Annotated in this window: 61 protein-coding genes, 2 pseudogenes, 1 riboswitch and 1 other annotated feature; of the genes and pseudogenes, 51 read left to right on the forward strand and 12 right to left on the reverse strand. The window is 35.0% G+C overall.

From position 1 onward, the window contains the following. Positions 1-377: 377 nt before the first annotated feature. From ACEN33_RS00795 to ACEN33_RS00810, 4 genes are all read left to right on the forward strand, one after another. Complete coding sequence (locus ACEN33_RS00795) at positions 378-1,037, forward strand: hypothetical protein (RefSeq protein WP_407093825.1); 660 nt, start codon at positions 378-380, stop codon at positions 1,035-1,037. Between the two features lie 119 nt (positions 1,038-1,156). Next, entirely contained in the window at positions 1,157-1,438 is a 282-nt protein-coding gene (locus ACEN33_RS00800; RefSeq protein ID WP_407094376.1) for a DUF503 domain-containing protein, read from the forward strand. Between the two features lie 18 nt (positions 1,439-1,456). Beyond that, the gene (locus ACEN33_RS00805; protein WP_407093823.1) at positions 1,457-1,891 is read left to right on the forward strand and encodes a pyridoxamine 5'-phosphate oxidase family protein; all 435 of its coding nucleotides are present in this window, start codon (positions 1,457-1,459) and stop codon (positions 1,889-1,891) included. Between the two features lie 211 nt (positions 1,892-2,102). Continuing rightward, positions 2,103-2,774 carry a deoxynucleoside kinase gene (locus tag ACEN33_RS00810; RefSeq protein WP_407093822.1) on the forward strand — a complete coding sequence of 224 codons (672 nt, stop codon included), beginning with the start codon at positions 2,103-2,105 and terminating at the stop codon, positions 2,772-2,774. Positions 2,775-2,838: 64 nt separating this feature from the next. On the opposite strand, the gene ACEN33_RS00815 is transcribed toward ACEN33_RS00810, so the two are convergent. Then, on the reverse strand, positions 2,839-4,197 hold the full coding sequence (locus ACEN33_RS00815; protein WP_407093821.1) for an FAD-binding oxidoreductase: 1,359 nt from the start codon (positions 4,195-4,197) through the stop codon (positions 2,839-2,841). A gap of 103 nt (positions 4,198-4,300) precedes the next feature. Here ACEN33_RS00815 and ACEN33_RS00820 point away from each other — a divergent pair, with 103 nt between their 5' ends. The 7 genes from ACEN33_RS00820 to ACEN33_RS00850 all read left to right on the forward strand — a co-directional run bounded on the left by ACEN33_RS00820 (position 4,301) and on the right by ACEN33_RS00850 (position 8,987). Next, positions 4,301-5,062 (forward strand): alpha/beta fold hydrolase, encoded by a 762-nt coding sequence (locus ACEN33_RS00820; RefSeq protein ID WP_407090008.1) that lies wholly within the window; start codon positions 4,301-4,303, stop codon positions 5,060-5,062. Beyond that, entirely contained in the window at positions 5,059-5,796 is a 738-nt protein-coding gene (locus tag ACEN33_RS00825) for a pseudouridine synthase (protein WP_407090009.1), read from the forward strand. The genes ACEN33_RS00820 and ACEN33_RS00825 overlap by 4 nt, the downstream gene beginning before the upstream one ends. Before the next feature lie 125 nt (positions 5,797-5,921). After that, positions 5,922-6,467, forward strand: coding sequence for a MotA/TolQ/ExbB proton channel family protein (locus ACEN33_RS00830; protein WP_138403338.1), 546 nt, complete (start codon positions 5,922-5,924; stop codon positions 6,465-6,467). Beyond that, complete coding sequence (locus ACEN33_RS00835) at positions 6,457-6,957, forward strand: hypothetical protein (protein ID WP_407090010.1); 501 nt, start codon at positions 6,457-6,459, stop codon at positions 6,955-6,957. The genes ACEN33_RS00830 and ACEN33_RS00835 overlap by 11 nt, the downstream gene beginning before the upstream one ends. A gap of 12 nt (positions 6,958-6,969) precedes the next feature. Then, a complete protein-coding gene (locus ACEN33_RS00840) occupies positions 6,970-7,377 on the forward strand; it encodes a hypothetical protein (RefSeq protein WP_407094377.1) in 408 nt (135 codons plus the stop codon). 376 nt (positions 7,378-7,753) lie between these two features. Beyond that, complete coding sequence (locus ACEN33_RS00845) at positions 7,754-8,374, forward strand: fumarylacetoacetate hydrolase family protein (RefSeq protein WP_407090047.1); 621 nt, start codon at positions 7,754-7,756, stop codon at positions 8,372-8,374. 13 nt (positions 8,375-8,387) lie between these two features. After that, positions 8,388-8,987, forward strand: a complete 600-nt coding sequence (locus tag ACEN33_RS00850; protein ID WP_407090012.1) for an SOS response-associated peptidase — start codon at positions 8,388-8,390, stop codon at positions 8,985-8,987. Between the two features lie 54 nt (positions 8,988-9,041). On the opposite strand, the gene ACEN33_RS00855 is transcribed toward ACEN33_RS00850, so the two are convergent. After that, positions 9,042-9,491 (reverse strand): Ohr family peroxiredoxin, encoded by a 450-nt coding sequence (locus ACEN33_RS00855; protein ID WP_407094378.1) that lies wholly within the window; start codon positions 9,489-9,491, stop codon positions 9,042-9,044. Between the two features lie 163 nt (positions 9,492-9,654). Here ACEN33_RS00855 and ACEN33_RS00860 point away from each other — a divergent pair, with 163 nt between their 5' ends. Then, on the forward strand, positions 9,655-10,782 hold the full coding sequence (locus ACEN33_RS00860; RefSeq protein ID WP_407090013.1) for a hypothetical protein: 1,128 nt from the start codon (positions 9,655-9,657) through the stop codon (positions 10,780-10,782). A 78-nt stretch (positions 10,783-10,860) separates the two neighbouring features. Here ACEN33_RS00860 and ACEN33_RS00865 read toward each other — a convergent pair. After that, positions 10,861-12,620, reverse strand: a pseudogene (locus ACEN33_RS00865) (ABC transporter permease/substrate binding protein). Next, a complete protein-coding gene (locus ACEN33_RS00870) occupies positions 12,613-13,869 on the reverse strand; it encodes a glycine betaine/L-proline ABC transporter ATP-binding protein (protein WP_407090014.1) in 1,257 nt (418 codons plus the stop codon). Before ACEN33_RS00870 ends, ACEN33_RS00865 begins: the two are co-directional and overlap by 8 nt. Before the next feature lie 399 nt (positions 13,870-14,268). On the opposite strand from ACEN33_RS00870, the gene ACEN33_RS00875 reads away from it, so the two are divergent. The 3 genes from ACEN33_RS00875 to ACEN33_RS00885 all read left to right on the forward strand — a co-directional run bounded on the left by ACEN33_RS00875 (position 14,269) and on the right by ACEN33_RS00885 (position 15,900). Continuing rightward, positions 14,269-14,766 carry a cupin domain-containing protein gene (locus tag ACEN33_RS00875; protein ID WP_407090015.1) on the forward strand — a complete coding sequence of 166 codons (498 nt, stop codon included), beginning with the start codon at positions 14,269-14,271 and terminating at the stop codon, positions 14,764-14,766. Between the two features lie 30 nt (positions 14,767-14,796). Continuing rightward, complete coding sequence (locus ACEN33_RS00880; RefSeq protein ID WP_407090017.1) at positions 14,797-15,225, forward strand: hypothetical protein; 429 nt, start codon at positions 14,797-14,799, stop codon at positions 15,223-15,225. Positions 15,226-15,390: 165 nt separating this feature from the next. Continuing rightward, a complete protein-coding gene (locus ACEN33_RS00885) occupies positions 15,391-15,900 on the forward strand; it encodes an AI-2E family transporter (protein WP_407090018.1) in 510 nt (169 codons plus the stop codon). Between the two features lie 56 nt (positions 15,901-15,956). Here ACEN33_RS00885 and nth read toward each other — a convergent pair whose 3' ends face one another. The 3 genes from nth to ACEN33_RS00900 all read right to left on the reverse strand — a co-directional run bounded on the left by nth (position 15,957) and on the right by ACEN33_RS00900 (position 18,461). Then, on the reverse strand, positions 15,957-16,580 hold the full coding sequence (gene nth / locus ACEN33_RS00890) for an endonuclease III domain-containing protein (protein ID WP_407090019.1): 624 nt from the start codon (positions 16,578-16,580) through the stop codon (positions 15,957-15,959). A gap of 77 nt (positions 16,581-16,657) precedes the next feature. Beyond that, complete coding sequence (locus ACEN33_RS00895) at positions 16,658-17,431, reverse strand: HpcH/HpaI aldolase family protein (protein WP_407090021.1); 774 nt, start codon at positions 17,429-17,431, stop codon at positions 16,658-16,660. Positions 17,432-17,462: 31 nt separating this feature from the next. Next, positions 17,463-18,461: a YdcF family protein gene (locus tag ACEN33_RS00900; RefSeq protein WP_407093819.1), complete on the reverse strand. Its 999-nt coding sequence runs from the start codon at positions 18,459-18,461 to the stop codon at positions 17,463-17,465. A gap of 80 nt (positions 18,462-18,541) precedes the next feature. On the opposite strand from ACEN33_RS00900, the gene ACEN33_RS00905 reads away from it, so the two are divergent. Next, positions 18,542-19,372, forward strand: a complete 831-nt coding sequence (locus tag ACEN33_RS00905) for an aldo/keto reductase (RefSeq protein WP_407094379.1) — start codon at positions 18,542-18,544, stop codon at positions 19,370-19,372. Positions 19,373-19,418: 46 nt separating this feature from the next. Here the strand turns inward: ACEN33_RS00905 and ACEN33_RS00910 are convergent, their stop codons facing one another. Beyond that, positions 19,419-20,465, reverse strand: coding sequence for a DNA/RNA non-specific endonuclease (locus ACEN33_RS00910; RefSeq protein WP_407090025.1), 1,047 nt, complete (start codon positions 20,463-20,465; stop codon positions 19,419-19,421). Positions 20,466-20,701: 236 nt separating this feature from the next. On the opposite strand from ACEN33_RS00910, the gene ACEN33_RS00915 reads away from it, so the two are divergent. The 19 genes from ACEN33_RS00915 to ACEN33_RS01005 all read left to right on the forward strand — a co-directional run bounded on the left by ACEN33_RS00915 (position 20,702) and on the right by ACEN33_RS01005 (position 41,701). Beyond that, a complete protein-coding gene (locus tag ACEN33_RS00915; protein ID WP_407090026.1) occupies positions 20,702-21,583 on the forward strand; it encodes a helix-turn-helix domain-containing protein in 882 nt (293 codons plus the stop codon). A gap of 18 nt (positions 21,584-21,601) precedes the next feature. Then, a complete protein-coding gene (locus ACEN33_RS00920; RefSeq protein WP_407090027.1) occupies positions 21,602-22,207 on the forward strand; it encodes an NADPH-dependent FMN reductase in 606 nt (201 codons plus the stop codon). Positions 22,208-22,225: 18 nt separating this feature from the next. Next, the gene (locus ACEN33_RS00925; RefSeq protein WP_407090028.1) at positions 22,226-23,473 is read left to right on the forward strand and encodes an NAD(P)H-dependent oxidoreductase; all 1,248 of its coding nucleotides are present in this window, start codon (positions 22,226-22,228) and stop codon (positions 23,471-23,473) included. Between the two features lie 78 nt (positions 23,474-23,551). Continuing rightward, positions 23,552-24,484 carry an FAD:protein FMN transferase gene (locus ACEN33_RS00930; RefSeq protein ID WP_407090029.1) on the forward strand — a complete coding sequence of 311 codons (933 nt, stop codon included), beginning with the start codon at positions 23,552-23,554 and terminating at the stop codon, positions 24,482-24,484. A 169-nt stretch (positions 24,485-24,653) separates the two neighbouring features. Beyond that, positions 24,654-25,610, forward strand: coding sequence for a nucleoside hydrolase (locus tag ACEN33_RS00935; protein ID WP_407090030.1), 957 nt, complete (start codon positions 24,654-24,656; stop codon positions 25,608-25,610). A gap of 171 nt (positions 25,611-25,781) precedes the next feature. Further along, positions 25,782-26,279: a preQ(1) synthase gene (gene queF / locus ACEN33_RS00940; RefSeq protein WP_338488864.1), complete on the forward strand. Its 498-nt coding sequence runs from the start codon at positions 25,782-25,784 to the stop codon at positions 26,277-26,279. A gap of 18 nt (positions 26,280-26,297) precedes the next feature. After that, positions 26,298-26,942 (forward strand): 7-cyano-7-deazaguanine synthase QueC, encoded by a 645-nt coding sequence (gene queC, locus ACEN33_RS00945; protein ID WP_407093818.1) that lies wholly within the window; start codon positions 26,298-26,300, stop codon positions 26,940-26,942. A gap of 1 nt (position 26,943) precedes the next feature. After that, complete coding sequence (locus ACEN33_RS00950) at positions 26,944-27,414, forward strand: QueT transporter family protein (protein WP_138403360.1); 471 nt, start codon at positions 26,944-26,946, stop codon at positions 27,412-27,414. Between the two features lie 317 nt (positions 27,415-27,731). After that, positions 27,732-28,283, forward strand: coding sequence for a GNAT family N-acetyltransferase (locus ACEN33_RS00955; protein WP_407090033.1), 552 nt, complete (start codon positions 27,732-27,734; stop codon positions 28,281-28,283). A 263-nt stretch (positions 28,284-28,546) separates the two neighbouring features. Beyond that, positions 28,547-30,034: an amidophosphoribosyltransferase gene (gene purF, locus ACEN33_RS00960; protein WP_407094408.1), complete on the forward strand. Its 1,488-nt coding sequence runs from the start codon at positions 28,547-28,549 to the stop codon at positions 30,032-30,034. Continuing rightward, positions 30,027-31,061 carry a phosphoribosylformylglycinamidine cyclo-ligase gene (purM, locus tag ACEN33_RS00965; RefSeq protein ID WP_407090034.1) on the forward strand — a complete coding sequence of 345 codons (1,035 nt, stop codon included), beginning with the start codon at positions 30,027-30,029 and terminating at the stop codon, positions 31,059-31,061. The genes purF and purM overlap by 8 nt, the downstream gene beginning before the upstream one ends. Positions 31,062-31,070: 9 nt before the next feature. After that, the gene (purN, locus tag ACEN33_RS00970; RefSeq protein WP_407094380.1) at positions 31,071-31,661 is read left to right on the forward strand and encodes a phosphoribosylglycinamide formyltransferase; all 591 of its coding nucleotides are present in this window, start codon (positions 31,071-31,073) and stop codon (positions 31,659-31,661) included. Continuing rightward, on the forward strand, positions 31,658-33,250 hold the full coding sequence (gene purH / locus ACEN33_RS00975) for a bifunctional phosphoribosylaminoimidazolecarboxamide formyltransferase/IMP cyclohydrolase (RefSeq protein ID WP_407094381.1): 1,593 nt from the start codon (positions 31,658-31,660) through the stop codon (positions 33,248-33,250). The genes purN and purH overlap by 4 nt, the downstream gene beginning before the upstream one ends. 25 nt (positions 33,251-33,275) lie before the next feature. Next, positions 33,276-34,538 (forward strand): phosphoribosylamine--glycine ligase, encoded by a 1,263-nt coding sequence (purD, locus tag ACEN33_RS00980; protein ID WP_407094382.1) that lies wholly within the window; start codon positions 33,276-33,278, stop codon positions 34,536-34,538. 3 nt (positions 34,539-34,541) lie between these two features. Then, entirely contained in the window at positions 34,542-35,039 is a 498-nt protein-coding gene (gene purE / locus ACEN33_RS00985) for a 5-(carboxyamino)imidazole ribonucleotide mutase (protein WP_407094383.1), read from the forward strand. Beyond that, positions 35,032-36,183: a 5-(carboxyamino)imidazole ribonucleotide synthase gene (gene purK / locus ACEN33_RS00990; RefSeq protein ID WP_407094384.1), complete on the forward strand. Its 1,152-nt coding sequence runs from the start codon at positions 35,032-35,034 to the stop codon at positions 36,181-36,183. The genes purE and purK overlap by 8 nt, the downstream gene beginning before the upstream one ends. A 19-nt stretch (positions 36,184-36,202) precedes the next feature. Then, positions 36,203-36,889, forward strand: coding sequence for a phosphoribosylaminoimidazolesuccinocarboxamide synthase (locus tag ACEN33_RS00995; RefSeq protein ID WP_407094385.1), 687 nt, complete (start codon positions 36,203-36,205; stop codon positions 36,887-36,889). 15 nt (positions 36,890-36,904) lie between these two features. Continuing rightward, the gene (locus tag ACEN33_RS01000; RefSeq protein ID WP_407094386.1) at positions 36,905-40,441 is read left to right on the forward strand and encodes a phosphoribosylformylglycinamidine synthase; all 3,537 of its coding nucleotides are present in this window, start codon (positions 36,905-36,907) and stop codon (positions 40,439-40,441) included. A gap of 576 nt (positions 40,442-41,017) precedes the next feature. Further along, positions 41,018-41,701: a metal-dependent hydrolase gene (locus ACEN33_RS01005; RefSeq protein ID WP_407094387.1), complete on the forward strand. Its 684-nt coding sequence runs from the start codon at positions 41,018-41,020 to the stop codon at positions 41,699-41,701. A gap of 45 nt (positions 41,702-41,746) precedes the next feature. On the opposite strand, the gene ACEN33_RS01010 is transcribed toward ACEN33_RS01005, so the two are convergent. Next, positions 41,747-42,160, reverse strand: coding sequence for an OsmC family protein (locus ACEN33_RS01010; protein ID WP_407090044.1), 414 nt, complete (start codon positions 42,158-42,160; stop codon positions 41,747-41,749). Positions 42,161-42,545: 385 nt separating this feature from the next. Here ACEN33_RS01010 and ACEN33_RS01015 point away from each other — a divergent pair, with 385 nt between their 5' ends. The 3 genes and pseudogenes from ACEN33_RS01015 (at position 42,546) to ACEN33_RS01025 (ending at position 44,079) form a co-directional block, all read left to right on the forward strand. Beyond that, a complete protein-coding gene (locus ACEN33_RS01015; protein ID WP_407094409.1) occupies positions 42,546-43,019 on the forward strand; it encodes an RluA family pseudouridine synthase in 474 nt (157 codons plus the stop codon). Between the two features lie 547 nt (positions 43,020-43,566). Further along, positions 43,567-43,674: pseudogene (locus tag ACEN33_RS01020) on the forward strand (IS607 family transposase); the annotation flags it as partial. A gap of 42 nt (positions 43,675-43,716) precedes the next feature. Next, complete coding sequence (locus ACEN33_RS01025; protein WP_268951487.1) at positions 43,717-44,079, forward strand: recombinase family protein; 363 nt, start codon at positions 43,717-43,719, stop codon at positions 44,077-44,079. A 230-nt stretch (positions 44,080-44,309) separates the two neighbouring features. On the opposite strand, the gene ACEN33_RS01030 is transcribed toward ACEN33_RS01025, so the two are convergent. Continuing rightward, positions 44,310-44,609: a hypothetical protein gene (locus ACEN33_RS01030; RefSeq protein WP_171031211.1), complete on the reverse strand. Its 300-nt coding sequence runs from the start codon at positions 44,607-44,609 to the stop codon at positions 44,310-44,312. Between the two features lie 191 nt (positions 44,610-44,800). Next, entirely contained in the window at positions 44,801-45,025 is a 225-nt protein-coding gene (locus ACEN33_RS01035; RefSeq protein WP_407094388.1) for an MBL fold metallo-hydrolase, read from the reverse strand. A 223-nt stretch (positions 45,026-45,248) separates the two neighbouring features. Here ACEN33_RS01035 and ACEN33_RS01040 point away from each other — a divergent pair, with 223 nt between their 5' ends. From ACEN33_RS01040 to ACEN33_RS01090, 11 genes are all read left to right on the forward strand, one after another. Further along, positions 45,249-45,653, forward strand: coding sequence for a hypothetical protein (locus tag ACEN33_RS01040; RefSeq protein ID WP_407094389.1), 405 nt, complete (start codon positions 45,249-45,251; stop codon positions 45,651-45,653). Between the two features lie 185 nt (positions 45,654-45,838). Beyond that, positions 45,839-46,097, forward strand: a binding site (T-box leader). Between the two features lie 44 nt (positions 46,098-46,141). Continuing rightward, entirely contained in the window at positions 46,142-47,020 is an 879-nt protein-coding gene (locus ACEN33_RS01045) for a MetQ/NlpA family ABC transporter substrate-binding protein (protein WP_407094390.1), read from the forward strand. A gap of 568 nt (positions 47,021-47,588) precedes the next feature. Beyond that, complete coding sequence (locus tag ACEN33_RS01050; protein ID WP_407094391.1) at positions 47,589-47,852, forward strand: SAM-dependent chlorinase/fluorinase; 264 nt, start codon at positions 47,589-47,591, stop codon at positions 47,850-47,852. A 616-nt stretch (positions 47,853-48,468) separates the two neighbouring features. Beyond that, entirely contained in the window at positions 48,469-48,846 is a 378-nt protein-coding gene (locus ACEN33_RS01055; protein ID WP_407094392.1) for a universal stress protein, read from the forward strand. Between the two features lie 353 nt (positions 48,847-49,199). Beyond that, positions 49,200-49,310, forward strand: a riboswitch (TPP riboswitch). An 86-nt stretch (positions 49,311-49,396) separates the two neighbouring features. Continuing rightward, positions 49,397-50,017, forward strand: a complete 621-nt coding sequence (locus ACEN33_RS01060; protein WP_407094393.1) for a hypothetical protein — start codon at positions 49,397-49,399, stop codon at positions 50,015-50,017. Then, on the forward strand, positions 49,999-50,445 hold the full coding sequence (locus ACEN33_RS01065; RefSeq protein WP_407094394.1) for a hypothetical protein: 447 nt from the start codon (positions 49,999-50,001) through the stop codon (positions 50,443-50,445). The genes ACEN33_RS01060 and ACEN33_RS01065 overlap by 19 nt, the downstream gene beginning before the upstream one ends. Beyond that, positions 50,432-51,853 carry an acyl-CoA reductase gene (locus tag ACEN33_RS01070; RefSeq protein WP_407094395.1) on the forward strand — a complete coding sequence of 474 codons (1,422 nt, stop codon included), beginning with the start codon at positions 50,432-50,434 and terminating at the stop codon, positions 51,851-51,853. The genes ACEN33_RS01065 and ACEN33_RS01070 overlap by 14 nt, the downstream gene beginning before the upstream one ends. A gap of 13 nt (positions 51,854-51,866) precedes the next feature. Continuing rightward, positions 51,867-52,610 (forward strand): ABC transporter ATP-binding protein, encoded by a 744-nt coding sequence (locus ACEN33_RS01075; RefSeq protein ID WP_407094396.1) that lies wholly within the window; start codon positions 51,867-51,869, stop codon positions 52,608-52,610. After that, positions 52,603-53,364 (forward strand): ABC transporter permease, encoded by a 762-nt coding sequence (locus tag ACEN33_RS01080; RefSeq protein WP_407094397.1) that lies wholly within the window; start codon positions 52,603-52,605, stop codon positions 53,362-53,364. The genes ACEN33_RS01075 and ACEN33_RS01080 overlap by 8 nt, the downstream gene beginning before the upstream one ends. Next, positions 53,351-54,307 carry an ABC transporter substrate-binding protein gene (locus tag ACEN33_RS01085; RefSeq protein WP_407094398.1) on the forward strand — a complete coding sequence of 319 codons (957 nt, stop codon included), beginning with the start codon at positions 53,351-53,353 and terminating at the stop codon, positions 54,305-54,307. Before ACEN33_RS01080 ends, ACEN33_RS01085 begins: the two co-directional genes overlap by 14 nt. A 4-nt stretch (positions 54,308-54,311) precedes the next feature. Beyond that, positions 54,312-55,076 carry an SDR family oxidoreductase gene (locus tag ACEN33_RS01090; RefSeq protein ID WP_407094399.1) on the forward strand — a complete coding sequence of 255 codons (765 nt, stop codon included), beginning with the start codon at positions 54,312-54,314 and terminating at the stop codon, positions 55,074-55,076. Between the two features lie 169 nt (positions 55,077-55,245). Here the strand turns inward: ACEN33_RS01090 and ACEN33_RS01095 are convergent, their stop codons facing one another. After that, positions 55,246-56,055, reverse strand: a complete 810-nt coding sequence (locus ACEN33_RS01095; protein WP_407094400.1) for an MBL fold metallo-hydrolase — start codon at positions 56,053-56,055, stop codon at positions 55,246-55,248. A gap of 592 nt (positions 56,056-56,647) precedes the next feature. On the opposite strand from ACEN33_RS01095, the gene ACEN33_RS01100 reads away from it, so the two are divergent. Both ACEN33_RS01100 and ACEN33_RS01105 read left to right on the forward strand, forming a co-directional pair. Continuing rightward, on the forward strand, positions 56,648-57,010 hold the full coding sequence (locus ACEN33_RS01100; RefSeq protein WP_407094401.1) for a Spx/MgsR family RNA polymerase-binding regulatory protein: 363 nt from the start codon (positions 56,648-56,650) through the stop codon (positions 57,008-57,010). Positions 57,011-57,030: 20 nt separating this feature from the next. Next, positions 57,031-57,426 carry a hypothetical protein gene (locus ACEN33_RS01105; RefSeq protein ID WP_407094403.1) on the forward strand — a complete coding sequence of 132 codons (396 nt, stop codon included), beginning with the start codon at positions 57,031-57,033 and terminating at the stop codon, positions 57,424-57,426. The last annotated feature ends 69 nt before the right edge of the window (positions 57,427-57,495 follow it).

Below are 57,495 nucleotides of genomic sequence, written 5' to 3' on the forward strand. Positions count from 1 at the left end.
CCCGAATCACTCGATAAACGACCACCTGTATGCGAAATGATGATGTTTGAATTGAATTTTACCTGGTTTTTGTGTAAGCTAATCATGAAGAGAACTCCTTTCTTATGGTTGGTTTAGACACCTTTACAATATCAGAATGGGGTTCTTTTTTCATCACTTAACAGGTGAAAATGAAAAAGTAAATTTAAGCTGCCGTTAGGCAGTTGGCACATGTTTCAACGAAAAGTATGAATTGTTCAGGATAATATATTTAGTATTAAATTAGACACTTTTAGTTATAATATGATTACTAGACTAATTTTGAGGTGATTTTTATTAAACGCTTTCTACTATTAACATCAATACTCGCGACTCTCATGCCTTATACAAATTCTTATATGCCAAACACGGCAGTACTTGCTCAAGATACTTCGTCAGTACAGGAAAGAAACAGAGTAGACGAGGACGAAACAGAAAAAGATAATGAAGATGACAGCCTGAAACCCGAAGATATTGAAGGTGCGGTCATTCATGAACCAGTTTTACCGACTGACTACGATGAAGAAGAAATCGAATCCCTGCCAGAAGATGGGACAGAAGCAGGCTATAATGAAGAAAGGCTAAACGTGAATGGTTATGAGTTTTCTTTTAAAGACATGCGAGGAAATGAAGGCTTCGGTGATGATTTTGATGAATTAAATGAAGTCTTGAATGAAAACCGAGTGGCTTACGTGGGACAAAATGATATTAATACATTTTTTGGGCATTACTATGATTTATCGGGTACAGGCGTTTTTAATCCATTAGCAGATCATGGTCTGCTAGAGGTTGGAACAGAAGTAGTCATTACAGACGAATATGGTTTGAGTAAAGGTTATGAAATTACTCAAACGATTGAATTTCTACATGAGAATCAACAAAAACAATTTTACGGTGATGATTATATGCCTGATTTAGCCTATTACGGTAATGGTGATGATATGGTATATATCCAATATTGTCGTTGGGACATTCAGACTGGCCTTTTAATCACAAATATTGGCTACCGAATTTGGTAATCGTGCCATAACTAATATCAAAGAAATGATTCATGTTATTATAAAATGATTTATTTCTTTTTTTCTCTTTCATTATCAATGTGAGTCATTGAAATATTTAATTTAAAGTAGGGATATTGATGTATGTACATGTCTTGACAATCACTTTTATAATTAATGATGCGTATTCTTTAAAAGACAAACGACGCGTCGTCAAAAGTATCATTCAAAAGAGTCAAGTTCGATTTAAGGTATCGGCAGCAGAAGTTGCTTTTCACGATATATTAAATCAAAGTGAACTTGCTTTCGCGATTGTTACAAGCGATGCAAAGGTAGGCAAGAAGCGTTTAGAAGATATATTTGCTTTTGTAGAAAGCACTTATCCAATAATGGTAACAGAATATAATATTACAGAAATGTAAATTTTTAGGAGGAAGAATATGGAATACAAAAAATATTTAACATTATTACAAGATGAGATTGGTGCAGCGGTTTTTTCAACTGTGGACAAAGAAGGACTACCTCAAGCACGTTATATTAATGTAGGTGTTGGGAATGAAAAAGGAATCTTCTTCATGACATCACCTAAAACTGACTTTTATCAGCAATTAGAAGCAAAACCTGAAGTATCAATTACAGGAATGGCTAAGTCTGATAAAGGTATTGAAGTTATTCGAGTCAGTGGATCAATCCGAAAAGTTGGAAAAGAGCATTTAAAAGAAATACTAAAAGATAATCCGTATGTTAATGATGTGTATCCTGATGAAGCAGACCAACTATCAGTTCAAGCATTCCAAATGTTTAAAGGCCAAGGTAAATATCAACATCTACAAAATAAAATCGTCGAACATTTTGAATTCGAAGTCAAAGATTAGACATTAAAGGCGTCACTTACTAACAAAAGTGGCGCTTCTATTATTATAAAATTATGTGGAATAATTAACTTGAATCCATCAACAAAATTCTGTATAGTTTCATAGGTGCGTCAATGACGAGATTAAATTTCAGCTTGAAAACACAATATATAGTGTTATAATCTTTAAATAGACACAACATGTTGTTGTATGGAATAAAGGAGAGGAGTCGATGGCGATTATAGTTGTTGGTGGAATGATTGGTGCTGGAAAGACCAGTGTTGCAAAGTTAATTGGTAATGCACTTGAATCAGATATTTTTTATGAAAATGTGGATGACAATGAAATACTTCCATTATTTTATACCGCATCAGAGGAAGAACAAGAATTAAAAAGATATTCATTTTTATTACAGTTAGAATTTTTAAGTAGCCGTTTTTATAGTATTAAGGAGGCACTTGTTCACCGTAGTAACGTATTAGATCGTTCAATCTATGAAGATTGGTACTTCGCGAAAGTTAACAACGACTTAGGTCGCATTTCAAATCTTGAGTTTAATACTTATGAAAAACTTCTGACAAATATGCTTGAAGAATTGGATGAACTACCTAAAAAATCTCCCGATTTAATGATTTATCTAACAGGCTCATTCGAGACAATTTTAAAGAGGATCGGCATTCGTGGTCGTGAATTTGAACAAGATATCAACTTAGTGAATTATTATAAAACACTTTGGAGTGGCTACGATGATTGGGTAGATAATCACTACCACGCATCACAAGTAATCAAAATTGATATTGATAAATACGATGTCGTTAATAACCCTGCTGATGCAGAAGTGGTTATTGAACTAGTAAAAAATAAACTTATTGAGATGGGTCAATTAGAACCTGCGACAAAATAAATACATAAAAAATCACCTTAAAGAGTTAATCTTTGAGGTGATTTCTTTGTTTGAGGATGAAGTATTAATCAAATATTTTACCTGGGTTTAAGCGATTGTCAGGATCAAATGCCAATTTAATTTGTTTTAAGTAATGAAAATATTCGCTACTCATCACTTGTTTAAAGTATGGCTTTTTAACTAAACCTATACCATGTTCTGCAGAAGGTAAACCACCGACTTCAGAGACATAAGCATATAAATTCGTCAGTATTTCATGTTTTTTCTCTCGCCATTCATCTTGAGTTAAGCTAGCTCGCAAGATAGAAGAGTGAATATTACCATCTCCTGCATGGCCAAAACTAATGAAATTTAAACCACTATTCGCTTCAACTTCATGCGTATATTTGAAAAAATTCACAAATTCATTCACAGGCACGGAATAATCTAGAGGCTCTTGTTCAGAAATTGTTAGTATTCCTGCTAATATATTATCGCGTAAATCCCATGCAGTTAAACTATCTTCTTCAGAAAGCACTAAAAACTCAACAGCATAATGATCATGAGTAATTTTTTCTAAACGCTGAGCTTCTTCTTGAATGACCGCTTCATGCATCCCATCAAAGGTCATTAATAAGTACGCAACACCATTTTCACTAGGAAATGTTTTATTCAAGAGTTGTTCACTATATGCGATGGCACGTCGTTCGAAAAACTCAACAGCTGTGATATCTAAACCATTCCGTAAGATAGAAAGTACTGCTTCCGCCGCATCGTCTAACGAAGGGAAGGCGGCGATATAAGATTGTTTAAACTTAGGCAAGGGAATCACTTTTAAGTAGACTTTAGTAATGATTCCTAAAGTTCCTTCCGAACCAATAAATAGATGATTTAAGTTATAACCTGAACTGTTCTTAATCGCTACGCTACCTGTTTCAATCACGTCACCATTAGCCAGGACGATTTCCATCTTACGTACGTAATCACGCGTTGTACCGTATTTAACCGCACGCATACCGCCGGCATTTGTAGCTACATTACCACCAATTGAACCATGTTTTGCTCCAGGATCAGGTGGGTAGAAATAGCCTTTGGACTCTACATATTGTTGGACGTCACCGTTTGTGACACCAGGTTCTACCACTAAAGTTAATGTATCTAAATCGAAGTCAATAATCTGATTCATCTTGCTGAGATCGATGATTAACTCACCTCCGAACGCTGAAGTCGCTTCAGCTAAACCAGTATTAGCGCCATAAGTAATTATGGCTAAGTCATTTTGGTTGGCATATTTAACTAAGTCGACGACTTCTTGAGTATTTAATGGATATGCCACCGCATGAAGATTAACTTTTATACTGTGCTCATTCACCGAATAGGCTTCAGGAATGCGACTTCCTTGTAGAATGCGTGATGGCTCTGATATAATATTATCTAATTTCATAATTGCCTCCTTTGAAAAGCTTTTCAATACAATAAGAATAACAAATTAGTTAAATATTGTCATCAAAACTACAATGATAAACTTTATAGAAAGTTGGAAAAAATTGAAAATTATTGTAAGAAAAAGAATGATTGGAACCATTCCAGTATTTGAAGTTGTTGAAGATACCGACCAAAATAACCCATTACCAATCATCGTATATTATCATGGTTGGCAAATTAATAAGACATTAGTAATTACCCAAGGTCGCAAGTTAGCGGCTAAAGGCTTTCGCGTTGTGTTACCAGATGCGGAGAACCACGGTGAACGCATCCAAACGGTTTCAACGATACCTTCATTGACCTTTTTTAATAGTATTCATACAAATTTATTTGAATTTGGCTATATTATTGATTATTTCAAAAAACGACATTTAACCACTAATTTCATTGGTGTAGGTGGTTTGTCGATGGGTGGAATGACAACTTGCGCCTTAATGACACATAATCCAGAAATTAATGCTGCTGCTTGTATCATGGGAACGCCCGCATTAACTGATTATAGAAACATGATTCATCGTCATGCGACCAGTCGCAATATTTATTTGCCTCAGGACTATTTTTATCTAACATCTTGGATTCCTAAGTATGATCTATCCCGTCAACCCGAATTATTAGGCGACAGACCTTTCTTTATCTGGCATGGGGATGAAGATGAAAAAGTTCCTTTTAGCCAAACAAAGGCCTTTGTAGAAGAGAATCCAGAGCTGAATATGGAAGTTATCTTCGAACATACTGGTCACCTTGTACAAACACAGACGATGGATCGAATTGCTGACTTTTTTGAACGTAGCCATAATGACCATTTAGAAGAGTTACACAAATGACGCTTGATGAGTTATTACAACAAGCACTCAATTTGCCGGTTAAAAAAAGAAAAAGATTGCTACAGAGTAAACAAGTAACATGTGATGGAAAAATCGTTACAGATAGAATGCTTACGATTGATTCTGGCCTATTTGATATTAGAGTAAAAGGTAAGCGTATAGGTGAAAATCTAGGACATACTTATATCGCTTTGAACAAACCCAAGGGGGTCTTGAGTGCTAAAAAAGATTTGGAATTCACTACCGTTTTAGAATTATTAAAAGAACAAGATTTTGATGAGAGTTTATCAATTGTAGGTAGATTAGACCGCGATTCAACCGGTTTAGTCTTTCTCACAAACAATGGTCAACTTCATTATTTATTTGAACAAGCGCGTTTTGCTAAAGAAAAGCAATATCATGTCACAGTGAATGGCAAGATGGACCAGAAAATGGTGGAGGCATTTGAAAAAGGCTTGCTATTAGAAGGCGGAATTCAACTCAAACCAGCTGAATTACGCATCTTAAATCAATCGATGAGTGAAAGTACTGGGGTAGTTACTTTAACTGAGGGGAAAAGACATCAAATTAAACGTATGTTTTTACAATGTGGGGTTAAAGTCATAGGCTTACATCGCATCATGATTGGTCCCATTTATTTGGACAAGACAACGCAAAGTGGTCAATACCGACATTTATATAAAGAAGAGTTACAAGAAGTAAAAGAAATGATGCAAGAATTAAAACGATCATAATTTGAATATTTATTTAGTACCTAATGAAAAAAATGAAATAAATTTACTGTGATAAAGTTATATTCTTCGTAAATTACGTGTAAAATGGTATGATTAAACCACATAAGATTAGAGGTGAATAGTCATTGCAATTTTTTCAACCAATATTAGATAATTTTTTTAAATTTGATTTTTTAATTATTATTATAGCGATTGGTGCAGCGTTTCTTTATTACAAATGCTTAGAAAGCTGTAAGCAATTATTTAATATTTTAATCCCACGGGGAAATGTGGCTCTAGGTAAAGAAAATCAAAAAAGTATGAACAAACATTACGAGTTATATTTTGATTCAGATGGTGAGCAAGAAATTCTCCAAAAGCGTCAGAAAAGTAATAGTCTCTATGTATTATTTACAAACGTCTGTGCGATATTCCCCTTGATGGGTTTATTAGGAACAGTCATTTCATTAATACCGATGGTTGGTGAATTAGATACAAGTTTATTCTTTATGGCATTGACTTCAACATTTTGGGGGATTGTATTCGCCATTATCTTCAAAGCTTTAAACGGTTATTTACAAGCGAGGGTGGAGGAGAATAATGAATTAGTCCAAACATATTTATTAAGAAAAGATGCGATTGTCGAACGACATGCGCGTCGAAATGACGAGGCCCCTTACGATGAAATTTAAAGAAATGATTGTTGACTTAACTCCTTTGCTTGATGTGATATTAATATTATTATTTATGGTATTAGCGACACAGTCTCAATCAACAGCGGAGACGATTACAGAATTAGAAGAAGAGGTTACCCATTTAGAACAAACACAAATGCCTCAAACGCATTCAGAACAAATTTGGTATCAAACGTATCAACAATCGATTGGGAAAGTAAATATTGTCTTTCCATCCAGCTTGGATAATGATCCCATGTATTTAGTTTTGGAAGATGGATCGGAAGTTCAAAAACCTGAAACTCAAGACTTATATTCATGGCTTTCCTCTCAAATCGAGACAATTGAACAAGAAGTTATCATTGTTTCGTTTACTTATAATAATGAGGAAATATTTTTAAGAGATTATCGAAATATTCTATCAGCAATAACACAAATAGATCAAAATTCGAATAGTACAGTTGTGTATCAGGAACAGTTAATCGATCAAAGTAATAAAATTGAATAAGGAGTGGTAATGATGGCTAGAAAAGACAATAAGAAAAAAAGTAAATTCGGTATTTGGGGTTGGCTTGTAGCAACCTTAGTATTAGTAGGTGGAGGCTTCGGAGTCACGCAAGGTGGCTGGTTAGATGGTGGTTTAGGCGACGGAACCGAAACGACAGAGACTACGATAAATGAAACCAGCAGTGTTGGTGAAGGGAATGAGGAAGCGAAACACGTAAATATAACGATTTCTCAATCTGATATTTTTTGGGATAATGAAGCTGTGACAGAAGATGAAGTAGAATCACGTGTGAGCGATGAGGAAGACTCTACTACTTATACTGTGACAGATGATAATACGATTAAAGCTACTTATGATTCAGTCATTGAAACTTTAACTGATTCTCAAGTTGATTTCCAAGAAGCTGAGGAACAATCTTAATATAACTAAAATATAGAGAAATCTAGATTCATCAGAATCTTGGCTCTCTATTTGTTTATTCGTTATAATGTCAATATAGAAAACGCTTTATAATCTTAATAATGAAAGAAATTAAACAAAGAAATTACTTAGTTACAGTCATAAAGATTCAAGCCATGTAGGTTTACTTACACCAGATGGTGTTCTTTCACTTGATATCCTTAGTAAATACACGGATAAAGAGCCAAAAGGCTCACTCGAATCATTCATTGAGGAGAAACAATTTCCGTTAATTAAACAAATTATTGAAGAAAATAAAGCATCTTTTATTGAATCTGATTATTTAAAATACGAAGATTTACATATTTTACCGTCAGTAAGTCGACCTGAAAAAATTATTTGTGTCGGTTTAAACTATTTAGACCATGTCTCAGAAGGTCCAGACTTAGATGTACCTGAAGAACCGGTCTTATTTAGTAAATTTAACAACGCTCTTTTTGCGGATGGGGAAGTTATACCTAAATCATTAGAAGGCGAACAAATTGATTATGAATGTGATTTAGTTGTGATTATGGGAGAAACTGCCAAAGACGTGTCTGAAGAAGAAGCGTTGGATTATGTATTTGGTTATACGATTGGGAACGATTTGTCAGTACGAGACTTACAATTTAGATCAGGCCAATGGTTACTTGGTAAAACCCCAGACAAATTTGCGCCCATTGGCCCAGTAGTTGTGACGTCAGACAGTATAAATCCTAATCAATTAAATATTTCTACTACGCGCAAGGGTAAAATCGTTCAACAATCAAATACAGATAAAATGATTTTTAACTGTGCTAAAATTATTTCTTATATATCAAAATATATGACGCTTAAACCCGGTGATTTAATATTTACAGGGACACCCGAAGGTGTTATCTTAGGCTATGATGAAACAGAACAAGAGTGGTTAGACTCTGGTGACGAGATACAAATCGCAATAGAAGGTATTGGAACACTTACGAATCGTATTAGTTAAGGAGTGATTAACGATGTGTGGGCAATATAGTTTTTTAGAGAATAAAAAAGCATTACTGGATCGTTATGAAGGTACAGAATTAGATGCGAACTTACCTGAAGATGAGAGAGAAGTGTACTATCCAAGTCAAAATAACCTCATTTTACTTCCAAATAATAAATTTTATGCGATTAAATGGGGATTTACGCCTAGTTTCGCTAAGAGACCTCTGATTAATGCACGTTTAGAATCAATATTGGAAAAGCAGACATTTATTGAACCTTTTAAACGTAAACGTTGTTTGATTCCGGCCACTTCGTTTTATGAATTTAAGGAAGTTGATTCACAAGAGAAGAAAGAGCGTTGGCAAATTGCCGTAACAGATTTAGATATCTTCTCAATTGCAGGGATTTGTGAGCGTTACGACAATGAAGATGGTTCAAGTACATTGACCTACTCGATGTTAACGAAAGATTCAGTGGGGCAAATGGCTGACATTCATCACAGAGTTCCCGTCATTTTAGATAAGAAAACAGAGAAGGAGTATTTGAATTTAAATACTGATCCAAATCAGCTCCAAGAAATACTTCTCACATTAACTATAGATTTAACCTTTAAACAAGTAACAAATTAAAAGCAAGCTTATGGACTGTTCTTAAACAGTTTATAAGCTTGCTTTTTTAAGAGTTTAATTATTTACGTCTTCAATAAAGAATGTTTCGATGGCAGTAACTTTAGAATCGATGTTTCCACGAGTCGCTTTTGAATAAGCGCAATCACCGTGCGCTTGGTCAGCGATTTCTTGCACTTCTGTTAACGATAAGCCTTCAATACCAACTTCGATATTAGCCACTAGTTTAAAACCGCCGAATTCAGGGTCAGTATTAAGTCCAATTTCAACGCCAACTTTTGACTCACCTTCTGCACCAAACGTCTTCTTGTGGCGTTCTAAAGCTGAATGGAAGCAAGCACTCCAACCTAAAGCGAATAACTGCTCGGGATTGACAGCTTCTCCTGGGCCACCCATTTCTTTAGGCATTGCAACATCCACTTCAAAACTACCATCTACTAAACGACTAATTCCATGACGTCCACCAGTATTCACTGCCATAGTCGTATAATGTCTTTTTTCTGTCATTAATTATCATCCTTCATAAGTTCTATATATATAGGTTACCAATAATTATTTGGGATGCAACTTTTCTGTACTAATATAGTGTGATATCTCAATGTGTATGATTTTACAGTTAAGAGAGATATTGTTACAATTAATGTATTACAAGAAAGAAAGGGGTTTCACTATGATTAAATTAACTGCCTTTCCGGCGAAAGAGTTAGAGAAGGTTGATAAGTTATTCGTGACAATTGCTATGGAGTTGCATGCAACATCTGTCAGCTCTGATCAAGATCGTATTCAATTGAATAATCTTTTAGAAGAGGCTAAAAAGAGAGTTGAAGCAGAATGCGACAAAGAAGTTTCAAACAAGTTTCAAGAACAGATTGAAAGAGCGAAAGTCAATGACGTTGAGTTAGTAACTTATCGAGGAGGACTCGCATTATATATTACAGAAGACGAAGTCTACTATTACCACCTAGGTATTCCGGTTGCTAATTTAGTTAATGTAGGTAAAGCACCAAATTTAACACCACTGATTGAAAATTATCAGTACACGAACCAATATCATGTATTAATTCTAAATCGTGAGGATATTCGTTTATTCGAAGGGGATGCTACTTCTGTTAAAGAAATTGACTTTGAAGATGATGATGCACCAAGAACATTAAATGATGCTCTAGGTTCAGAATTAACTGGTGGAGGAGCCAATTCAGGTGCGTATAGTGCGACAGGTGGAGGAGAACAAGGCTATCATGGTCATAATGATACAAGTCATGAAAAAGACATAGATCGTGAGAATTACTTCCGAGAAGTTGACAATTACATTCATGAAAATTATTCTTCAGCTCGTGACTTACCACTCATTCTATATGCTTTGTCAGAAAATCAAGCTGTATTTCGTGAATTATCAAAAAACCCATACTTAATTGATGGGCGAATTGAAGAGTCAGGTGCAAATGCGAATTTCAATACTGTTCAAGAAAAAGCATTGAACAAAAATATTGAAATTGTTAAAAAAGAACAAGAGACCATGTTCAATCGCTTTAGAGAAACAGCGCCTAAGTTTAGAGTTGATAATCAATTAGATGATTTATCCATGAGTGCTATAGAAGGGCGAATTGAAGAGTTATTAGTAAATAAAGGTTATAGCCAATCCGGGACAATCACTGATAATGGTAGTTTTGAAGAATCAGACAAAGACTTCTTAAAACAACTCATAACAAAAGTGGCAACTGCTAAAGGAAAGATTTATATTGTTCCAGACGATGATATGCCAGAAGGAATTAATGTCTCTGCAAGATTGCGCTATTAAGCATTAGAATATTAAAGTAAAAATCACACCCCATTAGGATTATTTCCTAAAGGGGTGTGATTCTTAAAATGATTAATTTTATTCAAATACGCCTTCTAACCAAGAATCCACAGTTTCGCGATTCTCATCAATCCAGTTCTGGGCTGCTGTACGGTTATCCGTACCATTTTGCATTGCTAATGTCACATTTTCCATGTCATCGATTTTCCAAAAGAAACGATCAACAATTTCGTTAGCTTCAGGATGATCTTCCGCAAAGCCTAAGCGAGTGAAAGTATAAATATCTTCAGCTTCACCATATACGAAATCAGGATCTTCTAACATCTTAATATCATACTCTAAGAACATCCAGTGGGGAGTCCAAGCAACAAAGACAAATTCTTCTTCATTTTGAATTGCTCCATCTAGTGAAGCTAACATTGCTCCAGTAGATGGTGCTTCTAATTCCCAATCCCTTATATTGTCATAATGGCTCATTGCTTCTTCTGTTTGAATCATGGCACCTGCACCAGGCTCGATACCAATAATGGTTTGGTCTGCTTGCGAATCTAAATCAGTAATCGAATCAACGTCCATATAACTTGGAACACCAATTCCTGAAGAAGCACCTTCTAAGTTTGGGCCTAAATCAACCATGTCGTCTTCATATTCTTCAATAATGGTCCCATGTGTTGTAGGTAACCAAGCAGCAGTCATAACATCTGATTCTCCAGTAGAGATAGATTCGAACATGATGGCATTATCAACCGATACAAGATTTACATTGTATCCAACTTCTTCTAAAACTAAGGCTAAAACAGTTGAGGACGCAATTTCTGTATCCCAAGGGTTATGAACTATTTGGATAGTCTCTCCCGTTGAACGTGTTGCAAGTTCAGTATTGTTAACACTATATACAATTTCACCTACGAACAGAACAGCTAGAATGGCTCCGATTATTCTATGTATTGTTTTCTTATTCAAAAATATTCTCCTTTCCGTTCTTAGTCTACGCGACTTTTATTTGAGCTTTGTAAGATACGATCAATAACAATGGCTAGGACAACTAAAGCGAAACCTGAAACAAATCCAGCTCCAACTTGACCACGTTGTAATGCAGTTAATACGTTCGTACCAAGACCTGGTGCACCAATCATTGAAGCAGTTACAACCATTGAAAGTGCAAGAAGAACGGTTTGGTTTGTACCAGCCATAATCGTTGATTTGGCATTTGGTAATTCGACTTTATAAAGTTTTTGCCATCCCGTACTACCAAATGAATCAGCTGCTTCAACTAATTCTTCAGGAACTTGTCTAATACCTAAGTTAGTGAAACGAACAATAGGTGGTAGGGCGAAGATTACTGAAGCAAACACACCAGGCACCATCCCAATCCCAAAGAAAGAAACAGCTGGAATTAAGTAAACAAAGGCTGGCATTGTTTGCATAAAGTCTAGAATAGGTTGAATGATTTTTTCAGCAAGTGAGCTCTTAGCCATCAGAATACCTAAAGGTATTCCAACGATGATTGAGATTAAACTTGCAACAATAATTAATGTTAGGGTGTTCATCATATTACCCCATAGGTTCTGGTTGTGAATATATATTAATCCAATACCAGCAAAAATTGATAGGCCCATTTTTCTATTTGAAACGAAATAGGCAACTAACATCACAATTATGATAAAAGCAAGTGGTGGAATTAACATTAACATACGTGTCATCCATTCCATTGAACTTGTACCAACATTGTTTAATGAATCAAATAACACATTGAAATTGGCAGTTATCCAATCAATAAAGTTAGAAACCCATTCTGAGACAGGCAACTGTGGAAACATATCTAATAAACTACTCATGGTCTAATTCCTCCTTATTAGAATCTTTAATTTCTGTATCATCCTCATTGTTTTCAATAACATCGTATTGAGTGTCAGTTGTCATGGCACCAATAACGTTACTACGGACGATAACACCTTCTAATTCACCTTTATTGCTTGTAACAGCAATTGGCGTTTCAGAATCATGAATTACATCGAATAAGTCATCAATTAAAGCACCAGATTCAACTTCTGGAACATCTGATTGAACAGCACTTGATATATCATCATGACCTTGGTGTAGTAATGATTCCACTTCTTCGCGGGTTACATATCCAATTAATTGCTCATCTTTATCTACAACAAGAATGTTACTCATGCCTTCATCTACCATAATACGTAGTGCTTCTGAAGGTGTCTCTAATTGAGTTGTAACAGCTGTTGGTTCTTCCATAATATGTTGCGCTGTATATATTTTAGTACGATCAATATCTTCTACGAAGCGTTTAACATAATCATTCGCAGGTTTTGATAAGATTTCTTCACCCGTACCAACTTGGACAACTTCACCATCTTTCATGATTGCAATACGATTACCAAGTCTTAATGACTCGTTTAAATCATGCGTGATGAAGATAATTGTTTTGTTTAATGTTTTTTGCATTTCAATTAACTCATCTTGCATATCACGACGGATTAGTGGATCTAAAGCAGAAAAGGCTTCATCCATTAATAAAATATCTGGGTCGTTAGCAAGCGCTCTTGCAAGTCCAACACGTTGTTGCATTCCTCCAGATAACTGATCAGGGAATTGATCCTTATATGGAAGTAAGCCAGCGTTATCTAATGCTTGTTCCGCTTTTTTTTGACGTTCCGCTCTCGGTACGCCTTGTACTTCTAAACCATACTCAGTATTCTCTAGAATAGTACGGTGAGGGAAGAGACCAAAATTTTGAAACACCATACTAATTTTTTTACGACGGATATCTCGTAAATCATTTTTATTCATTGGTGATACATTTGCTTCATCAATATATACATTACCGTTTGTCGGTTCAATAAGACGATTTAACATACGAACAAGTGTAGATTTACCACTTCCTGATAAGCCCATAATAACGAAAATTTCTCCAGCTTTTACATCAAAAGTAGCTTGATTCACTCCAATTGTTGCACCTGTAGCTGCTAATATTTCTTCTTTAGTTTTTCCTTGATTCATTAAGTCTAATGCTTCTTTTTCATTGTCTCCGAAAATCTTTGTTAAGTTTTCGACTCTTAATTTACTCACTAATTTTACCTCTTTTCAATGTAATCTTTTTGTAATAATCACGTTTTTCACAATAACATAGATAATTATGCATGTAAAATGAGACGAAAAGATGAATCTACTTACTAAATTAGATTATCGCTTACAATGCAATGATTTAGCTATCCTAATATTATGATTAGAATTTTCTCATTTTGTATTTTTGTATATAAATCATATAAAATTTCATGGTTCCTAATGTATATATATTCATAGAAACAAACTGAGAATCCTTCTATGGTAATTTTTATTTAAACTAGTTGGTAAGTTCAAGTGATAGATTGACGGATATAATGTAAGGTAAATTTCGTGCGATTTAATAAGTGTAGCGTTATAATATACTATAAGTATTAGAATAAATATAACGATAGGAGATATAAGATGGAAACAATAAAAATGCAACTTCAAGAAAATAGTCCTTTTCCCAATAACAAACTGCCTGTCGTCATATATAAAAAGGCATTAGATGAGATTTTTAAACAAAATGACTATTCTAGAGAGGACGTTCTAGGTTTTCTAGAGAAACATCATTATTCAAATGGTTGGATAAATGGAATTTTATCTAAGCATCACTTTCATTCAATTGCCCATGAGGTGTTAGCATGTATTTCCGGATCAGCGAGGGTACAATTGGGAGGTCCTGAGTCAAAAATTATTACCTTTACTCAAGGGGATGTCGTATTCCTACCAGCCGGAACAGCGCATAAAAAGATGGATTCAACTGAAGACTTCATAATTGTAGGCGCATATCCGAATGGAGATTCATACGACATGCGCTATGGAGAAATAAGTGAGTATGATAAAGTAAAAGAGAACATTATACAAGTTCCCAAGCCGGAACTTGACCCTGTCACGGGACAATCGTTTTTAAAGGATTGATTTCGTATAAATGAAAGTGAGATGTATACTATGAACACAGCAAGCAAATCAGAAAATATCGAAGCCCTAATAGACGAAATTATGCCAGAAAGCCAAATAGATAAAAATTATATTTATGGTTACACACAACCAGGTTTAATGGCTTCAATAATGTATAATAAGTTTCAATTTTTAGTAGCTTCAGATTATTACATTGTGTATTTTACTCCTGACAATCTACTATTTTTATCCGTTACAACTTTAGGAGACTTAAGTGGAGAGTATGCAATTATTCCAACCGAAGATATTGAATTTTTCAAAGCGAAAAAAGGATTAATTCAATATAAAATCACAATCAAATTTTATGGTGAACAAAAGAGCATGATTTTAAAGTGCAATAAGGCTATTCTCAATATGAAATGGCAAAAAGAAAATATAAATCATTTGCTTGAGACCAAATGGAATGGCTTTGTAAAATAAATCTAAAATAAACGCATTAAACTGACTAATTGTTTAATGCGTCTTTTGTTATGAAGCGTATTTACGTCTTAAGGCGGATGGTTTTTATACTAAATTTGTTAAAATATAACTATACTAAAAAATAAAAAACAAAATCAATCTGTAATAAATGAGAGGATAGATTTAATGAATTTAAATACACAATTTTGGGGTGAAGTATTTTCAACAGGAGTTAGAAATATTTGGCTATTTGCAAAAGCTGAAGTAAAAGTCATTGGTATTGTAATATTACTACTCTTTCTAGGCTTTTGGGGAATTGGCTATGAACCTGGTCATGCTATTGCATTTGCGATTGGGATTAGTCTATTAGATTTAATTCCCGTCGTCGGTGCGGGCATTGCATTCATACCTTGGGTAATCATTGAATGGATATTTGGTGATCCAAGTCAAGGGTGGTTATTACTCTTCCTATACATTGGAGTCGAAATTATCGAACAATTAATTGAACCATTTTTCTTAGGAAAAGACTTAGAACTACCATTCTGGTTACCAGCAGTCATTATGATCATATGTGCGGTTATATTTAATGTGCTTGGGATTGTAGTTGCATCTGTATTAATACCATTCATAGCAGCATATCGCCAAGTCCGTAATAAATACCGTAGAGAAGGACAGCTAAACAATTATTATGATTAAATAATAAAGGATCGCAGAATATCTGTGCTCCTTTTGTGTTTTGAGTTTAAAAAATTCTAGTCTAGATGCGCATACAATTGTGGATAATTATTACAGAGAGGGATACGTGGTTTACAGATTTCTCTTCCAAAGTTTATCATTGCTTGGTGGGCATGTCCCCATTTCTCAGGGGGCAGGATCTCTGTTACACGCTTTTCTATATCTTGAGCTGTCGCATCATCGTCAACAATGTTGTGATGCTTACATATTCGCGTTACATGGGTATCAACTGCAAAAGCAGCTTCGCCATACGCGACACTCAAGATAATATTGGCAGACTTCGGACCAATACCGGTTAAGGATGTTAATTCTTTACGTGTAGATGGAACCTCTCCTCCAAAGTTATCTAATAACTGCTGGCTACTCATAAAAATATAGCGCGCTTTATTATGATATAAGCCAATCGTATTTATATACGTTTCAATCTCTTCAATACTCGATTCGACGACCGCTTCAGGCGAAGGATATCGTTCAAATAATTTGTCCTGAATTTTTTCAATGGAAGCATCTGTTGCTTGCGCACTCAAAATGACAACCATTAATAATTGAAAGGCATTCTCATATCGCATGGTAGGTCTTGCATCTGGATATAAATTCATAATTTCATTAAGTACGATTTTGGCATCTGTTCTACTTAGCATCTTATCATTCCTACTATAAGTTTTAATTATATTATAGTATATAATTAAATATTTTACAGGAATAACAAGTTTGAAATTTACTTTTTAACTGTTTCTAACATATTTTTATAGGCTTCGATCATAATTGTAACATCCATTGAGCAAGTAACAGCATCAAAGCCATAGTCTATATAATTTTTAGCTTGATCAGTATTTGCCCCAAAAATTAAAGTGAATTTATTGTTATCACGACATGCTTTATAAATACGAGCCAGAGCCTCTTTAAAAATAGGGTGATCAAATTGAGCGGGAATACCTAAGGCAATCGTTAAATCAAAAGGACCAACAAAGATACCGTCAACACCATCGATCGCACAAATTTCTTCGATATTCTCTAAACATTCAGGTGTTTCACATTGTGGGATGATTAACGTTTCTTGATTACGCTCTTTAAAGTAGGCTGGTAAATTGGAAACTTTATCACTAAAACCAAAATCAGTGACACGAGATAGGGAAAATCCACGGTTACCAATGGGTGCGTACTTCCCCCAATCAACCACTTGTTTAACTTCATCAACAGTTCGAATATTTGGAATAATTAACCCTTGAACACCAACATTTAATGGACGTAATACATTCGATCGACGAATATCTTTTATTCTCATTAAAGTAGACATATCACGTAATTCAGCTGTATGAACAATTTCCAACAGTGATTCCGTGGTAAATGTACTGTGTTCAATATCAACAATGAAAAAATTTAATCCCGTAATACCTAAATATTCTACGATAGAAGTTCCAAACATTTCAAAGAACATGCCAACTACTTGTTCGCCTGCCTGCATTTTCTTTAATATCATATTTTCTTTCATTATTATCCCCCTTAATTCTATGTTAACTGTATCATAAAGGTAATGGGAGCACATTCATCAAAGCCATATAGTGCAACAAACTGTATAATAGGGTATAAAGAATTGAAAATAAAACAACCCACTTCAATTGCATATATAAATAAGCAAAGAACTCTCGAATAAAAGCATTCGCATTGAATACCCAGTTCTTACCTGATTCAGCACCATAGCTCACAGATTTTAAACCTAGTTTTTTAGCAATCAATTCAGCTCTAAACAAATGATACATTGTACTGATAATTGCAAATGAAGCATCTTCAGAGGCAAAGTGCTGACTTGAGAATAAAATATTTTCATATGTATTTACAGATTGATCTTCAATAATAATATGATTTTTTGGGACACCTTGGCTTATTGCATAATTAGCCATGGCTAGTCCCTCTGGAATCATCTCATCATCACCTTGGCCACCAGACATAATTAATATTAAATCAGGGGCTTCTTTGTATACTTGAATTGCTTTATCAATTCGTTTGGCAAGTAAAGGAGTCACTTTTTCTTTATTCAATCCAGCGCCTAGAACGATGAGATAATCTACGCTTGGTTTCTCTTTACTAAATAAATTCATCAGAGCCGAAAGAAGATAGCTGTTAACGACTAGTATACCCAAACAAATACCACAAACAAAGTAACCAATTCCCCATGTAATTAAAGGGAGTTGAAGTATTTCGATGACATTAATTTCGTTCAGATACAATAGAAGAGAAATGATAATACCGACAAACAAACTAATTATTAAGCATTTGAACAATTTTCTATGTTTGCTTAAGAAACCTATAGTCAAAACCACAGGTATAATTAAGAATAGAATAACTAATATTATACCCATAATTAGCGCCAAATTATTAAAGTTAAAAATCAGAAACATAACAACACTTTGAATTGCGACTAAAATCATGACCAGACCTAAAAAAATAGTTCTAGGTTCATATTTATAAATAACAAAACAAAGTACGAATAAAAGAATAAAAACTAACAATGACATTGCCATTTGATCCTCCGGGTGCATTTATTATACGAATTCAAGAAATAATGGTAACATAATCATATCAAGTTTAGGAGGAAATATGTATGACACAATTAAAAGAAGTATTTACATTTTCAAACGGTTTAGAAATCCCTGCGATTGGATTGGGAACATGGCAAATGAGCCCAGAAGAAGCAGAACAAATGACAGCTTATGCGTTAAATAATGGCTATATACATATCGATACTGCCCGCACTTATGGAAATGAAGAGGGTGTCGGTAAAGGGATGAAAGCTTCAGGAGTGAACCGAGAAGACTTTTTCCTAACTACTAAAGTAAGTGCTTTTTCAAAAACTTATGATGAAGCTAAAAAAGACATTGAAGACTCATTAACGGCTTTAGATACTGAGTATCTTGATTTAGTGATTATTCATGCTCCTCGTCCTTGGGACAAAATGCATTCCGATGGACCCATTGAGAGATTATATTTTGAAGAGAATCTGCAAGTATGGAGAGCATTGGAAGAAGCATATGAAGCAGGTAAAGTAAAAGCCATTGGTGTTTCAAACTTTGAAATTGATGACTTAGTAAATCTGCTAGAGAATGTAAAAATCAAACCAATGTTAAATCAAATTAAATACCATATTGGTTTCCGCGATGAGCAGTTAGTTCAATATTGCCAAGAAAATGACATTATTGTAGAAGCTTACTCTCCAATTGGAACAGGAAAATTATTAAATAATCCGGACATTCAAACGATTGCAGATAAATACAATAAATCAACAGCTCAAATTGCGATTCGTTATTGTTACCAAAAAGACTTAGTTGTATTACCAAAATCAGTTCACGAAGAATATGTGGATAATAATGCGGACCTTGATTTTGAGATTTTAGCAACTGACATGGATTACTTAAATCGTTTAGTTATAAACTAATATATATAGAAACAGACTCCAGTAAAAACTGGAGTCTGTTTTTTTGTTATTCACATCCAATGCCGTCGTTATCACGATCTAAATGTGATGCATAGCCAGGTTCACCGCGGTAAATTGGTGCCGCGCCGGCTTCTCGTACAGCAGTACAATTTTTATATGAGACATATTCTTCTACAGGAGCTTCTGTTGCTACTTCAGCAAAACCAGCAGGTTCTATCTCACCTTGACCTTCAGTCGCATCGGAATTGACCGGTTGATTCGAAGAAGAGCTGTTCACAATCGCATTCCCAGTAAAGTATAAAGTAGTGCCAGGGTGATCATTGTTCGCTGGCGCTGTGGTTGCTGTTTGCTCAATATATTCCCCGTCATGCTGACCAGTTCCATAATCAAGCTGAACATTTTTCTGTCTATTTGGAATATAGATGTTAAATTGAAGGGTTTCGCCGCTATCATCAATGGAGAAACCTTCCATAAATGCACCTGAAGCAAGTAAGTTCCCATCTTCAAAGTAGGGTGTCACTCGGTAACGAACGGTCAGCAAATCATTTTCAATGGTACTTGCGACAAAGTTCTCAAAAGGTAACATACCATCCATATTAAACCATCGTGTTCCGGTCATTAGATTTAATTCTGGTACACCTTCACCAATCAATTGATGTCCTATTAAGTGTGATCGATTATAAAGCCAACCCCCACTATCAATTTGCTTGTACTTACCTTGATGCCAACCAGTAGGGTGGATGGCCGAGATATCGTTTCTTGACTCTTGCTCAGCAGGTAAGGTATCTACAGAAAGAACTGCGTTAGCAGCACCCACGCGACCTAAGTCATCTAATTGACTAAATTCCACCCATGTTTTTGTTGCGGTAATATCTTTGTTAGTAAAGTAAGGGATATTATTATTAATCTCGACATAAGTCTCACCTTCAGGCACATTTGGTGCACTTTTCGGCAATTCTGGTGTAATCGAGAAGCCACTGCTATCAATAAATTGTTCGTTAGCATCTGCGGACTTATGATCAATGGGAAATACAAGTAGCGTCAATATAAAGAATATTGACAGTTTATGAAATACATTCTTATTTATCTTCAAATTAAATTCTCCTAATCCAAAGTTTATCCTTATTATATTAATAATTAATTTATTTACAAGGCCTTTATAATATTTAATTATACATATTCAATATATATTAGCGATGTAATATTTTAAATCGATTAAATAAATAATAAATATATAAAATTTTATATAAACGCTTGATATTAATATTAGTTATATGTATAATAAAAACATTCAATAGTGAATGTAATCACAATGTGTGAAAAAGTGGTTTGAGGGGTGATATCATAAACATAGAAAGATTTATCGAAGTTAGAAAGCAAAAGGGCTTAGTTCAAAGTGATCTTGCTGAAGGTATCTGCACCCAAGCAACTTTAAGTCGTTTTGAAAACAACGGTCAGGTACCGAGTTTAAAAATACTTATTAAATTATGCAACCGGTTAGAATTACCACTTAGTGAATTATTTCCTAAAGTTGGAGTAAAATATTCTAAGTTAAAAGAGTTAATGGAAGAAGCCGAATTCTCACTCATCTTAAGTGAGTATGAGAAAGCGGGGAATTTGCTGGAAAAGATCGATTTAAACCTGATTGATAACTCAGAATTAACAATGCGATATCATTATTTAAAGGCATTTGTGATGATTTATAATAAGCATTCAACTATTGATACGTTGTATGAGTTGGATCAGATATTACTTGATAATCTTATCAACGAGTATGAACTATATAAATTACTCGCTTATACAGGCAGTGGTATTATCTTTAAGCAAATAGGCGAGTTAGAAAAAGCAGAGTTTTACTTTGCGAAAGTCTTAAATCGAATTTATGATTTTCCGACTCATCATATGGAAGAAGTTTGGCGTGTGTTACACATCGTCTTTGAATGCAGTAAGTTTTATGCACATATTGATGAGATAGATATTAGTAATGCTTTAGCTGAACATGCCGTTTCTATTTGCTCAGATAACCATGTGACATATTATCTAGCAAGGGCGGCAATCCAGTTAGCAAAAAATGCAATTACCATAAAAGAATCTAAAGATACAATTTTAGCTTTAATTTATGACGCCCGGGCCTATTCAAAAATTAATCGAAATAAAATTGCCTTAAGAGAACTTGATGCAATGGAAAAATATATAAAAAATGAATATTAAATAAGAGGGGATATTTAAATGAAGAAATTATTAGGAATTGTTGGGACTAACTCAAATAATTCAACTAACCGTAAGTTACTACAATATATGGAAACACATTTTTCTGATAAAGTCGATATTGAATTAGTTGAGATTAAAGAATTACCAATGTTTGTCAAAGATAAAAGTATTGAATTACCAGAGAGTGTTAAAGAGTTATCAGATAAAGTTGAACAAGCTGATGGAGTAATCATTAGTACACCTGAATATGATCATTCGGTACCTGCGGCATTAATGAATGCTTTAAGTTGGTTATCATTTAAAACGCATCCATTCGTAGATAAGCCTGTTATGGTTGTAGGTGCATCATATGGAACATTAGGCTCATCACGTGCTCAAATGCATGCCCGTCAAATTCTGGATTCACCTGAATTAAAAGCTAGAATTATGCCAAGTTCAGAATACTTATTAGATCATTCATTACAAGCATTTGATGAACAAGGGCAATTAATTTCAAAAGAAAAAATTGAATTACTTGAGGGCTTATTCTCAGATTTCTTAACTTTCGTTGAGATTACTGGGCAATTAATGGAAGCACATGCTGTTAATGTTAGAGAAGCAGATGACTATACTTGGGAAGATTAATAAAGGAGATAAGATAATATGAAATTAGTAGGAATCGTTGGATCAAATGCTGTTGAATCGTATAACCGTTTATTATTACAGTTTATCCAAAAACATTTTAACAAATTAATTGATTTAGATATTGTTGAGATTGATCAAGTGCCATTATTTAACCAAAGTGATGACCAAACTCAATCACCCGTCATTCAAGATATTGCTAAAAGAATTGAAGCGTCTGATGGTGTGATTATCGCAACGCCAGAACATAATCATACTATTCCAGCAGCTCTAAAAAGCTTAATTGAGTGGCTATCATTTAAAATTCATCCATTCGAAAATAAACCTGTCATGATTGTCGGTGCATCGTACTTCTCACAAGGATCTTCACGTGCTCAACTTTCATTAAGACAAATCTTAGACTCACCAGGTGTCAATGCGATTGTACTACCGGGGAATGAGTTCTTATTAGGGAATGTGAAAGAAGCATTTGACGAAGAGAATAATTTAAAAGACCAAGGAACAATAAACTTCTTAGCATCTTGCTTAGAAAAATTCATCCGATTTATTAAAGTCGTTTCAGAATTAGAAGGTAAAGGGGGAGCAACTGAAGTGGTAAAACCAATCGAGGAAGATTTATTTGCTAATGGAAAGATTGACACAACAATTGAAGGTGTAGAGATGACGGCTCCAGACTGGGTAGAACAAGCAGCTGAAAAAGTAAACCCAGCGACAGGAAATGACTATGTCAAACTTAATAGAGGTATCCTAACAGTGAACCAAATTGATCAATTCTTAAGATCAATGCCAATGGAATTAACGTTTGCTGATAGTAACAACCAATTCTTATACTATAACAGCGTTCTACCTTCAGAAGAAATGTTCGCCAAACGTTATCCAGAACAACCAGGAAACCCTCTTGGTGCATGTCACCCAGACCGTACACACAAAAATGTGAAATGGGTTATCTCACAATTACGTTCAGGAAAACAAGATATTGTCCGTGTTCACGTACCAACACATGGGCCAGATAAATTTGTGGTTCACAACTATCAAGCAATTCGTGATGATGAAGGCAATTACATGGGAATTAATGAATATATTATGGATATTAAACCAACAGTTGATTGGTACTTACAACAAACTGGTCAAGAATTAGTTGGAGGAAAAGATACAGTATCAGGCGCTTCACAAAGCGATAATAAACAAGCTGACACAGTTTCAGGTGCATCACAAAGCAATGCAGCAGAACCAGAAGTGGATACAGTATCAGGTGCATCTTCACATTAATATGATATAATTTAGTAAAAGTTCGGAGGTAAATCTTCGAACTTTTTTGGCTAAATAATGATTTAAGGGGTTTTAAATATGGAAAGTATTACTTTTAAAGCAATGGGTACGACGATTAATTTACAAATCGAACATGAATTTTCGCACTATTTGTTAAACGAAGCTAAAAAACGATTGTTAGATTACGAAAATCGTTTTAGCGCGAATGATGCGAACAGTTTATTGATGAAGGTCAATCAATTTGCTGGTATCAAAGCTGTTGCTGTTGACCCTGATATATTTGAACTCATTAAGATAGGCAAAGTCTATAGTGTAGATTTATCGAATACATTAAATATTGCGATTGGCCCCTTAATCAAACTATGGAAGATAGGTTTTTCTGATGCAAAAGTTCCAACTCAAGCCGAGATAGACGAACGCTTAACACTCATTGACCCTAATTTGATTCAGTTAAATGACGAGAAACAAAGTGTTTATTTAGAAAGAAAAGGGATGGAAATTGACTTAGGTGCATTAGCTAAAGGCTTTTTTGCTGATCAAATCAAACACTTCTTGAAAAAAGCAGGCGTTAAAAAGGGGATCATTGACTTAGGCGGTAATGTCCTATTACTGGGAAGTCATCCAACAAATCCAGACACGTTATGGCGAGTTGGGGTTCAAAATCCTTTCATGACAAGGAATAATTTAGTTGGATTATTGAAGGTTAAAGATAAATCGGTTGTTACTTCTGGTATTTATGAGCGAACATTTGTCTATAATGGCGAAGAATATCATCATATATTTGATAGTAAGACAGGTTATCCAGTCAAAAATAATATCGCAAGTTTAACAATAGTCTCTAAAGAATCTTTAACAGGGGAACTCTATACAACGATGTATTATAAAGCCGAAGCGCATGATATTATAAAACAAATAAATCAAATACAAGATGTAGAAGCGGTTGTTATTACAAAAGACAGTGAAATTTTAATCACACATGGATTAGTGAATGATGTTATAAAAATAGACTAAGTGTACAGCTCTTGCTCTCAAGTAGGAGCTGTTTTTGAATTTTGAAATAATTATGAATGCGATCATTTTATTTTGAGGAGTGTTTAAACGTAACGATAACTAGCTATCATTAGATGAGTCAACTATACTTTAGATAAGATAATAATAAATGACGGTGGAGGTGAATGAGATGACAATGAAGATGATTATGGATTTAGACACGGGTGTGGATGATGCTTTAGCTTTAGCGTATGCACTTAGTTTTGATAAAGTAGAACTTATTGGCGTCACTACAAGTTTTGGTAATGTCACTTTAGAAAACGCAACAAAGAATACAATAAACTTACTTGATTTACTAGGTCATAGTCATATTCCAGTTTTTGAAGGTGCGAGTTCGCCTTGGGGTGAGACGAGCTATGAACCTCAACCACATCTATTACATATCCATGGAGAGAATGGTATCGGAAACGTTGAATTAGGTGAACCGAAAAGACAACCTAGTAAACAAAGTGCAGTGGATTTCATCATTGAATCTGCAAATACATTTGGGGAAGAGTTAATATTATATACGGCTGGACCTATGAACAATTTAGCTGATGCAATTAAAAAAGATAAAGAAGCCATTGAAAAGATTGGTAAAATTGTAAGTATGGGGAGTGCACTAACAGTACCTGGGAATGTTTCACCATATGCCGAAGCAAATATTCATAGAGATTCTAAATCTGCTCAATATGTCTTCGCTAGTGATATTCCAATGACATTAGTTGGTCTGGATGTAACACTCAAGACAATGATTAAAGGGACAGATATCTCGTCTTGGCATCCAATAGGTACAAAAGCAAGCGAGGCTATGGTTGAAATGGCTAATTACTACTATACTAATGAATTTGATAATGCTGAGATTGGTGGCGCTATGCATGATCCTTTAGCAGTGGAAGTCGCACTGAACCCTTCAATTGTTACTCAAACAACAAAAATTAATCTTAAAGTAGAAACTGAAGGTGATGCGAAGGGAAGAACCATTGGAAATCTAGACTTATTAAATCGACCATATAAGTCTATGACAGTGTGTTTAGATGTAGATAGTGAACTTTTTACTCGGCGATTTATTGAAAGAGTCCAGCATGTTTTAAGACAAGTAGATTAAGCCTTTGCATTGTAACCTTATTCAGTTATAATAAAGTATAATTAAATATGACAGTTCGTAACCATCCTGTCATTAAACAAAACTAGGGCTAATTTTAAGTTAAAACTCTAGAGATGTTATATAGACATCTCTATTTTTGTTGCTTTCAATTTGCCGAAAAGGAGAGAAAAAATGCAAGGTAGAAGTAATGAAGACATGGGTAATGTGAGTTTGTTGGGGAATCAAGGAACTAAATATTTGGATAATTATGCGCCAGAAATTTTAGAATCGTTTCCAAATAAGCATTTGGATAATGATTATTTTGTTAAATTTAATTGTCCCGAGTTTACGTCTTTATGTCCAATGACAGGGCAACCAGATTTTGCGACTATTTACATTAGCTATGTTCCAGGGGAGAAAATGGTTGAAAGTAAGTCATTAAAACTTTACTTATTCAGTTTCCGTAATCATGGTGACTTTCATGAAGATTGTATGAATATCATTATGAAAGACCTCATTAAGCTGATGGAACCAAAATATATTGAAGTATGGGGTAAATTCACACCTCGTGGTGGAATCTCGATCGATCCATATTGTAATTATGGTCAACCCGGAACAAAGTGGGAAGATATGGCTTGGGAACGACTTAAAAATCATGATTTATATCCTGAGAAAGTGGATAACCGTTAGGTTAAAGGGGGTATAATGATGAAATTAGTTTTATTAAGTGGTGGAGTTGATAGCTCTACGGCCTTAGCTCTTGCTAAAGCAACCGATCCAGATATATTAGCAATTACTTTTACGTATAATCAACAACATGAACAAATGGAATTACTAGCCGCTCAAAAAGTCAGTGAATATTATCAAGTCAGACATAAAATTATGGATTTAAGTTCAATTTTTTCAGATAGTCAATCTGCCTTGAGTTTAAATAACGATATCCCAATTGCTGAGGGAGCATATGGAGAATCAAATGAACTTAATACAGAAGTAGAGTTTCGAAATGGTGTCTTTTTAGCAATATTAGCTTCATTGGCTAAACAGTATCGAGCTGATGAAATTTACTTCGGTGCACATCAAGACGAGTCAGGAACAGTTTATCCTGACTGTTCGCCTGAATTTATTCAAACAATGAATCAAGCGATTCAGCTTGGTACAAATAATTCTGTATCAATAAAAGCTCCCTTCATGACTAGGTTAAAAAAAGATATTGTAGCCACAGGGATTGAATTGGAGGTACCTTATGAGCTAACTTACAGCTGTTACAAAGGGACTGACCCTGCTTGTGGAGTTTGTGGTACGTGTATTGACCGCAAAAAAGCTTTTGAAGCGAATGGACTGGAGGTAGCATAAAATGCAAAGTATAAAAACAAAAAAATTAGTTAATAATGCGTTGTTAGCATCATTATACGTGGCCTTGACTTTAATTAACCCTATCTCTAGTGGGATATTTCAGTTTAGAGTGTCAACATTATTAGTACCAGTTCCATTTTATCAACCTAAATTAGCACCAGGAATACTTTTTGGTGTGATGATCAGTAATATTTTTAGTCCGTTAGGGCCAATTGATATATTATCGGGTTTTCTAATTCAATCCGTGACTCTTTATGTGTTTAACCGATTATTCAAATCCGCTTACATTAAAAGTATAGCTTATGGAATATGGTGTGGCATCGTGGTTGGGGCGACCTTGCATTATGCAGTGGGCGCACCGTTTTGGGTAAGTGTCATCAGTGTTGCGATATCTAACATTATCGTAGCTTTAATAGGTACATTTGTTGTAGAGAGATATCTCTCTTCTTTCATAAAACAAATGGCACATTAAATGTATTAATTTAATTCATCAATGAGCAGAAATCTAAATAGATTTCTGCTTTTTTTGTTATTTTTGAATTGCAAACACCTCAAATTTAAAAAACAAGTTTTATGCATGAATTAAAAAATAGTAAATCGAACAATCGACTGAATCCTTATACGGAACACTGCTATTGGTAATTCCAGTACAAAAAAATTAATTGCTTTCTAATACGAAAAGATAACCAGGTAAATTGCCTGGGTTTTTGCTTATATATACCGCTTTCTATGTTGATATAGTACAATAAAAATATGGAGAAAAATTACAAGTTTAGAGGAGTCAAATTTATGTATAAAGATAACGAATTGATTATCCGCACGTTGAAAGAACAAGATTTAAATCAATTGTGGGAATTTATATTCAAGGAAGATAATCCAGAATGGAAACAATGGGATGCGCCTTACTACCCACATGCATCAAAGTCATATGAGAATTTTCTAAAGGATTCTAATCAATGGGTTGATCAAGTTGATCGATGGGCAATTGAATATAAAGGAAAGTTGATTGGAACTGTCTCCTATTATTGGGAGCACGAACCATCGCTTTGGTTAGAAACTGGTATTGTGATTTATGATGCATCCAATAGAGGACAACATATTGGTAGGCGTGCATTATCTCTTTGGATTAGTCATTTATTTAATACATTACCCTTAGTTCGTGTGGGGTTGACGACTTGGTCTGGAAATGAACCGATGATCAAAGTTGCTGAGAATTTAGGCATGCAGATGGAAGCGCGAATACGTAAAGTAAGACTATATAATGATTATTTTTATGACTCAATTCGTATGGGGATTTTACGTGAGGAATGGGATAAATTAAATAAATTTACATTGGAGTAGCTAATTTGCTGCTCCTTTTTTTATAAATATATATGTTATTCGTAAAAATTCAACTGTTAGATAAAAACCCTTAAGAATAACTTTACAAGTCTTATGTAAATTTAAATGTTATTTTAAGCCGAACGTTCGACTATAAAGCTTCTGAATTGTTCTCATAAAGATTGTTTCAAATTTTTATAAGGTGTAACTTAAATATGACAAAAAAAGTTTTTTATATAAATATACGAATGGGAGTGGAATGCTTGATGAGAACGATTGAAGGAATGAGCTCAGTAGGAGCGAATTTCCGAGGCATCGATAGTGTCGTAGAGTCTGGTGGATTATTTGGTATTTGGAATCATCCCTTAGCTAATAAAATCACCTATTTTGGACTTCATGCTTTACAACACCGGGGGCAAACGAGTGCTGGGATAGTAACAAAAGATGAGAACACTTTTACGAGTTTTCGCGGTCGAGGATTAATTTCACATATTTTTGATACAGAAGATAAATTAGAGAAGTTAGTAGGGAACAGCGCCATTGGTCAGGTTCGTTCTGCCACTGTTAGCGATCAGGCAGATGATTCGAATATTCAACCGTTATTATTTCACTTCAATAATCAATCGATAGCCATCACTCATAATGGAAATTTAACTGAAGCCTTGTCTTTACGTCAACAATTAGAGGACGAGGGGGCCGTATTTTCCACAAACTCTGCGGCTGAAATTTTAATTCATTTGATTCGACGTTCAAAGAAGAATAATTTTACAGATGCTTTTCAATCATCCATCGAACAATTAAATGGTGGGTTTAATTTTTGTTTATTAACGGATGATGCGTTGTATGGAGCCGTGGATAAACATGGATTTAGACCACTAGTCATCGGACAGTTTTCTAATGGTGCTTATATCTTAGCTAGCGAAACATGTGTGTTATCAAGTGTTGGGGCAAAATACGTCACAGAAGTGCAGGCTGGGCAATATGTAGTTATAAATGATGAAGGTTATCATATCACAAACTACACTAACTCACAGAAAGCAACACTTGAACCAATGGAATTTATATATTTTTCACGACCTGATTCTGATATTTCAGGAATTAATGTTCATACTGCACGAAAAGAGATGGGGCGCCGTTTAGCTAAAGAACGGCCAACACACGGGGCAGATTTAGTGATTGGCGTACCTAACTCATCACTTTCTTCTGCAAGTGGTTACGCCGAAGAACATAGTTTGCCTTATGAGATCGGATTAATTAAACATCAATATATTGGTAGAACATTTATCCAACCCAATCAAGAATTACGGGAACAAGGAGTTCGGTATAAACTTTCTGTTGTTGAAAGTCTAATACGTAATAAATCAATTGTCCTTGTTGATGACTCGATAGTGCGGGGGACGACAGTGCGCCACTTAGTTGAGTTACTTAAAGGGGCTGGAGCGAAAGAAGTTCATTTAAGAATTGCCAGTCCGCCTATTCGATTCCCAAACTATTACGGCATTAATACAACACATACAGAGGAATTAATTGCTGCGAACTACACAATTAAAGAGTTAAATGAATTGTTTGGTAGTGATTCACTTGGCTACCTGTCAGTTAAAGGCTTAGTTGATAGTATTAATTTTGATAAGAATATCCCGGATCAGGGAGTTAGTTTAGACGCCTATACCGGTCAATACCCTTCAGATATAGGAGATTATCAGAATGAATTTCAAGAAAGTTTAACCCCATTACAAAAGAAAATTATAAAAGGAGAATTTAGTGATGAGTAATGCATATCAACAATCAGGTGTCGATATTGAAAAAGGATACGATGCAGTTGAACGAATGAAAAAGCACGTTAACAGAACAATGCGTCCAGAAGTTATGAACCAATTAGGAAGTTTTGGAGCATTGTTTAAGTTGGACACGAAGCAATACAAAAATCCAGTATTAGTTAGTGGTACGGATGGTGTTGGGACAAAAATATTACTTGCTCAACAGTCAGGTAAATTAAACACCATCGGTATCGATGCAGTGGCCATGTGTGTCAATGATACCTTAGCCCAAGGTGCTCAGCCTTTATTCTTTTTAGATTATCTTGCTGTAGGCAGTACAGTTCCAGAAGATATTGAACAAATCGTTTCAGGTGTAGCGGAAGGTTGTGTTCAAGCCAATGCTGCACTTGTTGGGGGCGAAACAGCTGAGATGCCTGATTTATATGCAAATGGTGAGTTTGATTTAGCGGGATTCTGTGTCGGAGTTGCTGATGAAGCAAATATTCTAGACGGTTCTAAAGTTAAGGCTGGGGATGTGCTCATTGGTTTACCGAGTTCAGGCATTCACTCAAATGGTTATTCATTAGTACGCAAAATATTCTTCAAAGACCATGAAATGAACTTTGAAGATCAACTATCAGATGGACATACATTGATTGATCATTTGTTAACCCCGACTAAGATATATGTCAAAGAAGTCATGCCGTTTGTCGATTCACAAAGTATTAATGGTATAGCGCATATTACCGGCGGTGGCTTCTTTGAGAATCTACCGCGCATGTTCTCAAAGAGTTTGACGGCAGTGGTAGATGTTCATACGTGGACAATCCCAACTATATTTAATGAATTACAGAAATTTGGAGAATTAGACCTTGAGGAAATGTTTAACGTTTTTAACATGGGTATCGGGATGGTCTTAGCAGTTGAAGAAACAAAAGTAGAAACAATTCTCTCAAGTATCAATGAAAGTATGGTTATTGGACGCATCGAGGATCAAAAGAATGAGGGCGAAACTGTTCGTCTAAATATAGATAAGGAGTAGTACTTGACTATGAATCTAGCACTATTCGCTTCAGGAAATGGAACAAATGTACAAGCCATCATTGATGCAGTCAAAGCAGGAGAGATAGCGGGAAATATTAATTGTTTAGTCTGTGACAATCCTAAAGCTTATGTGGTTAAACGGGCAAAGGATGTAGGGATTGATACTTTAATCTTAAGTCCCAAAGACTGCCAAAGTCGCCAAGCATGGGAGCTTGAAATTATTAAATATTTAGAGGCTCATCAAGTTGATTTAATCATTCTAGCTGGCTTTATGCGAATTATTGGAGCGGACATACTCAATCACTATCCGAAAAAAATTATTAATATCCATCCATCACTCTTACCGGCGTTCCCTGGTCGTAAAGGCATACAAGACGCATATAATGCTGGTGTAAAAGAGAGTGGAGTCACAGTCCATTATGTTGATGCAGGGATTGATACAGGAGAAATAATCGCTCAGAAAAGACTTCAAATTCAGCCAGAATGGACATTAGAAGAATTAGAAAATAACATTCATCAAATTGAACACTCTCTATATCCGAAAGTGATTCAACAATTGGCAAAAGAATTCAATGAGAAAGGAAACAATGTAAAATGACAAAATATGCACTACTAAGCGTATCAGATAAGACTGGAATTATAGAGGTAGCCCAAACGCTTGTGAATAATGGAATTGAATTATTATCAACCGGAGGAACATTTAAGACAATTGAAGAAGCGGGTATTCCGGTCACTGCTGTGGAAGATTATACAAAATTTCCAGAAATGATGGATGGACGAGTAAAAACGTTACATCCAAAAATTCACGGCGGCTTATTAGGATTACGTGATAATAATGAGCATAAACAAGCGATGACGGATTATGGTATTTCAATGATTGATTATGTCATTGTTAATTTATATCCTTTCAAAGAAACAATTACAAAACATGATGTTACATTGGCAGATGCCATTGAAAATATCGATATCGGTGGGCCATCAATGCTTCGTAGTGCAGCAAAGAACTATCAATCCGTAACTGTTGTTACTGATCCTGCAGATTACTCAACGTTAATTCAGCAACTTACAGATAATAATGAAAGTACTTATGAATTTAGACAGTACTTAGCTGGTAAAGTGTTTCAATTGACCTCCCATTACGATGCTTTAATTGCAGATTATTTAGAACAGTTTAATAAGAAAGAACAAAACTTTGAAGTTAACCACTGGACCCACAAGACTTTAACATACTCAGAAAAACAATCTTTACGTTACGGGGAGAATAGCCATCAATCGGCTACTTTCTATAAAGAACTCAATGCTCCAAAATCATCCATTGCAGCAGCCGTTCAATTGAATGGAAAAGAATTATCTTACAATAATTTAAAAGATGCAGATGCAGCGATTAAGATTGCAAAAGAGTTTACAGAACCGGTTGCCGTAGCAGTCAAACATATGAATCCTTGTGGTGTGGCAATAGCCGATACAATTGAAGAAGCTTTTGAACGTTGCCAACAAGCGGACCCAGTTTCAATTTATGGTGGAATTGTAGTCGTGAATCGAGAAGTATCACTAGAATTAGCAAACGCTTTAGGGAAGATATTCTTAGAAATTATAGTTGCTCCAAGTTTTAGTTCAGAAGCATTAGAAAGATTAACTAAAAAGAAAAATTTACGTCTTTTAACCATCGATTTTGATGAAGAGTCAAATAAGGATCAAGAAGAATATGTTTCAGTTTCAGGTGGATTATTAGTTCAAGCAGTGGATCAATCCAACGAACTGATAAAAGATTCTTTATCAGACATTCCAAATGCTTGGGATGTCTCGACAAAACGACAACCGACACTTGAAGAACTAAAAGCGATGAACTTTGGTATGAAAATTGTTAAACATGTTAAAAGTAATGCAATAGTAGTGACAAATGATTATATGACCTTAGGAATTGGAGCAGGGCAGATGAACCGTGTCGGTTCCGCTGAAATTGCTCTAAAACAAGCAGAAGAAAAAGATGAATTCCTAAGACAAACTTATGTAATGTCGAGTGATGCTTTTTTACCAATGTCAGATACTGCCGAATTAGCACATCGACGAGGTATTACGGCTATTGCTCAACCAGGTGGGTCGAAATATGATCAAGACTCTGTTCAAGTTTGCGATGACAATGACGTTGCTATGGTTATGACTGGTTACCGCCATTTCAGACACTAAAATATATTAATTAGGAGAGAACCCAATGAAAGATATCTTAATTATTGGATCGGGCGGACGTGAGCATGCCTTAGCACTTGCTTTTGCCCGTAGTCCTCAAGTTCAGCAAGTATATGTTGCGCCGGGTAATCCAGGTATGGTTTTGACTAATCATAATATAGAGTGTGTGAATATCCCGGTAACAGAAATCGAACGTTTAGCGGAGTTTGTAGAAAGTTCAGCGATTGACCTGACATTTGTTGGTCCCGAACAACCTTTGGAGTTGGGCATTGTTGATTATTTTATAAGTCTCAATTTACCTATCATAGGGCCAACAAAAGCAGCTGCACGATTAGAAAACTCAAAAAATTTCGCTAAAGATATAATGTCACTTGCAAAAGTTAATACTGCTAAACATCGTTTCTTTAAAGCCGGAGAATGTCTAGAAGCGATTGAATATGCAGAAGCCTTAGGGTTACCATTTGTTATCAAAGCAGATGGCCTAATGAGTGGTAAAGGTGTCGTTATTCCAGAAACGATGGAGGAAGCTGTGAGTTCCCTCGAGTTGATGATGGATAAGAATAATAAAGAAGTGCTCATTGAAGAATTCTTAACTGGAACAGAATTTTCTCACTTTAGTTTAGTTAATGGAGATCATATTATATCGCTTGGTACGGCGTGTGATTATAAGCGTGCGTTTGATAATGATTTAGGATTGAATACGGGAGGCATGGGTTCTTTCGCTCCAGTTCCTTGGTTTGATGAAGAAGCAGAACACCGTGTGTTGACGGAGATTGTTCATCCCATTGCCAATCAAATGATCGAGAACGAAACACCGTTCACTGGTATTCTTTATACTGGAATTATCTGGACGAGTGAGGGGCCAAAAGTGATTGAATTTAATACTCGCTTGGGAGATCCAGAGACTCAAGTTTTACTTACGTTGTTAGAGAATGACTTCTATGAAGTTGCTCAAGCTTATTTAGAACAATCACCGATAGATATTCGTTTTAAAAAGCAATTTAATCTAGGAGTTGTACTTGCAGCCGAAGGCTATCCAAGTCTGCCAAAAGCAAATATTCCTTTAAATATTCCAAAGACAATTGAAGACAATGTTTACTTTGCAGGAGTAGATAGAAGGCCTGAGAAAGGACTCCAATCAAGTGGCGGGCGAATCTTAATGGTTACTTCTAGTGGCGATACTATTGAGGAAGCTAGGGAAAAAGTTTATAACGATATGAAACAATTTGATATTCAAGATACATTCTACCGAACAGACATTGGTTTACATCGAAATAAGGAGGCGTAAAGCATGACAGAACAAACAGATATTGCTGTAGTCATGGGCAGTATTTCTGATTGGGAACAAATGCAACATTGTTGTCAATTTTTAGATACACTAAATTTAACTTACGATACAAAGGTAATCTCGGCTCATCGTATGCCTACGGAGATGATTTCTTTTGCAGAAAATGCTAAGAGCAATGGTTATAAGGTGATCATCGCAGGTGCTGGGGGAGCTGCTCACTTACCAGGTATGATTGCTTCAAGTACTACATTGCCCGTTATTGGTATACCTATAAAATCAAGCGCACTAAGTGGGATGGATTCACTCCTTTCAATCGTCCAAATGCCAGCTGGTGTACCAGTCGCAACGATGGCAATCGGACCAGCAGGAGCCAAAAATGCTGGATTAATGGCAGCAAGAATTCTTGCTGTGACTGACAAAATAATTGAGAATTCTTTAAAAGAATTTCAAGTGAATCAACGACAAGCTGCTCTGGAGAGTAATGGTGAATTGAATGACTAAGGTAATTCAACCGGGCGCAATGATTGGTATTATAGGTGCTGGACAACTTGGAAAGATGTTAGCTCAATCTGCCCAAAAGATGGGCTATAAAGTAGCGATGTATGATCCTAACCCAACTTCTTGCGGCTTTGCTGTTGCTCATTCAACAACAGTAGCGGATTTTACGGACAGGGAAGCTTTATTGAAATTTGTTCAAAGCGTTGATGTAGTCACTTATGAGTTTGAAAATATCGATGGTGACTTACTTAAAGAACTGGAAAGTGAAAGTTATTTACCACAAGGGACAAACTTATTACTGAACTCACAAGATCGAATTAAAGAAAAGAATTGGCTGAATCAACAAGGCATACCTACGACTGACTTTGCTGAAGTGAATAGTTGGACGGATTTAACAGAGGCGATCAAAACAATCAATTTACCAGCGATTATAAAAACAACGCGTTTTGGTTACGACGGTAAAGGACAAGTTTTCTTAACTGACAAATCAGATTTAGAAGCGAAGCAATCAGATATTGAAGCCTTGTTAAAAGAGCAAACTTTAATTTTAGAGGCATTTTGTGACTTTAAATATGAAGTGTCGGTCATCGTTTCTCAAGATTTATATGGCAATATTGAAATATTTCCAATAAGTCAAAATCAACATATCAATGGTGTCTTATACTCCAGTATTGTTGGAGCGAATTACTCTGAAGACTTGACTGATCAAATATATGACATTGCTGAGAAGATTGCTAAAGCAGGGAAGCTTATTGGTGTATGTGGGATTGAATTCTTTATTACTGAGGATGAAGAAGTATTTGTTAACGAAATTGCTCCCAGACCTCATAATACTGGGCATTATACAATCGAAGCGACTAACGTATCTCAATTTGATCAACATATTCTTGGAATAACAGGTCGTTCACTGATTAATATTCGCTTGTTTGAACCAGGATTAATGATTAATATTTTAGGTCAACATTTACCTTATGTTGAAAAAGTTAGTCAACAATATTCCGAAGCGATTTATCACATATATGACAAAGGGGAAGCTAAAAAACAACGCAAGATGGGGCACTTTACACTTACAAAACCTGACTATAATCAGTTAGAAAAGATACTCTATCAATCAACAAGCCTAAAGGCATGGCAAGACTTATTCTGATAAAGAAAAGGGGATAGACATGGAATTACTCTATCAAGGGAAAACTAAAGATATTTATCAAGGATTGAATCAGTCGATGATTCTAAAGTTTAAAGATGATGTGACGGGGACAGACGGTAAGTTTGATCCCGGTGCGAATCAAATTGGTTTATCTATTGAAGGTATGGGGAATTTAAATTTAAGATTAACAACATTTTTCTTTCAATTACTTAACCAGACTGGTATTCCTACTCATTTTATTGATTCAAATCTTAATGAAAATACGATGACAGTGAAGTCTGCAAGTGTATTCGGTAAAGGGCTAGAAGTCATTACTCGATTTAAGGCAACAGGTTCTTTTATTCGACGTTACGGAGAATATATTGAAGATGGAGCAAAACTAAATAATTATGTCGAACTTACGTTAAAAGACGATAAAAGACAAGATCCATTAGTAACTAAAGATGGGCTAATTACCTTAAATATATTAACTAATAAACAATATGAGATATTAATTGATTTAAATATTCAAATAGCACAGATCATCCAGAAAAAACTAGCTGAACATGGGTTTGATTTATACGATATAAAATTAGAGTTCGGTTATGTTAATCATCCAGATAATATTATTCTTATCGATGAAATTTCTGGAGGCAATATGCGTGTTTACAAGGAAGGGCAACTTGTTGATCCTATTGAATTAGCACAATATTTTAATGATTTATAAGGAAAGGACAATTTAATGAGCAAATTTATAGTAGTACCAGCGCAAGATTCTTCATTCTTATTAAAAGAAGCGCATCATTTCTTGAAATTAACAAACTTGCAAGCAGTAAAGCAATATGACGTTTTTGAAACTTCGGATGAAAGTGAATTAACTTTAGTCGAGCCTTTATTTGAACAAGGTATTATTTACGAAAACTTAGAGTCATTTAACACTTCCACTGCTTTTCGTTATCGCCAAGTATTGGGGCAATATGATGAGGTCGAAGAGATGACTAACCGTATTATACAAAATATTAAAGGACATGATCTTTCTTTACATCATTCAAGAATTATTGATTTAAAAGGTTTAACTGAAGTCGAAGTAAAAACTTTCAAAACATATTATATTAATGAAACAGAAACTGAACTCGTTTCTTTTAATGCTTTAAATTATGATATGGGAGTCAGCCAAGGCTTAGATTTACAAGAAATAGAAGGTTTTAATGATTTAGATACGGCTGGCTTACAAGAGTTAATTAAAGATTATTCAATGGACCTTGCTGATATTGAAGTCGTTCAAGCTTATTTTCAATCAGAAGCAGTTAATCCAACTGTCTTCCAATTAAAAGTCATCGATACATACTGGTCAGATCACTGTCGCCATACGACATTTTTAACTGAATTGACAGACATATCCGTGACTGAAGGTAAATACCAAGAAGCCATTGAAGCTACTATCGCAGAGTATAATGACGTGCGTGATTCAGTCTATGCTAATCGTCCTAAAGTTAAGCCAGTTACATTAATGGATCTTGCAACGATTAATGCAAAACATGCAAAACAATTAGGTCTGTTAGATAACTTAGATGAATCTGATGAAGTGAATGCTTGTTGTATTCGCATTAAAGTGGATGTTGAGGGTGTTGAAGAAGATTATTTACTCTACTTTAAAAATGAAACTCACAATCACCCAACTGAGATTGAACCTTTCGGAGGGGCGGCTACATGTATTGGTGGGGGGATTCGTGATCCGCTTTCAGGTCGTAGTTACGTTCATCAAGCGATGCGAATTACTGGAGCTAAAAACCCGAATGCGTCACATGAATCAACACGAGATGGTAAATTACCACAACGTATCATCTCACAACGTGCTGCTATGGGATATAGTGACTACAGTAACCAAATCGGACAAAGTGCTGGTTACGTGCGCGAATATTACCATGACGGCTTTGAAGCTAAGAGAATGGAATTAGGTGCCTTAGTTGCTGCTGCTCCAGTTGATAACGTTGTACGTATCAAACCAGAACCTACGGATTTAATTATTTTACTTGGTGGACGTACTGGACGTGACGGATTAGGTGCAGCAGTTGGATCTTCAATGGTTCAAACTGAGAAATCAATCGAACTACAAGGGGCAGAAGTCCAAAAAGGGAGCCCGACCATCGAACGAAAGATTATTCGCTTATTCCGTAATCCAGAAGCTACGCGCTTAATTAAGAAATCGAATGACTTTGGTGCTGGGGGTGTATCAGTAGCTATTGGTGAACTAGCTGATGGCTTGACCATTGAATTAGATAAAGTTCCGACTAAATATGAAGGAATGGATCCTAGCGAAATCGCCTTATCAGAGTCTCAAGAACGAATGGCTGTTGTCGTTTCTAAAGATGATGTTGATAAATTTATTACTCTATCAGAAGCTGAGGACTTAGAAGCGACAGTTGTGGCAGAAGTGACTGATTCATCTTATATGGTGATGCGTTATAACGGTGAAGAGGTTTTCCGCATAAAACGTTCATTCTTAGAATCGAATGGTGGAGCCAAAGCAGCTGATGCTATCATTAATTATTCTGATGTAAGTCAATTCTTTTCTGATTCACGACATGTATTAATTCAGTTACAATCGATTGAAAATGCGAGTCAAAAAGCATTATCACAAAACTTTGATTTTACAATTGGGAAAAATTCAGTTCTTGCACCATTAGGTGGGGAGAAGCAAATAACTCCTCAAGAAGGAATGGTTGCAAAAATACCTGTCTTAGGCCAAGATACTTCAACTGCTTCAGTCATGACAGTTTCATTCAAACCTGATCTAGCAACGCTCTCACCATACCACGGTGCTTATTATGCCGTTGTTAATTCAGTAGCTAAAGCTGTGGCCTTAGGTGTTCCTTATCAAGAAACTCGCTTAACATTACAAGAATTCTTTGAGAGTATGGTGAATGAGAATAGTTGGGGTAAACCGACCGCTGCCTTACTTGGAGCCTTTAAATCAATGAAACAATTAGGTTTAGCTGCCATTGGCGGTAAGGACAGTATGAGTGGTACCTTCGAAGATATTGAAGTCCCACCATCACTTATTAGCTTTGCCGTTGCAACAACAGACTTTACAAAAGTCAATTCGCGAGAATTAAAATCTACGGACTCAAAAATTGTTTTATTAGAAGCTAGATTAAATGCAGATGATTTACTAGATACTGATGAAATTAAAGCTACCTTTGAAACGATTACGAACTTAATTAACGAGAATAAAGTTCGTTCAATCTCAACCATGGACGATAAGACGATTGAAATGAATCTGATTGAAATGGCTCTAGGTAATGCGATCGGTTTTGAAATGAAAGCAGAATACTTACATAAAAAATCTGCCTTAGGATTCTTAGTAGAAGTCGCTTCTGATGTTGAAGTTGAAGGTGGGGTCATAGTTGCTCAAACAAATAGCAGTGATGAAGCAAAATTTGATCAAACATACTCTTTAGAAGAATTGGCTCGTCTTTATGCAGAACCGTTAGCTGATGTATTCTCAGACATTGTATTGGTATCTAATTCTGAAGATGTAAAACCTGCATTAGAGATTCCAGAAATAGCATCGAATGCCAAAGTGTTAATCCCAGTCATAACGGGAGTGCATGGTGAATATGATTTGTATGAATCATTTAAACGATATACTGAAAATGTTGATTTCTTTATCATTAAAGAGGAATTAGGTTACAAAGAATCAGTCAAAGAATTTGCAAGTAAATTATCTGACTATGATGTCTTAGCTTTCCCTGATGGCTCAATACTATCTAATCGTCTACAGTATGGACAAGCGATTGAACTACTAATTAAAGACATCAAAGCCGAATTAGAAGCATTTGCCAAAGATAAGTATATTCTAGCTATTGGCGCATCATTTGCTGGCTTTGTCCGCAGTGGTTTAATAGAATTTGGCCGTGTTCAACAAGGAACACAAATTGACTTTAAGGTAAATCCATTTGAAAAATTTGTTTCAACTTTAGTAAATGCTGAAGTCATTAAAGAAACAGAATACGCGAAGGTGGGTAGTTATACGACAGCTTTAGCAGGCTATCATTTAAGTGTTGAATTGGATGAAAATAAATTTAAAGACCAAATCATCTCCAAATATACAACGTTCTTTGCAGAAGAAGTCGGTGTTGATGCCATGGTTGATCCTACAGGACATATTATAGGGGTAAATGGAAACTTTGAACGCATGAATATTGATGGCTTTGCCAATGTTGATACAGTAGAGGCACCATTTATTGCAAATATTCTAAAGAAAGCAAATATTTAATAACTCACATAGATAAGTTAATCGGTTTTACTTAATAAATCATAACGAGCATTGAGACTGACTTGTTTGCAAGTATGTTCAGTTTTAATGCTCTTTTTTAGTACATTCATGTATGTGTGTAATCGCTATTTCGAATGTTTTTCTTGTATTAGTGATACTATTTTAATAGTAAGGAGGGCAGAGCCAGACAAATAAGGATGCATAGTATTTTAACTATGGAGTTTACAAAAATGAAAGTTGTACCTTACTTAAATTTTAGACAATCTAAACCAGTTCTAGCTTTCTTTGAAAAGTTAGGTGCTTAAAAAATATTGAGATAGTAGTAGCATCTGATGAAATGTTCTGTGGTGAAAATTTTTGATTTGTATAAAAAGCCATATCTGAAAGTTGGAATACTCAATTATAATTTCGACTTGCAGATTATTTTTGTGAATCTGGAATTTGTTAATTTAGTATTTTAATTTGAGAAGATGAGTATGTCTAACAAGTGTATTCATTGAATTGTTTCTATGAAATCATTAAACTAAATAGTATGGAGTGGTTACATGACTTATTTTTGAGGAGGTACTAATTATTATGAAAGCAAAATTTCACGGACATGCTGTGGTTAGTATAAAAACACAAGATGGCACAAAAATATTAATTGATCCTTTTATTACTGGGAATGGATTGACTGATTTAGATGCGAATACGGTGGAAGCAGATGTTATCTTAGTGACCCATGGACATTCGGATCACATTGGAGATACTATGGCTCTCGCTAAAAGAACTGGCGCATTGGTTGTATCCACTGTTGAAGTTGTTGGCTATTTAAATTCATTAGGTTTAGAGAATTTACACGGTATGCAACCTGGTGGTGCTCATGACTTTAACTTTGGGCGGGTTAAGTTAACACCAGCTATTCATGGATCATCAATTGAAATAGATGGAAAACCTTTTACACTTGGCTTAGCCACTGGGATTTTGATAACAGCTGATGAGCAAACATTTTATCACGTTGGTGACACAGCCTTATATTCAGAAATGAAATTAATTGGCGAGTTCAATGACATTGATTTAGCATTTATTCCAATTGGTGATAATTTTACGATGGGACCAGAAGATGCAGCCGTTGCAGCCAAATGGTTAAAGGCAAAGAAAGTTGTACCAATTCACTATAATACTTTCCCATTAATTGAACAAGATCCGGCACAATTTACCAAATTATTAGCTAATGGGGTGGGTTATGTTCCAGAAATTGGTGAGACGATAGAGTTATAAAGTAAAAAACAGAAGTGAGATAGGTATTCTATCCACTTCTATTTTTTATACTAATTTAATATTTAAGTTGATATTATTGCCTTTGCTTAAAATACTTGAAACTTTACAATGGCGGTGAATAAAACGTTCTAACCCAGCTAATTGATCCTCATTCAATATAGCATCAGTTACAAGTTCAACAGATGCATCTAATCGCCACTCTCTGTTCTCATCAATAAAATCACCTGCCACACGAGCAGTTAATTGTGAAAATTCTATCTTTTTCATATTCAAGTATGATACTGCTGTCATCAAATGACACCCAGATAAAGAAACTAATAATAGTCCAGTTGGTGAAGTACCCTGACTAGTAAATTCAGGCATTCGTTCAGTATAATCCATAGTATATGAAAAACCTTCGATATCAGCTTGCACAATATAACGATCAATTACTTTTGCTTTTGTCTCTTTCTCTGCCATGATGCATTCCTTCTTTCATTGAGAATAATTAGATGATAAGCGAATTCTTTGATAGTATAAATTATATCACAGAATTTAATTCATACTAATGAAAGGGATTATCGCTTTATATACAAGGGGGATATCTAATGCTAATACACAATAGATTCATTTTGTTTAAAATAAGCAATTATAAAAATAATACGTTATAACAATTAAACAGCATCCTATTGCCTTTTTATTTTTCCATGTTAGGATAGATACATTATATTTATAGGAGGGAATCATGAATGTGCCAATTTTGTACGAAGATAACCATCTTTTAGTTATTGAGAAGCCGGTTAATGTTCCTGTACAAGAAGATAGTAGTAAAGATTTAGATGTACTCAATCATCTAAAGTAATTTATAAAAGTCAGAGATAAGAAGCCAGGTAATGTTTACTTAGGACTAGTGCATCGGCTTGATAGACCTGTCGGGGGTGCGATGGTATTTGCCAAGACATCAAAAGCGGGATCCAGATTATCTAATACATTAAGAAAACATGACTTGAAAAGATATTATCTGGCCGTAGTAATGGGGAAGTTACCTAGGATGAAGGGGACATTGACACATTACCTCTGGAAGAATGGTAAAACGAATCAAGTTTACACTGTTGATAAAAATCATAACCAGGCTAAAAAGGCTTACTTAAGTTATGAAGTTCTAGCTTATCAGCACGGTATGTCATTAGTACGAGTTCAATTGCATACTGGCCGATCACATCAGATTCGGGTACAGTTTCAAGCAATTGGCTCACCTTTATATGGTGATCAAAAATATGGAGATCATCGAATAAAGCCTCACAGCCAAATTGCATTATGGGTAACATTAATATTGTGAGATTGACTACATTTCAATTATAATACCCTGCGTATCAAGTAATTGGTGCGTACTCCACTTTAATTGCTAAGAATACCTAAAGCCTTATGACCAAAGCGGAATTTTAAAAAATAAACGTCAAGGTGCGAAAGCAGAAAAAATAATAAGGATAATCTAAGCTGAAATAAAAACTACTTATTATAGGACAGTATGTAAATAAGTAGCGCTAAGGATAAATTAAAATGGTTGTTTAGCAGCGAAAACTCTAAGTTCATGAATGAATATGAGGGACGTTCAACGACTATCTCCTTGAGGGAGAGTAAAGCCGCAAGCAAATGGCGGAAGAAAAATGTGGCTACCCATGTGGTAGAAGAAATAGTCTGCGCTATATGGAAACATATAGAAGTCTACTCGCAAGAGAAAGACTGTATTAAAGGTTGCGCTTTAATATGAACACGAAAAAATCAAATAATATAAAATCGATTTATAGTATGAATCCTCTCTGATAAAATATACAGAAGGGAATTTAAAATATAGAATTATTGTCTATTGAAAAGTTTGCAAAAAAACAGGGATAACTCCCTATATTTTAAGACGGATGCAGCAAAATGGTGAGTTGATTCCCCATCATATAACTAATGCAGGAACTCGCTATTATTCCTCGGAGCAATTATAAGATTATCAACCTGAGACTATCAATAACGATGGTTAACTTATTATTGGTTATAGTAGAGTTAGCACTTCGACACAAATGGCTGAATTAAGGTCGCAAGTTAAGCTTGTTGAAGAATATATGCAAGCTCATGATTATACTTTTGAGATCTTTTCAGAAGTTGGTGGCGAACTTAATTATCAGCGAAAAAGCTTATTAAATCTCTTGAAAATGATTAACCAGCAAGAAATCAGCAAGATTGTCACTTTGAATAAAAGTCGCTTCATGCGAAATGGTTTCGAATTATTTGAGTATCAATGTCAATTGAATAAAATCGACATTGAGTTGATTGATGATTCAAAAGAAACCAGGATTTATAGTCTTTTATCGCGTAATCCTTTAAACAATAATTCTTATTTAGAACTATGATTTTAAAACTACATTTGGACATATAATTCCTATCGGCTTATGAAATGGAAATTCCACATCCTACGTTACAAGAATTGATTAAAATTCAATCTAATCCACCACAATTAGAACCATGGACAACATTTAATTTGTCCCAATAATAAAGCGTTACTTACCCTAATGAGGGGGTAAGTAACGCTTTATTTATTTCGAATATTGTTTAGTCAATAGATAATGTTACCTGAGTAGCTTTATTGGTGGAAAAACCTTTTATTTCGAGAGACAAAAGACTCTATACCACCTAAACGAATTCTAAAACGATCGTCTTTGTTTAATAAGATTTGCTCTGCCCAATATAAATTATGGTCTACTACAAAAGAGGGCACACCAAAGTTCGAATGCTGCGTTAAAACTGAATTGAATTCAGAACGGTGTTGATTTAAATTAATTAAACCTTCTCGGAATGATTCGACGGTTCCACTTGAATCTTGATTCATAATTGTTGGATTGGCACAAGCGTCACCGAGAATTGCAGTCTTAAGTTCAGGCATAAGAAACCCCATAATCCCTGAAGTATGACTTGGTAAGTGTATGGGAATGATAGTGACTCCCATAAGTTAAACTCATCGTATTCTTTATAAGAATGATAATTTATTTCTTTTTGAGCAATAAAGTGCTCCGTTGTAAAAGATAGTTCTTGCTTTCGCATGACACGGTTCATAGTCATATGTCGAACTTTGGTTTAAATTCCATAATTTACTAATTGGAATTCACCTTCTGATAAGTAAACTTGATCAAATTGTATACTTCCTCCCGTATGATCTAGATGACCTTGTGTGCAGATGACATCATAGGGCATATCAAGTAAGTTATCAACATCTTGCCTCAAATCCCCATATCTAAAACCAGTATTAATCAAAACGACTCTTTCACGCCCATTGACAACATAAGCACAGACGTAAGGCATTATAATACGTATTATGGTGTCGTTAATTTGTTCGCTTTCAAATAACTTTATAATGCACTCCTTTACTTGATTAGTTGAACTCTATAATAATCTTGGATTAAATAGAAGTAAATCAGAAAATAATGGATCAAATTCTTTTATAAAAGCTGAAAATGTGCGAAAATGTAATTAGTAAAGGGCATGCTACGTAATAAATATCTAATCTAATAAGGACGTGAATCATTTGTTAATACATCAGCCTAAATTATGGAGTGTAATGCTCCGTTTATTGTTAACCGCGGTTGGTCAAGTTAGCTTAATTTATTTATGGATGTTGATTCCAGGTCAAGAGGCCATTGCTTATTTCTTACTCTTAATTTTAATGTCAGCCCCCGTTGGAACAATAATTAATCTCATTTTAAAGAAATGGATGTTTCAGTTAATGAATGATTCAGATTCATTTGCTTTAAAAATAGCGTACCCCTTTATAATTATTATTGGTCTATTTATCACTGTTATTGTCATAACAAACTTGAACATTTTTGATTTATTCTTTCTTTTGATTTTTGTCTTTGTATTGTCGCTACCTTTATTATTACTTGAAATGCTATTCTATATAATAAGAAATTGGACTCAATTAAAAGAGTAGAAAGAGTCAGTATGTTAATAAAACGATCTCTTATTACTGATGTAAAGATTGCAACAACTTGAGGAGTGAAAAAGGAACTGAAAACTGTCTGGGAAAAGAATTAAAGGATACAGATTAGTTTTTGTAATGAAATTTATGTTCTAATTGACAAAAATAAAAAGAGATTATATTATAATATCATTAAAATAAACACATTGAAGTGAAAAGTAAACTAATTTAACTATAAAGAGAGCTCTTAGATGGTGGGAATGAGTAAGTGGAAATTAGTTGGAAATGGTCACAGAGTGGTCTTTCTGAATGCTAACGCAATAAGAAAGAACGGACGCATCCGTTAAACGTGCTTCAGTATACGTTATATCAATGAAAACGTGTATTGAATAAGGTTATTTCAGCGATGAAATAATAAATTAAGGTGGTAACACGAAGTAAACTCTCGTCCTTTTCGGATGGGGGTTTTATTTTGTTATAAAAAAAAAGGAGAAATAGATATGAACAAATGGTTAAAGAAATTAACTTTGGTTGGGTTATTAAGTAGCGTATTATTTGGTTCAACGGCATCTTTACAAGTATCTGCTGAGGAGCGCAAATTTGAAGGGGAGACTGTTTCTGTTGGTGTTGTTGGGACGGAGTATGAAGAAATTTGGCAATTTGTAGCTGAAAAAGCGTTGGAAGAAGAAGGTATAGAAATCGAAGTTGTTCTATTAACGGATTATAATATTCCTAATGAAGCTCTCCGAGATGGATCGATTGATTTAAACTCCTTCCAACATGATGTATTTTTAAACAATTGGAATCAAGAAAATAACGGTGATATTGTTACAATTGGCTATACTTACGCTGTACCTACAAGAATATATTCTGAAAAATATAATTCTTTAGATGAATTACCTGAAGGTGCAAAAATCGCAGTGAACGCTGCCCCAACAAGCTTAGGCTATAATATCCAAACATTAGTGCGTGCAGGATTAATTACTTTAGATGATAGTGAAGAATTACTACCTACACCTTCAAATATTGCTGATAATCCTAAAAACTTAGAATTGATTGAATTAGATGGCGCTCAAATTCCTGCTGCTGTATTAGATGTAGATGCAGCTTTTATTGACAATTCTTTCTTAGGTGGTACTAATTTTGTACCATCAGATGCTATCTATGTATTTGGCGATACGCCAGAGACCATCAATATTGACCGCGTTAATAATATCGCAGCACGTTCCGAAGATTCGGACAACCCACTTTATTTAAAAGTTGTGGAGCTATTTCAACAAGATGATGTTGCAGCAAAGATTGAAGAAATTATACAAGGCGGAAGCATACCAGCTTGGGATATCGTAAAAGAGGCTCAAAAAATTCAAACTCAAGATTAAGAGTAATTACTTGAACATTAATATAACAAAAAATACTAGTGTCCGTTGATACTAGTATTTTTTGTTATATGATAAATTCTATTATAATAAGGTTATAATACATAATATAATTATGTAGTGTTTAAATATATGAGAGAAATTAAAAATACTGGACGCCAAAAATTTATTTGATTTGTCTAAACTTTCGATGGACCGCGTTGGGTTAATCATTCTTTTAGCCTTTTTACTCGTTAATGTCCTTTATTTTAAATACATTCGCATATTCGTGGAAAATTAACATCAGTCTTCCACTTATTTTATTTTTGATTTTTTCATACTTTATACGTATTGAAATTTTAAACAATCAAATCATTCAAAGTAATGTGTTAGCCTTCGTGTCACAAGATGCTTCGATAGTGAATACGCGAATGTTAGCAATTAACGTAGATGGCCTTTGAATGGATGCGTTGAGTAAAATGGGTAGATACATTCGGTAATACCCTTTATAGTGAATCAATTTACTATGTTGATTAAAAAAACTGAGTGTATTGAATGAGTTAAGAATCCATATAATCTTATAAATTTAAGTATGCAAAGTGTAACCTATATTGTTGCACCCGTAGTTACAATTAGTCATCTTAAGCTTGGGAACGAACTGTATCATATTAATAATGCGTCATATTGTCTATTACAAAAAGCTACTTATTGGCCAGCTAAGACAGTATTTGTCTCTGTAGTAGATCCTGCAGCAGGGGTGAAGACAATAAAACTTATCAATTGTGTGGGTCAAGAACATCACTATATAACGATTATTGTTGAATACCGCTGCTTACAGATGTTCATCACATTTTAGTTATAGCTGAAGGAAGACTTACCTCTGATCCGCCCTCACAGAGTTAGTAAATAAGTAACTTATTTACTGAGATTGGTATTTGAGAACCTTTATATCTAACTGCTAAGAAGTATGCTGGCGTGTATATGTAATCCTATGCTACACTCGGAACGTTGAAGCAAGTTGATATATCCGAATTAGACATTCAACAGATGGAACGGTGGGCAAGTACCTTTATAGAATTTGTAAAAAAGCCACATGATAACAATATACTACAAGTGGAACAAGTAGACTTTAACTCTGACAAAGAAAATGATAGACCAATTTTATGAATATTTTAAGATCTAATGGGGTTGCTAAGGCAACTTTAGCAAGATGATTGGTTTTATTATACCTGATGCTGACCGAATTATTACGGATAACTATGCATTATAATTGGAAAACATTAGTTGGGTTAGCCCCGTTTTTGACCAATAAAGGATAGTTTTTAATCCATTTAATTTAGCAGCGGATGGTTACTACTTGTGACCGTCCTTTTTTACAGCTGTAAAGTTAGGAACGTGCATAATCCCATTTATGATATCTAATTAAAGCAATAAGATTGGATGCGCTTACGATTCTATAAGGAGTGAAACTTATGATAATTGAGTACCAATACATTTTACTTCCAGTTGATGGATCACAACAATCAATTGATTCATTTAAACGGAGGATATCAGAAGGTAAACAATGGAATAGTAAGCTATACTTTGTTCATGTAGTAAAGGAAGATGGTGATGATATTCTTGTTTTACAAAGAGAGTCGTTGTTAAACTCACTAGAAGATTATGTAAATAATGAGGGCGTTAGTCTGCATAAAGAGATACTCTATGGAGATCTAAGAACACAAATTGCTGTTGTATCAGTTGATCGATGGTCCATTGATTTGGTTGTTATGAGGCAATATATCATTGAACAGATGCAAAACCGCATGATAAAGGGTAAGCAATTAAAAGTGAGAAAAGCTAGAAAATAAAACATCATTTTATTTTTCATATCCCGTTTAGAAAGCATGAGTTAGCGACCATAAACGTTGGCTTTAATAATTTAGTATTTATTATAGTTTTTCAATTCTCATTGGCACTTCATCTAAGTAACGAAATGATTTTTACATTTCATACAATCCTTTAATGAAATGCCCGTTGTTATTTTTTTACTTTTAAAGGTACGTACATTCAGGTTTTGTAAAGGACGTGTTATTTGTTATCAACCAATAGACGATTACAAGTAGAAGTAAGTTTACATATCAAGGTACTCAATATTTATTGACAAGCAGAAAACTTTGGCTTATTCTTAAGCGAGAACAAATGATTAATACAATTAAATAGCGATTCCATGTAGGGGGACCAGTATTGCTGGTTGAGATATTATCCGTGAAGATAATGACCCTTAGAACCTGATCTAGTTGACACTAGCGTAGGGAACATATAACGATTATGAAGAACAGTAAATAATAATACGTATGTGCACCCTAGAATCAGTCTAGGGTGCTTTTTTTGTGTCAATATTAAGGAGAAAGAGAAAATATGAAAACAATAATCCAAGAATTTATTTGTAATCCAGAAGAGTATAAAAGTTTCGATGAAGTAGCCATACAATTGTTCAGGTATCTTTACCAAAATAATCTGGCATATCAACAATATTGTCGAAAAAAAGGGATCGGTCTTAAGCAAGTTAGACATTGGAAGGACATTCCAAGTGTATCGACAGAGGCATTTAAGTCCAGCTTTTTAAGTGTAACTCCTGAAGAGGAATGCTCATATGTTTTTATGACGAGTGGAACTACGAGTGGCAATAAAGGAAAGCATTATCACCGTGATCTAGACGTCTATGATCTATCAGCGAAAGAAAGTTTTAAAAATTTTGTAAGTGCAAAGAAATATCCCATGGCAATTTTATTTCCAGATGAAAAAAATATGCCTCATTCTTCTTTAAGCCATTATTTATCGCTATTAAAAGGTGATGGAACGAAAGATTCCGCACATTTTGTGGCAAAAGATGGGTTAGAGTTAGAAAAATTAATTGAATGGACTCAAAAACATGAGCATACGCCCGTAATGATTTTGGGTGCGAGTTACAATTATGTTCATTTACTTGATAGTTTAGAAGACAAAAAAAATCGATTCATTTGCATGAGGATAGCTTAATTTTTGATACAGGTGGATTTAAGAATTTCTCAAGGTCTTATTCAGAAAATGATTTCTATAAATTATTAAAAGATAGGTTTAAAGTCAAGACAAAAATAGTAAATATGTATGGGATGACAGAATTATCTTCGCAATACTATTCGAAGATTGAATTGGGTGGAAAGAATATAAAGCGAGGACCACATTGGATTCGTTTTAAAATTATTGATCCAATCACTGAGCAAGAAGTTCCTAAAGGAGAAATTGGCTTATTAGTACATGTTGATTTAGCCAATATCAACTCTGTACCAGCTATTCAAACAGGGGACTTAGCTATTGAAAGAGAAGGTGGCTTTGAATTAGTAGGAAGGCAACCATTGATTGAATCACGAGGTTGTTCATTATCTGCTCAACAATGGATAGAGGAGTATCAAAATGATTCAAATTGAAAAAAGTGGTTATTTACCACCGATGGCAAAAGATTTAAAGATTAAGAATCGACAGATTGATTTTCAGGATGTATCCATTTCAGTGCCACATCCTGATGAAGATCAATTGAAAATTTTATCACAGCGAATGAAAACGGTAGGAAATCACTTGACTACAAATGAAATTATCACAGCAATTACTAAGGCGGTCGCAGTGTTATTAGATCGAAAACATCCTTTACGTCGTAAACTAGAAAAACTTCTGCCACTAATTACTGGCTTTAATCACGAAACGATTCGATTAAGTCTGACTCATTCACTGAAGACTTTTAGAGAACATGAATTAATGCGTTGGTTATCTGTGAATTTTGAAAATCCTCTAATACTTGATCAATTTATAGCAAGTTCTCATGGGGGATTTACCAAGGCTGTTGGACCAAAATTAACGGCACATATTTGGGCAGGGAATGTACCAGTTCTACCTCTTTGGAGTTTAGTAGGAAGTCTATTAGTTAAAGGAAAAGTGATTGGAAAGGTTTCTAGTAGCGAACCTTTATTTATTGGTGTTTTCTGTCAATTATTGGTTGAAATTGAGCCTCGATTAGCAGATAGTCTTGCGATTGTTTCTTGGAAGGGGGGAGATACCGGTCGTGAAAAGATGTTATTGAATGAAGCTGAAGTAGTAGTTGGATATGGTAGTAATCGGACTATATCCAAACTGCAGCAACAAATAGGTCACAATACACATTTCATTGGTTTTGGTAATAAATTAAGTTTTGGTTTTCTACACAAGCTAGTTTTAGATAAGCAAAAAGCAGAAAACTTGGCTAAACAAGCTGCAAAGTCAGTGATCTACTACGATCAGCAAGGGTGTTATTCTCCCCAACTCTTTTTCGTAGAAAAGAATGGACAAACAAGTCCGCATGAATGGGCATTACTATTAGTAGGCAAACTTCAATCTTATCAGAATCGTTATCCTTTAAGAAATTTATCAATTGAAGAAGCATATGATCGCTCACAATTTTATGAATCAAAAATGTGGGACGATCATTGTAAAGTAATTGTCCCTGAGGATCGCTCCTGGATAGTAAGCTACAGTGAGAAGCCTTTGCTTGAACCAACTCCCTTGTCACGGGTGGTACAAGTTATTGCTATTGATCATTGGAAAAGTTTAGCAGAAATCATTCGTGACAAGTCGCAAGTCCTTCAAACAGTAGGAATCGCTGCGCCGACGGATGAATTATTTGACATTGCTTCCGATTGGGGAGCTTTAGGCATTACGCGCGTAACTAGCTTGGATAAAATGGTACAGTTACATGCCGGTTGGCATCAGGATGGTTATTCATTTCTGAAAGAACAGGTTCGGATGGTCGATATCGACCCTTCGGTTGTTTGTTCTTCAGAATTATTCAATTACTACATGGATTAGAGGGGGACATATCATGGAATTAGAACTACAAAAAGTCTCTTATCAGTATAAAGACCAAAATTTTACATTGAAAGGAATCGATTGGCAGCTACCAACGGGTGAGATTCATTGCTGGTTGGGTCGTAGTGGGAGTGGTAAGTCAACTTTACTAGAGTTAGCAGCAGGGCTAAAAAATCCAACGAAAGGAAAAGTTTACCATCAAGGACACATAGTTACAAAGCCATCGAATAAGATTGGCTTTGTATTTCAAGAGGCTACTTTACTCAATTGGAAGACAGTTTTAGAAAATGTATTGTTGCCGATTCAATTACAACGCGAAATTACGGCAGAAGATATTAATTATGCAGAAGTATTATTAGAGATTCTTCAAATATCAGAATTTGCGGAGCGAATACCATCTACTTTATCTGGCGGACAAAAAAGTCGAGTAGCGATAGCAAGAGCATTAATTAAGAAACCCACACTTCTTTTTCTAGACGAACCATTCGCTGCTTTGGATATCATAACAAGAGAGGAGTTACAAAATGAATTATTGAGATTAAATAAAAGAGAAAAGATCGCGATGCTTTTTGTTACCCATGATGTAACTGAAGCTGCTTTTTTGGCAGATCAAATTGGGGTGATTAGTCAGGGTGAAATGAGTTCTCAAAGAAAATCTCCATCTTGGGAAGAGACAGAGATCAATCGGCGAGATTCTCAAACATTTAGAGAATATTGTAGAACTATTCGTCAATTGTTAGGGGTGGAACATGAATAAGAGAGCTTCGCTACTATCACTGTTAATGGGTGTGTTGTTATTATTCATCTGGGAATTGAGTGCTCAACAGGTATCTGAGCTGATTTTACCACGCCCACTTGCTGTTTTTTCCGTCCTTTGGAAAGGGATTCTCGATGGCTATTTTCTCCCTCATATATTGACTACAGTCGTTGAACTAATCATTGGATTACTAATGGGTGGATTTTTGGGGGTATTACTAGGAATCATCATCGGGGAAAGCCCGTTTTTGAAAAATGTATTTTCTGTGTATATCGTCATTTCACAAGCTATTCCTAAAATCGCTTTGGCTCCATTATTCATGTTGTGGTTTGGATATGGTATGATGTCGAAAATTGTTATTACTGCTTTGATTTGCTTTTTTCCATTATTAGAAGCAACTGCCAGTGCGATTCAGCATGTTAACTCAGATCAATTAACTTTGTTTCGTTTGATGAATGCCTCGCGATGGCAAACATTATGGTATCTAAAGTTTCCAGTTGGTTTGCCTACGATTGTTCAAGGACTTCGTGTTGCTGTAGTTCTCTCACTAGTAGGTGCTTTAGTGGGGGAGTTTATCGGCGCAAAACAAGGGCTAGGTGCATTGATTATTGCATCACAAGGAATGATGGATACAACTTTAATGTTTGCTGTTCTGATTCTATTAGCAATATTAGGCTGTATACTATATGGATTAGTTAATATTCTGGAAAATCTATTATGGTATAGCAAGGAGAATAAAAATGAGAAAAATTAAAATAGGGCTAGTGTTAATATTTATAGCAGTGTTAAGTGCTTGCAGTTTTCAAACGACGAATTCTTTGACAATAGCCAATTGGAGTCAATTAATTGTTGAACAGACGAATTTATTGGCAGAAGAGGAACATGGATTCTTTAAAGAAGCTGGTATAGACTTGTCGATTATTCCGGGAAATGGCGGACAAGATGCGTTAAAAAATATGTTAACAGGACAAGCTGATATCGCATTCACCGATCCTGGTGCAGTTTATAGTGCTCTCGCTAATGGCGAAGATTTAGTTATTTTATATACGGTATATCCACAAAATGTTTTTAATGTAGTTACGATGGATAATCATATTCAATCTCCAAAAGATTTGAAAGGAAAAACCATTGGTATATATAGTCGGTCAAGTGGAACATATCAAAATTTATTAGTATTATTGCATCAAGCAGGTTTATCAGAATCAGATGTAGAATTATTAGATGTAGGTATTGCTAATTTTTCACCGTTGATTCAGGGACAAGTGGATGCAACAGCCGCAACCGATACAGCCTTAGTTCCGGCCATAAGGGCGGGTTTAAGTGCTCCAAATATTTTTGAAGTGCGAGACTCTTTGAATATACCGAGTGATTTTTTCGTAGTAAAACGATCAACCTACGAAGAAAAAGAAGCGCTGTTAAGAGATTTCATTCTCGCCTATAAAAAAAGTGCCCAATGGATGATTGGAAATCCAGATAGAGCAGCAGAATTAGCCGTAGAGTTAGCCATTGATGGGCGTGATCCAGAAATTAACCGAGAAATTATCAATTTAAGAAATACTGCGAGTTTAGATGAGAATGGTCAGATAGGTAAAGTGGATATTGATGTCATCCAGGAAGGTGCCGATACATATTTTGAATTAGGTCTCATTCCAAAAAAATTAGAAATGAGCCAGTACATTGAAGCATTTGAGGAGTGAAGATATGCTGGAAGGTAAAGTGGTTATCGTTAGTGGTTCGAGTCGTGGAATTGGTGCAACCTTGGCTAAAGGCTTCGCTAGTCAGGGTGCTTATGTGGTTGTTAATTATAATCATAGCAAGGAATCAGCCGAAGAAGTGGCAAGAGCATGTGAAAAATTAGGTGGCCAGTCAATAGCTATTAAAGCAGATGTAACCACAGAAGAAGGTGTGAATCATTTAGTAGAAGAGACGCTACTGACATTTGGAAGAATCGATGTGTTGGTTAATAATGTATTTGCACCCTATATATTCGATGCAGAAAATCGAAAAAAGGCATGGGAAATGGAGTGGCAAGATTATGAGATACAATTACAAGGAGGATTAAAAGCTGCACACTTATTGGTGCAAAAAGTATTGCCAAACATGACAAACTTTGGGAAGGGAAGTATTATCAATATTAGTTCCAATTTAGTGGAACATCCAGTTATACCATATCAGGATTATACGACGGCTAAAGCAGCAATCATTGGTTACACAAGAAGTATGGCAAAAGATCTAGGTAGTATAGGTATTCGGATGAATGCTGTTGCACCCGGGCTAGTTTATCCAACCGCAGCAACTAAATCAACCAAAGAAGAACAAAAAGAAACGATAGCAGATGCTACTCCACTGGGAAGAATTGCAACACCTGTGGATATTGTGGGGCCTGTTTTATTTTTAGCTTCTGATTGGAGCGGCTTTATGACAGGACAGACACTGTATGTTGATGGTGGTTTAGTTATGAGATAAAATATCAGGATAGTAGAATCTTACTCTAAAAGCATATTGCCAAAATGACCTAATTACTTTTATATTACTAATAAGATAATGTAGTGCTCCCCTAAATCCATGTCCGGATTTAGGGGAGCACTACATTAATTTGTCTATCATCAAGTTAATTGTGGGTTATTAACGTCTATTAAAGACTTTGAGAAGTATAGACTAAATTCCCGGAATTCCCTCTGTAATGAGAGGTATTTCGGTTTCTAGCGACAAAAGACTCTTTACCTGACATTCTAACCGCTACACGATCATCTGAATTTAATAAGATGCGTTCAGCCCAATACAAGTTATCTTTAACAACGTCAATCGGTTCTGAAAACGAATTGTGCTGAGTTAAAACAACTTTAAAGTTTTTCTGTAATTTCCTTAATTTCACTAAAGCATCACGATATTCTTGAATGGAAGCACTAGAATCTAAATTTAATAATGTTGGATTCGCACAAGCATCACCAAGCATTGCAACTTCTAATTCGGGGATGATAAAACCCATGATTCCCTTTGTATGACCTGGCAAGTGGACAGGGCGGATTGTTACGCCACCTAAATCAAATACATCCTTTTCATGATATGAGATGTATTTCACGTCACCTTGCGATAAAAAATTCTCTTTAGGGAATGATTTATTAAAGCGACGCAACACGTTATTCATAGTTGAGTGTCTTGTTTCAATCTTTGTTCCGTGCTTTACTAACTCAAATTCACCTTCTGGTAAGTACACAGTATTATATTGTCCATTACCGCCAGTATGATCGGGATGACCGTGACTACAGATGACATCATAAGGTAGGTCAATTAATTCATCTACAACGGACCTTAAGTCTCCATAACCAAAACCAGTATCGATTAAAACAGCTCGGTCTGATCCTTTGACGATATAGGAACACACATAAGGCATCCTGATTCGAGTAATTCCCGGAATTACCGGTTCTACTTTAAATAATTCCATATTAATTCCTTCCTTTGAAACTTGTAATATATAGATAGGATTTGTAAATTCACATCTGCTAATATAAACTAAGTAAAAAGAGTTTTCAATTATCTTGTTTATATTAAATCATAATAACCTTAAATGTTATCAACTAAAAGTTAAAGAGGAGGAGATTAGCGATGCAAGAAAATTGGTTAAGACGATTGTTAACTCGCTAATAACTAACAGGAATTGGTCAAATTTTATTAATTCCGCTACAGATACAGTTTCCTGGACAAGAAGCAGCTGGTTATCTATTCCTTCTGATACTATTTGCGATTCCAGTTGGAACGATTTCAAATTAGGTAATAAAAGTGCTGAAAATCAACGTAATATCGCACACTCGGTTTAAATTAATATAAAGTATCATTCCATTCATAATAATTGCAATCATAACTTATGTTTTATACTTATTGTTGCTTGTTTCAACCCATAATTTAATATATATCACCACTTTATACGCAATCTTGCCTTTACCCTTACTATTGATAGAAATGCTGATAATTGTGTTTAAACTGAACAAGCGCAACAGAGATGGTAACAAACGAAATATTTAATAAAGGAGTTTTTTATGTTAACAATTTATGGTTTAGGTCATTGTACAACTACGAAAAAAGCAAAGGAATATTTAGAAGATAAAGGTGTCAGTGTGGATGATATTATCGATATTCGTGATGATCCACCTAGTAAAAAAATCATTCAAAGAGCAATTGCATCTGCGAATGGTCAAGCTCGCAAAATAATTAATACGGCTGGAAATTTGTACCGGGAAATGGGTCTAAAAGATAAGTTGGACACAATGAATGAATCGGAAATTATTGATCTACTTTCGAAAAACGGTATGTTAATAAAACGCCCTTTAATTACAGATGGTAAGACACTAACGAATGGCGCAAAGGAAAGTGTATTGAAAGCAGCTTGGTTAGATCAATAAGTCAAACATAAGAGGTGCCTATGAAAACAATATCTATCTTAAAACAATTTATATTCCGTTTAATACTCACAGGTCTTGGACAGTATGCTATCATTGAGGGAATTAGAGCGATTGATTCCTCGAATTCGATCATTGAGTTGATTCCGATGATTCCTTTCACAGCATTTTTTTCAACACTTATAAATACGGCTATATATCATTTTATTGTCTACGCCGTTAATAGATTAACGAGTTTTAGTCAAAAGTTGATCGTAACGCTTTCTATCATCTTAGGGTTGCTTTTATTATCAATTGTCCTCTTTATTTTCTCGGATAGTTTCTTAGGGTCTTTCTCAGCTTACTTGTTCTTTTATACTTTGCCATTTCTAATAATTGAAACGCTATTATACTTTATTCGAAATCGAAAGATTTTATAATTTCATAAGACTGAGATGACACGAACATTAATATTGTAGGGATGGACATGTTTCAAATAACGTTGACAT

The sequence above is a fragment of the Ruoffia sp. FAM 24228 genome (genome assembly GCF_045528575.1).
In the GTDB taxonomy this organism is placed as follows: domain Bacteria; phylum Bacillota; class Bacilli; order Lactobacillales; family Aerococcaceae; genus Ruoffia; species Ruoffia halotolerans.

Excerpts from the sequence above, each read along its gene's own strand:
- ACEN33_RS00795 (WP_407093825.1), top strand. The coding sequence starts at position 378 with ATGCCAAACACGGCAGTACTTGCTCAAGATACTTCGTCAGTACAGGAA.
- ACEN33_RS00800 (WP_407094376.1), top strand. The coding sequence starts at position 1,157 with ATGTATGTACATGTCTTGACAATCACTTTTATAATTAATGATGCGTAT.
- ACEN33_RS00805 (WP_407093823.1), top strand. The coding sequence starts at position 1,457 with ATGGAATACAAAAAATATTTAACATTATTACAAGATGAGATTGGTGCA.
- ACEN33_RS00810 (WP_407093822.1), top strand. The coding sequence starts at position 2,103 with ATGGCGATTATAGTTGTTGGTGGAATGATTGGTGCTGGAAAGACCAGT.
- ACEN33_RS00815 (WP_407093821.1), bottom strand. The coding sequence starts at position 4,197 with ATGAAATTAGATAATATTATATCAGAGCCATCACGCATTCTACAAGGA.
- ACEN33_RS00825 (WP_407090009.1), top strand. The coding sequence starts at position 5,059 with ATGACGCTTGATGAGTTATTACAACAAGCACTCAATTTGCCGGTTAAA.
- ACEN33_RS00835 (WP_407090010.1), top strand. The coding sequence starts at position 6,457 with ATGAAATTTAAAGAAATGATTGTTGACTTAACTCCTTTGCTTGATGTG.
- ACEN33_RS00840 (WP_407094377.1), top strand. The coding sequence starts at position 6,970 with ATGGCTAGAAAAGACAATAAGAAAAAAAGTAAATTCGGTATTTGGGGT.
- ACEN33_RS00850 (WP_407090012.1), top strand. The coding sequence starts at position 8,388 with ATGTGTGGGCAATATAGTTTTTTAGAGAATAAAAAAGCATTACTGGAT.
- ACEN33_RS00855 (WP_407094378.1), bottom strand. The coding sequence starts at position 9,491 with ATGACAGAAAAAAGACATTATACGACTATGGCAGTGAATACTGGTGGA.
- ACEN33_RS00860 (WP_407090013.1), top strand. The coding sequence starts at position 9,655 with ATGATTAAATTAACTGCCTTTCCGGCGAAAGAGTTAGAGAAGGTTGAT.
- ACEN33_RS00875 (WP_407090015.1), top strand. The coding sequence starts at position 14,269 with ATGGAAACAATAAAAATGCAACTTCAAGAAAATAGTCCTTTTCCCAAT.
- ACEN33_RS00880 (WP_407090017.1), top strand. The coding sequence starts at position 14,797 with ATGAACACAGCAAGCAAATCAGAAAATATCGAAGCCCTAATAGACGAA.
- ACEN33_RS00885 (WP_407090018.1), top strand. The coding sequence starts at position 15,391 with ATGAATTTAAATACACAATTTTGGGGTGAAGTATTTTCAACAGGAGTT.
- nth (WP_407090019.1), bottom strand. The coding sequence starts at position 16,580 with ATGCTAAGTAGAACAGATGCCAAAATCGTACTTAATGAAATTATGAAT.
- ACEN33_RS00895 (WP_407090021.1), bottom strand. The coding sequence starts at position 17,431 with ATGAAAGAAAATATGATATTAAAGAAAATGCAGGCAGGCGAACAAGTA.
- ACEN33_RS00900 (WP_407093819.1), bottom strand. The coding sequence starts at position 18,461 with ATGGCAATGTCATTGTTAGTTTTTATTCTTTTATTCGTACTTTGTTTT.
- ACEN33_RS00905 (WP_407094379.1), top strand. The coding sequence starts at position 18,542 with ATGACACAATTAAAAGAAGTATTTACATTTTCAAACGGTTTAGAAATC.
- ACEN33_RS00920 (WP_407090027.1), top strand. The coding sequence starts at position 21,602 with ATGAAGAAATTATTAGGAATTGTTGGGACTAACTCAAATAATTCAACT.
- ACEN33_RS00925 (WP_407090028.1), top strand. The coding sequence starts at position 22,226 with ATGAAATTAGTAGGAATCGTTGGATCAAATGCTGTTGAATCGTATAAC.
- ACEN33_RS00930 (WP_407090029.1), top strand. The coding sequence starts at position 23,552 with ATGGAAAGTATTACTTTTAAAGCAATGGGTACGACGATTAATTTACAA.
- ACEN33_RS00935 (WP_407090030.1), top strand. The coding sequence starts at position 24,654 with ATGACAATGAAGATGATTATGGATTTAGACACGGGTGTGGATGATGCT.
- queF (WP_338488864.1), top strand. The coding sequence starts at position 25,782 with ATGCAAGGTAGAAGTAATGAAGACATGGGTAATGTGAGTTTGTTGGGG.
- queC (WP_407093818.1), top strand. The coding sequence starts at position 26,298 with ATGAAATTAGTTTTATTAAGTGGTGGAGTTGATAGCTCTACGGCCTTA.
- ACEN33_RS00950 (WP_138403360.1), top strand. The coding sequence starts at position 26,944 with ATGCAAAGTATAAAAACAAAAAAATTAGTTAATAATGCGTTGTTAGCA.
- ACEN33_RS00955 (WP_407090033.1), top strand. The coding sequence starts at position 27,732 with ATGTATAAAGATAACGAATTGATTATCCGCACGTTGAAAGAACAAGAT.
- purF (WP_407094408.1), top strand. The coding sequence starts at position 28,547 with ATGAGCTCAGTAGGAGCGAATTTCCGAGGCATCGATAGTGTCGTAGAG.
- purM (WP_407090034.1), top strand. The coding sequence starts at position 30,027 with ATGAGTAATGCATATCAACAATCAGGTGTCGATATTGAAAAAGGATAC.
- purN (WP_407094380.1), top strand. The coding sequence starts at position 31,071 with ATGAATCTAGCACTATTCGCTTCAGGAAATGGAACAAATGTACAAGCC.
- purH (WP_407094381.1), top strand. The coding sequence starts at position 31,658 with ATGACAAAATATGCACTACTAAGCGTATCAGATAAGACTGGAATTATA.
- purD (WP_407094382.1), top strand. The coding sequence starts at position 33,276 with ATGAAAGATATCTTAATTATTGGATCGGGCGGACGTGAGCATGCCTTA.
- purE (WP_407094383.1), top strand. The coding sequence starts at position 34,542 with ATGACAGAACAAACAGATATTGCTGTAGTCATGGGCAGTATTTCTGAT.
- purK (WP_407094384.1), top strand. The coding sequence starts at position 35,032 with ATGACTAAGGTAATTCAACCGGGCGCAATGATTGGTATTATAGGTGCT.
- ACEN33_RS00995 (WP_407094385.1), top strand. The coding sequence starts at position 36,203 with ATGGAATTACTCTATCAAGGGAAAACTAAAGATATTTATCAAGGATTG.
- ACEN33_RS01000 (WP_407094386.1), top strand. The coding sequence starts at position 36,905 with ATGAGCAAATTTATAGTAGTACCAGCGCAAGATTCTTCATTCTTATTA.
- ACEN33_RS01005 (WP_407094387.1), top strand. The coding sequence starts at position 41,018 with ATGAAAGCAAAATTTCACGGACATGCTGTGGTTAGTATAAAAACACAA.
- ACEN33_RS01010 (WP_407090044.1), bottom strand. The coding sequence starts at position 42,160 with ATGGCAGAGAAAGAGACAAAAGCAAAAGTAATTGATCGTTATATTGTG.
- ACEN33_RS01030 (WP_171031211.1), bottom strand. The coding sequence starts at position 44,609 with ATGCCTGAACTTAAGACTGCAATTCTCGGTGACGCTTGTGCCAATCCA.
- ACEN33_RS01035 (WP_407094388.1), bottom strand. The coding sequence starts at position 45,025 with ATGCCTTACGTCTGTGCTTATGTTGTCAATGGGCGTGAAAGAGTCGTT.
- ACEN33_RS01045 (WP_407094390.1), top strand. The coding sequence starts at position 46,142 with ATGAACAAATGGTTAAAGAAATTAACTTTGGTTGGGTTATTAAGTAGC.
- ACEN33_RS01050 (WP_407094391.1), top strand. The coding sequence starts at position 47,589 with ATGCAAAGTGTAACCTATATTGTTGCACCCGTAGTTACAATTAGTCAT.
- ACEN33_RS01055 (WP_407094392.1), top strand. The coding sequence starts at position 48,469 with ATGATAATTGAGTACCAATACATTTTACTTCCAGTTGATGGATCACAA.
- ACEN33_RS01060 (WP_407094393.1), top strand. The coding sequence starts at position 49,397 with ATGAAAACAATAATCCAAGAATTTATTTGTAATCCAGAAGAGTATAAA.
- ACEN33_RS01070 (WP_407094395.1), top strand. The coding sequence starts at position 50,432 with ATGATTCAAATTGAAAAAAGTGGTTATTTACCACCGATGGCAAAAGAT.
- ACEN33_RS01075 (WP_407094396.1), top strand. The coding sequence starts at position 51,867 with ATGGAATTAGAACTACAAAAAGTCTCTTATCAGTATAAAGACCAAAAT.
- ACEN33_RS01080 (WP_407094397.1), top strand. The coding sequence starts at position 52,603 with ATGAATAAGAGAGCTTCGCTACTATCACTGTTAATGGGTGTGTTGTTA.
- ACEN33_RS01085 (WP_407094398.1), top strand. The coding sequence starts at position 53,351 with ATGAGAAAAATTAAAATAGGGCTAGTGTTAATATTTATAGCAGTGTTA.
- ACEN33_RS01090 (WP_407094399.1), top strand. The coding sequence starts at position 54,312 with ATGCTGGAAGGTAAAGTGGTTATCGTTAGTGGTTCGAGTCGTGGAATT.
- ACEN33_RS01095 (WP_407094400.1), bottom strand. The coding sequence starts at position 56,055 with ATGGAATTATTTAAAGTAGAACCGGTAATTCCGGGAATTACTCGAATC.
- ACEN33_RS01100 (WP_407094401.1), top strand. The coding sequence starts at position 56,648 with ATGTTAACAATTTATGGTTTAGGTCATTGTACAACTACGAAAAAAGCA.
- ACEN33_RS01105 (WP_407094403.1), top strand. The coding sequence starts at position 57,031 with ATGAAAACAATATCTATCTTAAAACAATTTATATTCCGTTTAATACTC.